Source organism: Kitasatospora sp. NPDC043950 (genome assembly GCF_056435345.1).
The window spans coordinates 1-51,604 of sequence record NZ_JBWKER010000061.1 but is presented as its reverse complement, the minus strand read 5'-3'; the positions used below and the strand labels follow the sequence as shown (position 1 = coordinate 51,604).

The following is a 51,604-nucleotide window of genomic DNA, read 5'->3' as shown; positions in this document are numbered from 1 at the left end:
TGTTTTCCGCTCCGTTTCCGGCGCTTCGTTCATCCAACTCGCTGGTGTCTTCTGCGGCTTGACGCCCCGTCCGACGTTTCAAACTCTAGCCGATCTCCACTCCGAAAAGCGAATCGACCGCAATCCAATAAAACGAGCACACCGATATACACACCGGGCCTCGCTCGCACATGGCAAGCCGACCCGGCCCGAACCCGGGACGTGGTGTTTCGAAAGGATTGGCCGCCCCGGGACCGTCCGCGCCGATGCGTGTCCGGTGCTCCCTGCCGAGCGACTGGCTGACAGTACCCCTACTCAGCGCCCGAAACAAATGCCCAGCCCAGGGCGCGCCCGCCAAGGCGAGCACGGACAGACCGTGCTCGACCTCGGCGGACGCACCCCCTACGAAACGCGACGCGCAGGGTCAGCCGACGGCGCCGAGGATCGGCGCCCAGGCGGCACCGGTGAGTGCGGCCACCGCCTGCTGCTCGGAGAGCGGAGGAGCGGCACGGGTCGGCTTCGGCGTCTCGGCGCCGGTGCCGCCGCCGGTGCTGTTCCACTGCACCATCTGAAGCTGCGCGCCGGTCGACTTCAGGGTCACCGTCACCGTCCAGCGGCGGGCGGTGTCGGGACGGACCGGGTGCGCGGCCGCGTTCTGCTGGAACATCACCAGGGCCCCGCCGGGAATCTCGGCGCTGCTCGGCAGCTCGCTCATCTTGCAGGTGTCACCGTCACGCTTGGGCTGCCACTCGCAGCTCAGCCCGTCGCCGTCCTTGAGCGGCAGCTGGAGCCGCACGGCCGAGACACCGACGAAGGCGGCGCCGTGCCCGTCGTCGAGGACCAGTCCGCCGTTGGCGACGCGCCCGTTGGACGGATCCGAGGGGTTGTTGCTCTGCCCGCTCTCCGCGCTGAACCGGCCGCCGGGGAACGTCGCCTCCAGAGCCTGGATCATCTGGGTGTCGGTGATCGCGGAACGCGGCATCGCCATCGCCGCCACCCTGATGTCGGATCCTTCGGAGTGCATCCCGGCGAGCACGTCGGGGATCACCAGGCCGGCCGCCGCGATCACGGTGCAGGCGCCGACCCCGGCGATGACGCCGGCCGTGCGCCGACGCCGGCGGCTTCGCCCGCGCTGGACGGCTCCGCGCATGAGCGTGGTGAGGTCTGGTTCGAGGGAGTCGGTCGTGCGGTCCAGGGCGTGTGCGAGGTCTGCTTCGAACGGCATGCTGGCGTCACCTATTTCTGTCGCTGATGGGGGCTTCGTGGCGGTTTCGACCTGCGCGCACCGATGCTCAGTGCGGAACCAGGTCGGACAGGCTGTCGCCGAGCAGGGCACGCACCCTGCCGAGCGCCCGGGTGCCCTGGGAGCGGACCGCGCTGCTGCTCAGCTTGAGCATCCGGGCGGTCTCCTCGATGCTGCGGTCCTCCCAGTAGCGCAGCAGCAGCACCGCCCGGTCGCGGGGCGGAAGTTGGCCGAGCGCGTCCAACAGGGTGAGTCGCAGTGCGGTGTCGGGGCCGGCCGCCGCGCTGTCGGGCATGTTCCCGATGGGGCGCTCGCCGCTGCTCCGTCGACGCCGCAGGCTGAGGAAGGTGCGGACCAGGACCGTCTGGGCGTAGGCGGCCGGGTTGTCCGCCTTGGCCACCCGCTTCCAGTGCACGTACACCCGGCTGAGGGTCTCCTGGACCAGGTCCTCGGCAAGATGCGCGTCGCCGGCCGCGAGGACGTACGCGGAGCGGTACAGCGCCTTCGCCCTCGCCGCCACGAACGCCAGGTACTCATCCTCCTGTGCTGATTTCACTCGGTTCCCGCCTGTTCCCTTGTCCTGTGATCCCCGTGCATACCCCTCATGACTACGTAAGGCGTCAGCATGTCGCGCGGGCGGGGCACCTTCTTTTTTTTCACCGCTGCCGCGTCGGCCGCCCTCCACGGACACCTTCGTCTCCCCTTCGTCTCCCCGCGGCCGACCCCGCGAGAAGCAGCCCCGGCCAGCGGTGATGCGGTCGGTATCATGCGCCCGGGGGTTCGTTTGCAGGCAGAGGGGAACGGTCGGTGGGTGGGTTGCGGTTCACGGTGCTGGGACCGATACGGGGGTGGCGGGACGGCGGCGAGCTCGCACTCGGGTCGCCGCAGCAGCGGAACCTGCTGCTCTCGCTGCTGCTGAGGGCCAACCACCCCGTGTCGACCGGTCAGCTCGTCGACGACCTGTGGGGCGAGGAGCCGCCCGCCAAGCCCGTAGCCGTGATCCGGACGTACGTCCACCGCCTGCGCCGCGTCCTCGGGCCCGCCCCGCTGACCTCGCTCAGCGGGGGCTACCTGCTCACCGTGGATCCCGGGGAGCTGGACACCCACCGCTGCGAGGAGCTCGTCGGCGCGGCGAAGGAGCTCAGCGGCGCCGGGGAGCACGCCCGCGCCGCCGCGACGCTGCGCCTGGCACTGGCCCTCTGGCAGGGCGAGCCGATGTCCGGACTCTCCGGCCCCTATGCCGAGCGGCAGCGCGGCGAGTGGACCGAACGCCGGGTGACCGTCCTGGAGTCGTGTCTGGAGGCCGAGATCGAGGCCGGACCGTCCGGCGAGGCCGTCGCCGAACTGACCGCGGTCGCGGCCGAGCACCCGCTCAGGGAACGGTTCTCCGAGCTGCTGATGCTCGCCCTCTACCGGGCCGGGCGGCAGGCCGAGGCCCTGAGCGTGTACCGCGACACGGACCGGCGGCTGCGGGCGCAGCTCGGCGTCGCCGCCGGGCCCGGTCTGCGCGAGTTGCAGCGCCGGATCCTGGTGGCCGACACCGCCCTCGTGGCGCCCGCGCCGCCCCGGCCCGACGCCACCACCACCACGGCCCGCCCGCCGTACCACGCGCCGATCCGGCCGACCCAGGTACCGGCCGACCTCGCCGACTTCACCGGCCGCGAGGCGCAGACGGAAGCGGTGCGGGCCGTCCTGCTCGCGCCCCGCACCGTGCCCGTGGCGACGGTGTCGGGCCTGGGCGGCATGGGCAAGACGGCCCTGGCCGTCCATGTCGCGCACGGCCTGGCCGCCGACTTCCCCGACGGCCAGCTCTACGTCGACCTGCACGGGGCCGACGGCCGCCCGACCCCGCCCGAGGAGGTGCTGGGCGCCTTCCTCCGCGCCCTCGGCGTGCCGGCGGAGGCGCTGCCCGCCGGGCTCGCCGAACGCTCCGCCCAGTTCCGCTCGCTGCTCTCCGGCCGACGCGTGCTGATGGTCCTCGACAACGCCCGGGACGCCGAACAGATCAGGCCGCTGCTGCCCGGCCGGCCCGGTTGCGCCGTGCTCGTCACCAGCCGGGCCAGGCTCGGTTCACTTCCCAACGCGCACGTCGTCGAGCTGCCGGCCTTCGCCCCGGAGGAGGCCCTCGACCTGCTCGGCCAGGTGGTCGGCGGGCAGCGGTTGCGGGCCGAGGCGGACACGGCCCGGGAGCTCGTGCGGCTCTGCGGTCACCTCCCGTTGGCCGTGCGCATCCTCGCCGCCCGCCTCTCCTGCCGGCCGGGCTGGACCATGGCCCGGCTGCTCGACAAGCTGTCCGAGAATCGTCGCCGGCTGGACGTGCTGCGCACCGAGGACCTCGCCGTCGAGTCGGCGTTCCGCTTCGGCTACGACCAGCTGACGCCCGACCAGGCCCGGGCCTTCTGTCTGTTGGCGGTGCCGGACGTGCCCGACCTGTCGCCGGGCGCGGTCGCGGCGGTGCTCGACCTGCCCGAGCACGAGGCCGAGGAGCTGGCCGAGTCGCTGGTCGACTGCTCGATGCTGGAGACCGCGCCGCCGGACCGCTACCGGTACCACGACCTGCTGCGTGCCTTCGCCCAGCGGCTCGTCCCGGAGACAGCGGCCGACGTCGAGGCCGGCACGGGCTCGGCCCCGGAGGCGGACCGCCCGGCCGCCGTCCTCACCCGCCTGGTGATCCGCCAGCACGCCGAGACCGTCGCGGCCCTCGGCCCGGCCGCCACCCGCGCGGCCCTGACCGGCGCCGGTGCACCGTACGCTCCCGACTGCCGCGCGGTGGCCCGCGGTCGCGGCGAGTACCACGGCATCGGCGCTCTGGTCGGCCAGTACGCCGGGCTCCCCCGGCCACCCCGGCTCGATCTGGTGGCCGAACTGCTGCTCGGGGGCAGCCTGTTGTGCGAGACCGGCCAGGCCGCCCGGCCGCTGGGGCACGCGGCCAAGGTCCTGCTCCAGGCCGCCGTCCGGCAGGGCGACCGAACGGCCGAGGTCAGGGCCCGGCTGGTGCTCGGTCGGCTGCTGACCGAGGTCGGCTCCGAACCCGCGGCCCTCGGCGAGCTGATCAGGTCCCGCGACCTGTGCATCGCCCACGGCCTGCCGGGGCCGCTGCTCGCCCTGGCCCACGCCTCGCTGGCCGCCCTGTTCCTCCAGGTCGGTCGGCCGGGCGACGCGGTCGACGGCTTCGCGGCGGCGATCGCGGTCTGGGAACGGCTCGGCGACCGGCGCTCGGTGGCGGGCGAACTGCTCAACCTGGCCGGCGCGTTCACCGAGCTCGGCCGGCCCGAGGCGGCGGTCCGCGTCGTCGACCAGTCCCTGCTGATCTGCCACCAGCTCGCCGACCACGAGCTCCAGGCGCTCGCCCTCGACTCGTTGGGGACGATCGCCCACGATCGCGGCGAGTTCGAGCAGGCCCTGCGCCACCACCGCGGCGCCCTCGCCCTGCTGCGGCCGGACGACCGGCGCCGGACGGGCCGCACGCTCCTGCGGCTCACCGAGTCGCTGCGAGCCGTCGGCCGCGGCGACGAGGCGGTGGAGGCGGCCGACCGGGCGGTCGAGGTGCTGACGCTCGACGGCGACCGCCGCGGGCGGGGGCTGGCCCTGGCGGCGCTCGGTGACGCGCTCGCCGACCGCGGCGCCGCCGAGGACGCGGCCCGGGCGTGCCGGTCGGAGGCCTACGACATCCTGGCCTCCATCGGCTCCCCCGAAGCCGACCGGCTGCGCGCCCTGATCGGCCTCGGCGGGGCCGCCGACCGGCCCCGCCGGCAGTGGCCGTCCTGGCTGCCGGCGTGATCCTCCCCTCGCCCCGGGGGTGTTCGGCTGGCGGGCCGACGGCTCAGCGCAGCTCCCACACCTGGTTCTCCGCGTTCGAGCAGGCCGCCACCCTGACGTAGTAACCGGCTCCGTCGGACGTCAGGCAGCCCTTGGTGGCGCCGTTGACGATCTGGTAGCCGCCCCGAACCTGCGTGAAGGACCAGAGCTGGTTGTCGGTGAACGGCGGGCTCGTCCAGATCTGCACGCGCCCGTCGCCCGTGTCCAGGTCCAGCACCTTGGTGTAGTTGCTGGAGGCGTTGCGCAGGAAGTACTTCCCCTCGAAGACCTTCTCCAGCCGCCACACCTGGGCCGACGTGCCGTTGACGCTGAAGGTGCCGACTCGGTTGCCGTTCTGGTCCCCGGAGTAGGAGTTGTCCAGCGCGCCGCCGACGCTGGCGATCTGTGCCTGGGAGGGCAGCTGTGGCTGCGGTTTCGGCTCCGGTGTGGGCGGCGTGGGCGGCGCCGACGTCGCGGACGGTGTGGGCGTGGGCGGTTCGTGGGAAGCGGGCGGGGACGGGAGGGCGGAGGTCGGCGCGGGCGGGGCGGGGTTCTGGCCGGTGGTGGGCGCCGTGGAGGCCGGAGCCGGCACACCGGGCTGGGACGGGGAGGCGGAGGTCGGCGCGGGCGGGGCCGGGTTCTGGCCGGCGGTGGGCGCGCCGGAGGCCGGAACCGGCACACCGGGCCGGACGGGCCCGGCGGAGGTCCGCCCGGCGACCGGCTCGGGCTCGGCGCCGGGCGTGGGGCTCCCGCCCGCTTCCGGTCCGGCCGACGGCACCGGGGCCGTCGGCTCGGCGGGCTGCTGTCCGGCGGGTTGGCGGTCGGCTGCCACCGCCGCGGGAACGGCCGGGCCCGAGAGGCCGGCCACCGGGCCCGCGACGGCGGCGGCGTCCGGCGCGCCGTCCTCGTCGGACCGGATCACCGTCGCGCCGGAGGCCCCGACCACGCAGAGCAGCGACAGCGCCGTCACCCCGATCAGCCCGCGCAGGCGGAACCTGGCCCACGGTGCGCGTCCGGCGACCGGCCAGGGCCCGACCGGAGCCGGCGGCGCCGTCTCCTCGGCCGGTGCGAGGGCGTCCCGTACCGCCGCGGCCATCGCCGCCGCGTCGGGCCAGCGCTCGCCGGGATCCTTGGCCATCGCCCGCTCGACCAGCGCCCACACCGGCGCGGGCACGTCCTCCGGAAGCGGCGGCACGGGCTCCGTCAGGTGCTTGAGGATCAGTTCGAGGGCGGTCTCCCCGTCGAAGGGGAGCTTGCCGGCGAGGCATTCGTAGAGGACGACGCCGAGTGCGTAGAGGTCCGCCGAGGCGGTGACCGTCCCGGTGGAGGCCTGTTCGGGTGCCTGGTAGGCGGCGGTGCCGAGCACCATGCCCGGTACGGTCAGCCGGGCGTCGCAGCCGGGCCGGGCGATGCCGAAGTCCGCGATCACCGTCCGGTCGCCGCGGACCATCAGGTTGGCCGGTTTGATGTCCCGGTGGACCACCCCGGACTCGTGCGCGGCCTCCAACGCCTCCAGCACCTGGAGCGCCATCCGGAGGGTCTCCTCCACCGGCAGCGCGCCGCGGCGCTCCAGCACGGCGCTCAGCGGTTCCCCGTCGATCAGCTCCATGACCAGGTAGCCGACCGAGGGCCGCCCGTCCACGGCGCTGTGCCCGTAGTCGTAGACGCCGACGATGCCCGGGTGGCGCAGCTGCGCCATGACGCGGGCCTCGGCGTGGAAGCGTTCGGCGAAGCCGGATTCGTCCAGCAGGGCCAGCTTCACCACCTTGACCGCGACCCGGCGGCCCAGGACCTCGTCCTCGGCGAGCCACACGTCGCCCATCGACCCGCCGCCCAGCAGGTCCACCAGCCGGTAGCGGTCGGCGAGCACGGTGCCGCGCATGATACTCCCTGAATCAAGCCCGAGGACCGGAGCGAATCCGGAGACCGGCCCGGTTCCATGGGCGCACCTTGGTCCGGGGCGCCCTCCGAGGATCATGACACCGGCAAAACAACTACTGGCTGTCCATCATATGAATCACGATCGACTCAAGCCATTCCCGCCCCATGCCCCACCCCACGCCCCCGCGTCTCGACGGCCGCATTGACGCAGCCGACCGGGTGGGGTGTCAGGCACACTCCCCCGGCTGCGACCGGTCACCGGTCACCGGTCCACTCGAAGGAACGCCGTCGTCGAGCCTCGCGGAAGCCGTCGGCGGGGAGGCGGCTCGTCCTCGGTCCCGGACGGCCGCGGAGCAGGCCGTCAAGGCCTCCCGAAGCGCCGGACCGACTTCTCGCGCTTCTCGCGCCAAAGGTTCGTAGCAAAATTACCTGTCACTGGAATGCAGGTCACCAGGCCTTTTCGCATCGCGCCCCCGGACCGGCCGACCTAGCGTGGTTCGCGGCGCTCCTCCCCGACATTCCTCGCCGCACGCGAGCCATGGGACTGAGCCGCAGATCCGCCCGAGCACAGCTTCGGCGGCACACGAACAGATGAATTCAGAAAGGCTCACGCATGGGCTTCAACCGTGTCGACGCGGTGATGGCCGTTCCCGACAAGCCGAACCAGCTCTGGGTGTTCTCCAACACCGACTACCGGCGCGTCGAAATCACCGTGACGAGCAGCCACCCGTACCCGGACAAGCTCATCCTCAAGGGCACCATCCGCGAGGACTGGCCCAGCCTGTCGGACTTCGCGAAGATCGACGCCGTCATGAAGGTCCCGGACGGCAGCAACGAGTACTGGGTCTTCTCCGGCGACCGGTTCGTGCGGATCAACGTCGCCAACGGGGAGCCGCACAAGGACACCAAGACCTACGGTCCGGCGCCGCTGAGCGAGTGGGAAGGCCTCACCAAGGGCTGACGGCCGCCTCGGGTGCCCGGACCGCACCGGACCCGCCGCATCCCAGCGCTGGACGCCCGGCCGGGCCGCCCCCGGCCGGGCGTCTCACGTACCCGTACGTGCCCCGAGCCGTCGGTCCCTTCGTCCACCCCACCTCCCCCGCCCACGTTCGCCCGCTCCGATCGGAGACCTGCCCATGGGTCAGTTCGTCACAGACGTCAACGTCCTGGTCGCCTACGACGACCCGGTGCGGAGTCCGTTCCACACACCCACCGGGTGGGAGTGGATCGACGTCGACCTGAACAAGGGCGCGCACGGCGCCTACCTGTACCTCGTCTTCGAACGGTCCGCCGACGACCGGCCCGTCACCGGCATCCGCGTCCTGAAGGACGACGAGAAGCCGCCCGCCGGGTACCAGAAGCTGCCGGTCGACCTCAACAGGGGGACGCCCGTACACGGCACGGCCCTGTTCCTGGCCGTCACCCGCCAGGAAGGCGCAGGCCGGCCCGTCGTCGACCTCACCGTCACGCACTGGAAGGACGGATCGCAGGAGATCCCTCCCGAGACGGGCTACACCCGCGTCGACACCGATCTCAACAAGGGCGCCAAGGGCGACCTCATCTACCTCGACTACCTCCGGGCCACCGAGAACGCACCCTCCGGTTCGCCCGCCACGCCGGACCAGGAGAACGCGTGAATACTCCCCACTCCCCGCAGAGCGCTCCGTCGCTGCCGGACTCGCTGCTGAAGGCCCTCAAGCGCAAACCCCGCCCCGGCGGTCTGAAGGCCATCCGACACGTGGTCTTCCTGATGCAGGAGAACCGTTCCTTCGACCACTACTTCGGCAGCAACTTCCGAGGAGTGCGCGGGTACGACGACCGCAACCTCGTCACGTTCCCCGGGACCGACGGCCGCACCGTCCTCGACCAGCCCGACCCGGACCACCCGTCCACGCCCCGGAGGCCCTACCAGCTCAGACCGGACCAGGGTACGGCCGAGCCGGCGGCCCACACCTGGCCCACCGGCCACCAGGCGTGGAACAACGGCCGCTACGACCAGTGGATCAAGGCCAAGGGGACCGTCACGATGGGCTACTTCGACCAGCCGGAGGTCGTCGGCACCTACCGGGCGCTGGCCGAGCGGTTCACCGTGTGCGACGCCTACCACTGCTCGGTGATGAGCGAGACCACCTCGAACCGCAACTACCTCTTCAGCGGATTCGGCGGCTGGGAGCCCGACGGGTCGCGGGTCACCGGATCGGCCGCGCACGACCGCGAGAACCCCGATGCGACCTACGCGGGGGACCGGACGCCGGGCTACAACTGGTCCAGTTACCCCGAGATCCTGGAGGGCAACAACGACCCCTTCGGCTCCGACGGGATCAGCTGGCGCGTCTACCAGGGCTGGGACAACTACTACGACAACAACCTGGACTTCCACGCCGAGTTCAAGCGGATCTTCCAGACCGTGCTGAAGACGGCCAAGCTCGACTACCTGAGCCTGTACGACTTCTACAAGGATCCGAAGCGCGTGCGCCCGGAGGACGTGGAGGCCCTCGCCAAGGCGGTCGCCGACCTGCCGCCGGCCGACCGGAGCCTCTACGACCGCGGGCTCTTCCGCTGCCCGCCCCCGCCGGACTCGAAGCAGAACCCGAAGAACTACCGCGACTTCGTCTACGCGTTCGCCCAGGACGTGGCGGCGAAGAGGGTCCCCCGGGTCTCGTACCTGGTGCCCTCGGACGCGGACTCGGAACACCCGGGCGACGGCGGTTCGGCCCCCATGACCGGCGAGGAGGTCGTCGCCCAGGTCCTGGACGTCATCGCCTCCGACGAGGACATGTGGGACTCCACCGTGCTGTTCATCAGCTACGACGAGAACGACGGCTTCTTCGACCACGTGCCGCCGCCGGTGCCCCCGCAGGGCGTCGACGACGAGTACGTCGGCAAGGAGCCCATCGGCCTGGGCATGCGCGTGCCGATGATCGTCGTCTCCCCGTGGACCGTGGGCGGCTACGTCAACTCCCAGGTCTTCGACCACACCTCACAAATCCGGTTCCTGGAGGAGTGGTTGGGCGTACGGCAGCCCGCCATCAGCCGCTGGCGGCGCACCGTGGCCGGCAACCTCACCTCGGTCTTCGACTTCGACCGCACCGGCGACCCGCCACCGCAACCCACCGACCCCACCCGGCGTCTGGCCCGCCCGCTGCCGTACCAGCCGGACGCCCACGGCGCCCTGGACCAGAAGCAGGGCGCGTTCGTCCTCCAGCCGACCAACACCGGCGCCGCCGCCGTCCACCTGACCCTGTACGACAACGTCGGCACGTCCGGCGCCTACGACGCCCCTCGACACTTCGACGTGCTCGGCACCACCACGCCCGCCACCAAAGTGCCGGTGCGCGGAGGAAGTTACGACTTCTACCTCACCGGCCCCAACGGATTCCGCCGAGAGTTCGCCGGGAAGGCCGCCGGGGCCGCAGCCGAAACCTCCGTGGCCACCGCCATCGCCACCGCCCCGAAGCGCGTTCTCACCCTGACGATCACGTCGCCGAGCGCCACGCCGCAGACCGTCACCGTGGCGCCCCGGCACTACAGCACCGCGAAGGCGCTGACCGGGACCGTCGTCATGGGCAAACCCCTCGTCCTCGCCTGGGACACCGATGCCGCCGACGGCTGGTACGACCTGGACCTCGCGATCGCCGAGGACGCGTCCTTCCGCCGCCGCCTCATGGGCCACGTCGAGAACGGCCGGCCGAGCATCAGCGGCTGAACGGCGAAGAGGCCGGCGCCGGGGCGCGGCGCCGGCCTCTTCGGGTGTGAGGCGTCCTACCGGCGGCCGCGGGCCGGTGCGGGGTTGAGCTTGGCACTGAGCACCGACAGGAAGGTCGGGAGCCTGTCCACCGCGGTCTTGGGGACGGGGGTGACCTGGACGGTGTCCCGGACCACGTCCTGCACGACGAGCTTGTAGGTGCCGCCCTCCTCGACGAGTTCGGCGGCGTAGAGCAGTGTTTCTTCCACCAGTGATCCTCCGGTTGTCTGTCGTACGGCGGGTCAGGAGCCGTTGAGCCAGGCGTTCCACGCCTTGGTCGCCTGCTCCTCGTCCGCTCCCTCGGCGAACAGGTGGTGGCCCAGCCAGATCGGCCAGTTCCAGGTGCCGCCGTTGAAGAACCGGTACAGCGCGTCCGGGCCGCGCAGACCGATGAAGTCGGGGCTGAGCCAGTCCACGACGACCGCCTCCGGGCCGCCGTCCGTACCGGGGACGTGGAGTTCGAGCCGGTCGCCGACGACCGCGTCCTCGGCGAGGCCGAGGCGTCGGCGCAGGGCGGCGAAGTCGGCCGGGTCGGCGGTGGGTTCGGGGCGCTGGGCCTTGACGTAGACGGCGGGGCGGCCGCCGAAGTGCCGCAGGTACTCGGCGAGGCCGTGCTGGTAGAAGTGGACGTGCTTCTCGGCCGCGTCCGCCTTGGTGTCCCAGGTCGCGTCCCAGACGCCCTCGTGCACCCAGTGGATTCCCATCCGCAGGTGGCTCGTTCCGCTGTCCACCGGCTCGATCCGGTAGCTGAGCGTGTTGGAGAACTCGTCGCCCAGGGTCGCCCGGACGGCGAAGTGGCTCGGCGGCTCCCACACCACGACGGTGCTGTCGGACCGGGTGGCCTTTCCGCCGACGCGCGGCTCGACCTCCATCGGGTACAGCCAGCCCAGGTTGCCGGCGCCGGTGGCGACCGCGGCCCAGACCTGTTCGGGTGTCGCGGGCAGGTCCTGTTCCTTGCGGACCTCGAACTCTCGCGTCATGGTCGGTTCTCCTTCGTCGTCGGTCGGGTGTCAGTAGGTGAGCGGGAGGGCGCTCAGCCGCCGTTGCAGCGGGTTGGGCCGCCATTCGAGGGCCGCCCCGCCGGCGGCTTCGTCGGCCAGCCGCAGCTGCGGGAGCCGGCGGACCAGCGTGCTGACGGCCACCTCCACCTGGAGCTTGGCCAGCGGGCCGCCGAGGCAGAAGTGCGGTCCGTGGCCGAAGCTCAGGTGCCGGTTGCCGGGGCGGGTCAGGTCGAGCCGGTCGGGGTCCTCGAAGCGCTCGGGATCGCGGTTGGTCGCACCGAGGAACAGGTACGCCAACTCGCCCTCGCGCAGCGTCCGTCCGCCGATCTCCAGGTCCTCCGCGACGACCCGGACGATCGCCTGGGTCACCGTGTCGTAGCGGGCCAGTTCCTCGACGGCGCCGCGGATCAGCCCCGGGTCCTCGCGCAGCCGGGCCAGCTGGCCGGGGTGGCGCAGCAGGGCGAGCACGCCGTTGCCGACCAGGTGGGTGGTGGTCTCGTCGCCTGCGGTGATCAGGACGAAGCAGGTGGACAGCAGTTCGGAGTCGGTGAGCCGGTCGTCCTGCGCCTGCGTCGCGACCAGGGCGCTGATCAGGTCGTCGCCCGGTTCGCGCCGGCGCTGCCGGATGAGCCCGGACAGGTACTCCTCGTACTGCCCGATCGCCTCCTCGGACTTGTCGATGTCCTCGCCCAGCCGGCCGAAGCGGCGGAACCAGGTCTTGACCTGCGGGCGGTCCTCGGGCGGGATGCCGAAGAGCTCACAGACGACGGACATCGGCAGCGGGGAGGCGACCGCCTCGATCAGGTCCATGGCCGGGCCCGCCGCGAGCGCCTCGTCGATGAGCCGGTCGACGATCCGCTGGATGCCGTCGCGCAGGGCTTCGACCCGCCGGGCGGTGAACGCGCGGTTGGCGAGCTTGCGCAGCCGGGCATGGTCGGGCGGGTCGGTGTTGGTCATCACCCGGCCGAGCCGGTCGGTGAGCCGGCTGAAGGCCTTGAGGTCGCCGCCGAGCGCTCCGTAGGCGCGGGTCATCCGGTCCCGGTCGTTGGACAGCCGCAGGTCTCCCAGGGCCGCCTCGACGTCGGCGTACCGGGTGAGGTGCCAGATGCCCTCGGCGCTGCGGTGGACCGGGCTCTCGCGCCGCATGCGGGCGTAGAACGGGTACGGGTCCCGCCGGGCCTCGGGGGTGAGCAGGTCCGCGGCGAAGTCGTGGGGCGGGGCGAGGCCCGCCGCGGGGCGGGCCTCGTCCGTGGTGTCGGTCGCATTCACAACGGGCCGCGTTACCGCTGGGCGTCCATGGCGTCGGCGAGGCTCCTGGGCCGCATGTCGGTCCAGGACTTCTCGACGTACTCCAGGCAGGCGGCGTTGGTGTCGGGGCCGTGGGCGACGGTCCAGCCGTCGGGGACGTCCGCGAACTGGGGCCAGAGCGAGTGTTGGTTCTCGTCGTTGACGAGCACGAGGAAGGTGCCGTCCTGGTCGTCGAAGGGGTTGGTCATGGGTCAGTCCTCCTGGTGGGAAAGGGTGGTGGTGCCGTCGGTGTCGCCGGTCGTCTCGGTGATCCTGGCGGCCAGGATCGGCCCGATCTGGGCGAGCGAGCCGGCTTGGGTCATCCGATCGTGCCGGGTGGTGATCTCGTGGGATTCGATCCGGCCGGCGACGTACGGGCGCCAGATTGCGGGCCCCGCGTTGTCCTCGGCCCGGTCGATCGTGGAGTTGAACAGCAGCAGGTCTCCGCCGAACCTGCCGGGGACGAAGTCGACCGCCAGCTTGGCGTTGTTGATCATGATCTCGACGATCACCTCGATCTGTCGCTCGTTCAGGCCGGCCAGCGCGCTGCCCCGCCGGTTCAGGACCTCGGCAACCTCGGCGTAGGTGATCTCCTGGTCGCCCAGCTCGTCCGGGTCGACGTCGAGCACCCCGACGAGCACGTCGCGCACGGTGGGCACCGGCACCTCCGCGAACTGCACGTCCTTCACCGGGTAGGCGTCGAGGATCGCCAGCAGTGCGGTCCGTTCGCCGCGCGACTGCAGCTCGCAGGCGAGCGCGTGGGCGATCAGCCCGCCGGCGGACCAACCGAGGAGCAGGTACGGGCCCTCCGGCTGGATCTTCTGGATCTGGTCGGCGTAGTCGGCCGCCATCTCCTCATAGGACGTCGGCAGGGGTTCGGGCCGGCCGAGGCCGCGTGCCTGGATGGCGTAGACCGGGTGCTGCGGGCCGAGGTGGTTCAGCAGTCCGCTGTACGACCAGCTGATGCCGCCGCCGGGGTGGACGCAGAACAGCGGTGTGCCGGTCCCGGTCGAACGCAGCGGCAGCACCACGTCCAACGCGTCGTCGGGATTGTCCATGACCAGGCGCTCGGTGAGACCGGCCACGGTCGGCGCCTCGAACAGCATGCGCAGGCCCAACTCCAGGCCGAGCGTCTCGCGGACGCGGGAGGCCAGGCGGGCGGCCAGCAGCGAGTGCCCGCCCAGGTCGAAGAAGTTGTCGTCGATGCTCACCTGCTCCCGGCCGAGGACCTCGGCGACGAGACCGCACAGCAGCTGCTCCTGCGGCGTCCGGGGTCCGCGCCCGGCATCCGAGGCCCCGTACTCGGGGGCGGGCAGGGCGGCCCGGTCGAGCTTGCCGTTGGCGGTCAGCGGCAGCGCGTCCAGGGTGACGAACGCCGCCGGCACCATGTAGTCGGGCAGGTCGCGGCGCAGCCGGCCGGACAGCTCGGCCGCCTCGGGCGCGCCCTCGGGGGCGGGCACCAGGTAGGCGACCAGGCGCTTGTCGCCCGGCCGGTCCTCGCGGGCGACCACGGCCGCCTGGACGACGCCCGGGCAGCCCGCCAGGACGGCCTCGATCTCGCCGGGCTCGATCCGCAGGCCGCGCAGCTTGACCTGGTGGTCGGCGCGTCCGGCGAAGTCCAGCGCGCCGTCGGTCCGCCACGACGCGAGGTCGCCGGTGCGGTACATCCGGCTGCCGGACGGCCCGTACGGGTCGGCGGTGAAGCGCTCCGCCGTCAGGCCGGCCCGCCCGAGGTAGCCGCGGGCCACGCCCGTCCCCGCGAGGTACAGCTCGCCGACCATGCCGGTCGGCATCGGGCGCAGCCGGTCGTCGAGCACGTAGGCGCGCGTGTTCGCCATCGGCCGGCCGATCGGCACGGTCGCGGCGTGTTCGGGGAGGTCGCCCACCGGGTGCCAGGTGGCCAGGGTGGTGGCCTCGGTGGGCCCGTAGCCGTTGACCACCGCGATGCCGGGGCAGGCCGCCAGCACCCGGGCGACGGCGGCCGGGGAGACCACGTCGCCGCCGGTCCACACCTCGCGCACCCCGGCGAGCAGGCCCGGGCGCTCCTCGGCGACCAGGCGGAACAGTCCGGCCGTGAGCCACAGTCCGGTCACCCCGTTCGAGGTGATCGTGTGCTGGAGCAGGTCGAGGTCGAGCTGCTCCGGCGGGGCGACGACGACCCGGCCGCCGTTGAGCAGCGGCACCCAGAGCTCGTAGGTCGAGAGGTCGAAGGCCGTCGGGGAGTGCATCAGCACCCGCTCGTGTCCACCGCCCCGCCATTCGGGGGACAGGGCGAGGCCCGCCACGTCACGGTGGGTGACGGCCACGCCCTTCGGTCGACCGGTCGAGCCGGAGGTGTACATGATGTACGCCAACTGCCCTGGTTCACAGGGGACTTCGACGTCGGACGGATCGGCGGCCTCGGACCGCACCAGTGCGGTGAGCACCTCCCGGGTGAGCACCAGGGCGGCCCCGCTCTCCCGCAGGATCAGGTCGATCCGGGAGGAGGGGAAGCGCGAGTCCAGCGGCACGTAGGCGCCGCCGGCCTTGATGATCGCCAGGATCGCCACGACCAGCTCCGCCGAGCGGTCCAGCATGACCGCGACCGGCGTCTCCGGCCGTACGCCCTGGCGGATCAGCGCCCGCGCCAGGCGGCCGGCCCGCTGGTCGAGCTCCGCGTAGGTCAGCTCGGTGCCGCCGGCCACGACCGCGACCGCCTCCGGGGTGGCCCGCACCTGGCGGGCGAACAGCTCCGGCACCGCGGCCCGGGGCAGCTCGGCCGCGGCGCCGTTGGAGCCGGCGAGCAGTCGGCGGCGTTCCTCGACGGGCATGATGTCGATCCGGCTGATCGGCCGGTCGGGGTCGGCGACGGCCGCGCGCAGCAGACGGGCCAGGCGCTCGAACAGCAGCTCCACGGTGGGCGCGTCGAACAGGTCGGTGGCGTACTCCACGGCGCCGACCAGGCCGTCGGGGGCCCCGTCCGGGCGGAACTGCTCGGCCAGGCTGAAGGTCAGGTCGACCCGCGCGGTCCCGGTCTGCGCCTCCAGGTGGCCGGTCTCCAGCCCCGGCAGCGCGAACTCGCCGAGCGGCGCGTTCTGCAGGGCCAGCATGATCTGGAACAGCGGGTGGTGGGCCAGCGACCGCGCGGGGTTGACCACCTCGACCAGGTACTCGAACGGCACGTCCTGGTGGTCGTACGCGCTGAGCGCCTTCTGCCGGACCCGGCCGAGCAGTTCGGCGAAGCCGGGGTCCCCGCCGGTGTCGGTGCGCAGCACCAGGGTGTTGACGAAGAAGCCGACGAGCTCGTCCAGCGCCTCGTCGGTACGGCCGGCGATCGGACTGCCGACCGGGATGTCCGTGCCGGCGCCGAGCCGGGTGAGCAGGGCCGCGAGTCCGGCCTGGAGCACCATGAACATGCTGGCGCCGCGCGCGGCGGCCAGGTCCCGCAGGGCCTGGTGCAGGTCGGCGTCCAGCCGGACCGCGACCCGGTCGCCCCGCTGGGAGGCCACCGGCGGACGCGGCCGGTCGGCGGGCAGCTGCAGCTGTTGCGGGACGCCGGCCAGCTCGTCCTTCCAGTAGGCCAGTTGCCGGGCGAACAGGCTGTCCGGGTCGGCGGCGTCCCCGAGCAGGTCGCGCTGCCAGGCGCTGTAGTCGGCGTACTGCACCGGCAACGGGGACCACTGCGGGGCCTCGCCCCGGCAGCGGGCCGCGTAGGCCGCGGCGAGGTCACCGGAGAGCGGGCCCATCGACCAGCCGTCGGCGGCGATGTGGTGCACCACGACCAGCAGCGCGTGCCGGTCGGGGGCGAGCGCGTACAGCTCCGCCCGGACGGGCGGCTCCGCGGCCAGGTCGAAGCCGCGCCGGGCCGTCTCCGCCAGCCGTTCGGCCAGTGCGCTCTCGTCGATCTCCATCACCGGCAGTGCGGGGCGCGCCTGAGCGGCGCTCAGCACGACCTGGTGCGGCACGCCGTCGATCTCGCGGAAGACCGTCCGCAGGCTCTCGTGCCGGGCGACCACGTCCGCGAGCGCGGCGTGCAGGGCCGGGCGGTCCAGTTCGCCGGTCAGGCTGAGCGCGAGCGGCATGTTGTAGGTGGCGCTCGGCCCGTCCATCCGGTGCAGGAACCACAGGCGGCGCTGGGCGAAGGAGAGCGGCACCCGGTCGGGGCGGGCCTGGGCGGTCAGTGCGGGCCGCGCAGCTCCGGAGCCCTCCAGGCTGGCGGCCAGCCCGGCCACGGTCGGGGTCTCGAACAGCGTCCGGACCTCCAGCTCCGCGCCGAGGACCGCCCGGACCCGGGAGGCCAGGCGGGTCGCCAGCAGCGAGTGCCCGCCCAGGTCGAAGAAGCTGTCGTCGACGCCGACCTGGGCCAGGCCGAGCACCTCGGCGAACAGCTCGGCGAGGAGCTGCTCCTGCGGGGTGCGCGGCGCCCGTCCGGCCGCGACCGGGCCGAGGTCCGGTGCGGGCAGCGCGCGGCGGTCGAGCTTGCCGTTGGCCGTCAGCGGCAGCGCCTCCAGCGCCACGAACGCCGAGGGGACCAGGTAGTCGGGCAGCCGGTCCCGCAGCCAGTCGCGGAGTTCGCCCAGGAGGGCGCCGGCGCCCCGGTTGCCGGTCGGGCGGTTGGTCAGCGAGGACAGCGACGATCCCGTGGCCCGGGCCGGCCGGTACGCCTCGACCGGGGAGCCGTGGAGCGCCCGGGGGTCGGTGAAGACGACGTCCACGGCGTCCGCCGCGGTGGCCGACCAGGTGACGGCCGTCGAGCGGCCGAACTCCGACCCGAGGACGTGGAAGTCCTCCGGATCGGGGAGGCCGCCGTCCTCCGGGGCGTGCATCCGTTCCAGCAGCTCGGCGAGCGAGCCGTCCCCGTTCTGCACGGCCCGGGCCAGAGCGGCCTCCCGCGCCACCCGGCGGTTGGGCACCCCGGTGACCCGCAGCACGCCCGCGAGCGGCTGGGCGAGCAGCTCGCGCAGTTCGGCCAGGCCGGCGACCTGCCGCCCCCACTCCAGCTCGACCGGCCGGCTCGTGGCCGCCGGGGTGACCGGTGGCTTGTGCAGCGTCACGTCGTAGCGGTAGCGGCTCAGTTCGTTGTGGTGTCGGCCGCGCTTGACCTCCACGGCCACCGCACCGATGTCCGCGCCGTGCTCCCGCAGGACGGTGAAGAAGTCCGGGTCGACCAGGAGCTCCTTCTCCACCCGCAGGGCCTGCTCCACCGTGCGGCGCACCGCCGTGAGGTCCGCACCTTCGCCGACCCGGTGGAGCTGGACGGCGGTGGCCAGCGGACGCAGCAGCCGCAGGTTGCGGACGTCGCCGACGAAGAGCGCGCCGCCGGGGGCCAGCAGCCCCATCAGCTTCCCGATCACGTCGGCGAGGTACTCGGCGGACGGGAAGTACTGCACTACCGAGTTGATCACGATGGTGTCGAACTCCCCGGCCGGGAGCCCGTCGGTGTCGTGCGCCGGGCGGGTCTGCAGCACCACGCGCCCGGCCAGGTCCTCCTGCCCGGCCACCTGGGCGGTGAGCGCCTCGATCGCGGTGGCGGAGAAGTCGGTCGCCCAGTACGTCTCGCAGTGCGGTGCGATCTGCGAGAGCAGCAGACCGGTGCCGACGCCGACCTCCAGCACCCGGCGGGGGCGCAGGGCCAGGATGCGGGCGACGGTCGCGTCCCGCCACTCCCGCATCTGCTCGACGGGGATCGGGCTCGCGTCGTAACTGCTGTTCCAGCCCACGAAGTTCTGGCCGAAGCCGGCGTCCTCGGGAGCGATGGGCAGGGCGTCGTAGATGTCCTGCCACTCGCCCACGTGGTCCGCTTCCAGGGCGCTGTCGCGGGCCTCCTCCTGGCGGGGGACGACGTAGCCGATGAGCCGGTCGTCCTGGGCGAGGACCGCGGCCCGGGCGACGGCCGGGTGCTCGGCCAGGGCCGCCTCGACCTCGCCGGGCTCGACCCGGAAGCCGCGCACCTTCACCTGGTCGTCCGCGCGGCCGACGTACTCCAGCTGCCCGTCGCCGAGCCAGCGGACCAGGTCGCCGGTGCGGTACATCTGAGCACCGGCTGGGCCGAACGGGCAGGCGACGAACCGTCCGGCCGTCAGGCGCGGCCGGTTCAGGTAACCGCGGGCCAGACCCGCGCCCGCGACGTAGAGCTCGCCGGGAACGCCGGGCGGCACCGGCCGCAGCCGGTCGTCCAGCACGTACACCCGAGCGTTGGCGATCGGCCGACCGATCGGCGGTACGCCCGCCCCCGGGGACAGCGGGTCGCTCATGGTCGCGCACACCGTCGTCTCGGTCGGACCGTACGCGTTGACCATCCGCCGGCCCGGCGCCCACCGGGCCACCAGCTCCGGCGGGCAGGCCTCCCCCGCCACGACCAGTGTCGACACCGCCACCGAGCCTTCCGGCACGGCGGCCAGGACGGACGGGGGCACGGTCGCGTGGGTGACCGCCAGGCCCGGGTCGGTCAGCGCGGCCACCGGGTCCGCCGCCGGGGGCAGTACCAGGGCCGCGCCGCGCAGCAGCGCGGTGTAGATCTCCGACACCGAGGCGTCGAAGCTGGGCGAGGCGAACTGGAGCACCCTGCTGCCGGGTTCGATCGCGAACCGCTCGATCTGGGCGGCGACCAGACTCGCGACACCGCCGTGGGGGACCACGACACCCTTGGGGCGGCCGGTCGAGCCCGAGGTGTAGATCACGTAGGCCGGGTGCCGGACGTCGAGTGCGACGTCCGGGTCGGTGTCCGGCCAGTCGCCCTCGGCCACCATGGCGGCGTCGTCGACCATCAGCGCCGGGCGGGCGTCCGCCAGCATGAAGTCGATCCGCGCCTGCGGGTACACCGGATCCACCGGCAGGTACGCCGCCCCGGCCTTCAGGACGCCCAGGACCGCGACCACCGCCTCCACCGAGCGCGGCAGGGCCACCGCCACCAGCTGCTCCGGGCCCACCCCCCGGGCGATCAGCGCGTGAGCGAACCGGTTCGCCCGCGCGTTCAACTCCCGGTACGTCAACTCGACGTCGCCGCGGACGAGGGCGACCGCGTTCGGCGTCGCCGCCACCTGCGCCGCGAAGGCCTGCGGCACCGGGACGGCGCCCACCTCGCGGGCGGTCGCGTTGCCCCGTTCCAGCAGCCGGTGCCGCTCGTCGGAGTCGAGGAGGTCGATCCCCCCGATCGACCGGTCCGGGTCGGCGGTGACCGCCTCCAGCAGGAGCGTCCAGCGCCGCACGAGGGCTTCGACCGTCGAGCGGTCGAACAGGTCGGTGGCGTACTCCGCCGCGCCGACGATCCCGTCCGGGCTGCCGTCGGGGCCGAACCGCTCGACGAGGCTCACCCCGAGGTCGAACTTGGCGGTTCCGGTGGCCACCGCGTAGGTGGCCACCTCCAGGCCCGGCAGCGAGAACCGGCCCATCGGGGCGTTCTGCACGGCCAGGATGGTCTGGAACAGGGGGTGGTGGGACAGCGAGCGGAACGGGTTCAGCGCCTCCACCAGGTGCTCGAAGGGCACGTCCTGGTGGGCGTACGCCGACAGCGCCGTCTCCCGCACCCGCCCGAGCAGTTCGGCGAAGCTCGGATCACCGCTGGTGTCGGTGCGCAGCACCAGCGTGTTCACGAAGAACCCGACCAGGTCGTCCAACCCCTCGTCGGTACGGCCCGCGATCGGGCTCCCGATCGGGATGTCCGTCCCCGCGCCCAGCCGCGTGTACAGCGCCGCCAGCGCCGCCTGCAGCACCATGAACAGACTGGTGCCGCTGTTCCGCGCCAGCTCGGTCAGAGCGGCGTGCAGTTCGGGGCTCAGTTCCAGGCCGACGTGGTCCCCGTGCCAGCCCGCGACGGCCGGCCGCGGCCGGTCGGCGGGCAGCCGGAGCAGCTCCGGCAGGTCGGACAGCTGGCGCTTCCAGTAGCCGAGCTGCTCGGCGAACCGGCTCTGCGGGTCGGCTGCGTCGCCGAGCAGGTCGCGCTGCCAGAGCGTGTAGTCGGCGTACTGCACCGGCAGGTTCGACCGACTCGGCGCACGGCCCTCGCTCCGGGCGGCGTACGCCTCGGCCAGGTCGCGGGCCAGCGGGCCGGTCGACCAGCCGTCACCGGCGATGTGGTGCATCACCAGCAGCAGCACGTGCTCGTCCGGCGCCACCGCGAACAGCTCCGCCCGCAGCGGCGGCTCCGCCGCCAGGTCGAAGGGCCGCCGGGCGAACTCGGCGAGCCGGTGGTGCAGCTCGGCCTGCGAGACCTCGGTCAACCCGGCCCGGGGCCGGGCCTCGGCCGGGTCCAGGACCCGCTGGCACGGGACGCCGCCCACCTCCGGGAACACCGTCCGCAGGCTCTCGTGCCGGGCCACCACGTCGGCCAGCGCCTCGTCCAGCGCCGCCCGGTCGAGCGTCCCGGTCAGCTGGAGCGCCAGCGGGATGTGGTAGGTCGCGGCCGCACCGTCCATGCGGTGCAGGAACCAGAGCCGGCGCTGGGCGAAGGACAGCGGTACGGCCTCCGGCCGCTCCCGCGCGGTCAGCGCCGGGCGAGCGTTGCCGGCCTCCATCAACGACCCGGCCAGACCCGCCACCGTGGGCTCCTGGAACAGCGCGCGCAGCCCCAGCTCCACGCCGAGCACCGAGCGCACCCTGGCGGCCAGCCGGGTGGCGAGCAGCGAGTGCCCGCCGAGGTCGAAGAAGTCGTCGTCGATCCCGACCTGCGGGCGACCCAGCACCTCGGCGAACAGCTCGCACAGGACCTGCTCCTGCGGGGTGCGCGGTGCCCGTCCCACAGCCGTGGTCACGTCCTCGGGCGCGGGCAGCGCGGCCCGGTCCAACTTCCCGTTCGGCGTCAGCGGCAGCGCCTCCAGCAGCACGAACGCCGACGGCACCAGGTAGTCCGGCAGGCGCTCACGCAGGTACGCCGCCAACTCCGCCGGACGGACGGTCGTGTCCGGACGAGCCGTGACGTAGCCGACGAGCCGGTCGTCCTGGGCCAGGACCGCGGACTGCGCGACGGCGGAGTGCCCCGCCAGGGCCGCCTCGATCTCGCCGAGTTCGACCCGGAAGCCACGGACCTTCACCTGGTCGTCGGCGCGGCCGACGTACTCCAGCTCCCCGTCGGCGCGCCGGCGCACCACGTCCCCGGTGCGGTACATCCGCTCGCCGACCGCCCCGAACGGGCAGGCGACGAACCGCCCCGCCGTCAGGCCCGGCCGGTCCAGATAGCCGCGCGCCAGCCCCGGCCCCGCGACGTACAGCTCCCCCGCCACGCCCGGCGGCACCAGGCAGAGCCGCTCGTCCAGCACGTACACCCGGAAGCCGGCGACCGCACGGCCGATCGGCGGCACGCCCGAGCCCGCCGCCAGCGGGGCGCTCATCGTCGCGCACACCGTCGTCTCCGTCGGACCGTACGCGTTGACCATCCGGCGCCCGGGCGCCCACCGCGCCACCAGCTCCGGCGGGCAGGCCTCGCCCGCCACCACCAGGGTGGTGGCCGTGAGGTCGGCGCCGTCCAGCGCGGCCAGGGCCGAGGGCGGCAGCGTCACATGGGTGACGTCGAGCCGGCGGTCCGTCAGGGCCTCCAGCGGGGCCTCGGCCGGGGCCAGGACGAGGGTGGCGCCGGTCAGCAGGGCGCTGCACAGGTCCCAGAACGACGCGTCGAAGCTGGGCGAGGCGAACTGGAGCACCCGGCTGCCGGGCACCACGCCGAGCCGCTCGACCTGCGCCGCCACCAGGCCCGACACGCCGCTGTGGCTCACCACCACGCCCTTGGGGCGGCCGGTCGAGCCCGAGGTGTAGATCACGTACGCCGGGTGCCGGACGTCGGGCACGACCACCGGATCGGTGTCCGGCCAGTCGCCCTCGGCCACCAGCGCCGGATCGTCGACCACCAGCGCCGGACGGGCGTCCTCCAGCATGAACGCGATCCGCGCCTTCGGGTACGCCGGATCCACCGGCAGGTACGCCGCCCCGGCCTTCAGCACGCCCAGGACGGCCACCACCGACTCCACCGACCGCGGCAGCGCCACCGCCACCAGCTGCTCCGTACCCACACCCCGGGCGATCAGGGCATGCGCGAACCGGTTCGCCCGGGAGTCCAGCTGACGATACGTCAGCTCGACACCGCCGGAGACCAGCGCGACCGCATCCGGCGCCGCCGCCACCCGCGCCGCGAACAGCGCCGGCAGGCTCGCCGCGGCCTCCCCTTCCTCCACGGCGGGGAGCAGCTCACCGCTCTCCTCGGCGGACAGCAGGTCGATCCCGCCGATCCGCCGGTCCGGAGCCGCGGCGACCGCGGCCAGCAACCTGGTCCAGCGGGCGACCAACGTCTCGACCGTCGCGCGGTCGAACAGGTCGGTGCTGTACTCGACCGCGCCGCCGAGCCCGGCCGGCGCACCGCCGGGCCCGTACTCCTCCGCGAGGCCGAAGGTCAGGTCGAGCCGCGAAGTCCCGGTGGGCACCGCCACTCCGGAGACCCGGAGGCCGGGGAGTTCGAAGTCGCCGCCCGGCGCGTTCTGCACGACCAGCCCGGTCTGGAACAGCGGGTGGTACGACAGCGACCGGGACGGGTTCAGTGCCTCCACCAGGTGCTCGAACGGCACGTCCTGGTGCCCGAACGCCTCCAGCGCCGCCTCCCGCACCCGCCCCACCAGCTCGGCGAACGACGGATCACCGCCGGTGTCCGTGCGCAGCACCAGCGTGTTGACGAAGAACCCGACGAGGTCGTCCAGCGCCTCGTCCGTACGCCCCGCGATCGGGCTCCCGATCGCGATGTCCGTCCCCGCGCCCAACCGCGTGTACAGCGCGGCGAGCGCCGCCTGCAGCACCATGAACAGCGTCGCACCCGATCGCCGCGCCAACTCCACCAGGGCGGCGTGCAGTTCGGCGTCGATCCGGATGTCCAGCAGGTCGCCGCCGTACGACATGGCGGCCGGGCGCGGCCGGTCGGCGGGCAGTTGCAGCTGGTCGGGCAGCCCGGCCAGCGCCTCGGTCCAGTAGCCGATCTGGCGGGCGAACACGCTGCCCGCGTCGTGCTCGTCGCCGAGGATCTCGCGCTGCCACAGGGTGTAGTCGCCGTAGGTCACCGGCAGCGGCGGCCACGCGGGTGTCCCGCCGCCCTGCCGGGTGGCGTAGGCGGTGGCGAGGTCGTGGGCCAGCGGGTCCATCGACCAGCCGTCGCCGGCGATGTGGTGCATCACCAGCAGCAGCACGTGCTCGTCCGGCGCCACCGCGAACAGCTCGGCCCGCAGCGGCACGTCCGAGGTCAGGTCGAAGCCGCGCACCGCCGCCTCGCGCAGCAGGGCCGGCAGCTCCGCCTCGCCGGCCGCGCGCGCCGTCAGCGGGACGACGGCCTCGGCGGCCTCCAGCACCCGCTGGTGCGGGACTCCGCCGGTGTGCGGGAAGACCGTGCGCAGGGTCTCGTGCCGGGCCACCACGTCCACCAGCGCGGCGCCCAGGGCGGCCCGGTCGAGGCGGCCGGACAGCCGCAGGGCCAGCGGCAGGTGGTAGGTGGCACTCGGTGCGCCGAACTGCTGGAGGAACCAGAGCCGGCGCTGGGCGAACGACAGCGGCATCGGCTCACGGCGCGGCCGGGGCACCAGGGCCTGCCGCGCGGTGCCCGCGCCGTGCAGCCCGGCCGCGAGCCCGGCGGGCGTCGGCGTCCGGAACAGGCTGCGCAGCTCCAGCTCGACGCCGAGGGTCGCCCGGACCCGCGACATCAGGCGGGTGGCGAGCAAGGAGTGCCCGCCCAGGTCGAAGAAGTCGTCGTCGACCCCGACCCGCGGCACGCCCAGGACCTCGGCGAACAACTCGCACAGGATCTGCTCCTGCGGGGTGCGCGGCGCGCGCCCGGCTCCGGCCGGGCCGAGGTCGGGGGCGGGCAGCGCCGCGCGGTCCAGCTTCCCGTTCGGCGTCAGCGGCAGTGCGTCCAGGAGCACGAAGGCCGACGGCACCAGGTGCTCCGGCAGCCGCTCGCGCAGGTACGCCGCCAGTGCCGCCGCGGTGGCCGGGTCCTGCGTCGAGGCCACCGCGTACGCGACGATCCGGGTCTCGCCCGGCCGGTCCTCGCGGGCGATCACCGCGACCTGGGCCACGCCCGGGTGCGCGGCCAGCTCCGCCTCGATCTCGCCGGGCTCGACCCGGAAGCCGCGCACCTTCACCTGGTGGTCCACCCGGCCCGCGAACTCCAGCTCGCCGTCGGCCGACCACCTGACCAGGTCACCGGTGCGGTACATCAGCGCGCCCGCCGGGCCGTACGGGTTCGCGACGAACCGCGTGGCGGTGAGCCCGGGCCGGTTCAGGTAGCCGCGGGCCAGCCCCGCCCCGGCCAGGTACAGCTCACCCGTCACGCCGGGGGCGACCGGCCGCAGGGCCGGATCCAGCACGTACGCCCGGCAGTTGTCGATCGGACGGCCGATCGGCACCGGAAGCGGGCAGTCGGCGGGGTCGGCCGGCAGCGGGAAAGCGGTGATCACATGGGTCTCGGCAGGCCCGTAGTGGTTGTGCAGCGTCCGGCCCGGGCGACGGGCCTGGAAGCGGCGCACCGCGCCGCCGAGCCGCATCGCCTCGCCGGCCTGCGCGACCAGCCGCAGACTCGGCAGCTCCAGCCCGGCCTCCTCGGCGGCCTCGGCCAGCGCCTCGACCACCAGGTTGGGTGCGAACAGCTCGGCGACCCGGTGCCGGTCGAGCCAGTGCGCGAACAGTTCGGCGCTGCGGCGCTGCTCCTCGGTCGGCACGACCAGGGTCTTGCCGTACAGCAGCGCGGAGAGCACCTCCTGCACCGAGACGTCGAAGCTGATCGCGGTGAACTGCGCGGTGCGGGTGCCGGGTTCGCCGCCGACGGCCTCGTGGTGCCACGCCAGCAGGTTCAGCAGCCCTGCGGCGGGCATCACCACGGCCTTGGGCCGGCCGGTGGAGCCGGAGGTGTAGATGACGTAGGCCGGGTGCCGCGCGTCCACGGCGACGGCCGGGTCGTGCTCCGGCCGCTCCTCTGCCGGGGTGACGGCCGCGAGGTCGTCCAGGACGACGACCGGCCGGGCGTCCTCCAGCATGTACGCGATGCGGGCGGCCGGGTAGTCCGGGTCGACCGGCAGGTACGCCGCGCCCGTCTTGAGCACGGCGAGGACGGCGACCACCAGCTCGGCGGAGCGCGGCAGCCGCAGGGCGACGACCTGCTCCGGCCCCACCCCGCGCGCGATCAGCGCGTGCGCCAGGCGGTTGGCCCGGCGGTTCAGCTCGCGGTACGTCAGCACGGTGTCCTCGAACACCACCGCCGGGGCCTGCGGGGTCGCCCGGACCTGCGCCTCGAAGAGGGCCGGCAGGCCGTCGGCGGGAACCGGTCGGGCGGTGTCGTTGCGCGCCACCAGCAGCTCGTGCCGCTCCTCGGCGGTGAGGACGTCGATCCGGCTCAGCGGCCGGTCCGGCTCGGCGACCACCGCCGCCAGCAGGCGCAGCCACCGGGCGACCAGCGCCTCCACCGTGGTGTGCTCGAACAGGTCGGTGCTGTACTCGACCCGCCCGACGATGCCCTCGGCCGGCCCGCCGGTGCCGCCGCGCTCCAGCAGGTGGAAGCCGAGGTCGAACATCGCCGTGGGCGTGCGGACCAGGAGGATCTCGGCGCCCAGACCGCTCAGCTCGAACTCCGTGCGGGGCACGTTCTGCAGCGCGAGCAGCACCTGGAACAGCGGCTGACGGGCGAGCGACCGGGACGGGTTGAGGGCCTCGACGACGTGCTCGAACGGCAGGTCCTGGTGGGCGTACGCGCCGAGCGCGTCCTCCCGGACCCGGCCCAGCAGCTCGGCGAACGACGGGTCGCCCGAGGTGTCGGTCCGCAGCACCAGGGTGTTGACGAAGAAGCCGACGAGGTCGTCCAGCGCCTGGTCCGTCCGGCCGGCGATCAGGCTGCCGACCGGGATGTCGTCGCCCGCGCCGAGCTTGTCCAGCACCGCCGCCAGCGCGGCCTGCAGCACCATGTAGACGCTGGCCCCGTGCTCCCGGCCCAGGCGCACCAGTGCGCCGTGCAGTTCCGCGTCCAGGTCGATCGCGAGGTGGCCGCCGGCATATGAGGGTGCGGAGGGGCGGTGGCGGTCGACGGGAAGCCGGATCTGCTCGGGCAGGTCCGCCAGCGTCCGTGTCCAGTAGGCCGTCTGGCGGGCGAACAGGCTGTCCTGGTCGGCCGCGTCGCCAAGCAGCTGGTGGTGCCACAGGGTGTAGTCGGCGTACTGGACGGGCAGCGGCGCCCACTGCGGTTCCTCGCCCCGGCAGCGCGCCGCGTACGCGGTGGCCAGGTCGGCCGACAACGGGCCCAGCGACCAGCCGTCACCGGCGATGTGGTGGACCACCACCAGCAGCACGTGCTCGTCCGGTGCCGTCTCGAACAGCTCGGCACGCAGGGGTGGTTCGGTGGCGAGGTCGAATCCGCGCGCCGCGGCCGCCACCAGCAGCTCCGGCAGGTCCGTCCCGCCGGCCCTGGTGACCGACAGCCGCGGCCGGACCGTCCGCGCGTCCAGCACGTCCTGGTACGGCACCCCGTCGACCTGCGGGTAGACCGTGCGCAGGCTCTCGTGCCGGTTGACGACGTCAGCCAGCGCCTCCTCCAGAGCCGCCCGGTCCAGTGGGCCGGAGAGCCGCCACGCCAGCGGCATGTTGTAGACCGAACCGGCGCCCTCCAACTGGTCCAGGAACCACAGCCGGCGCTGCGCGAAGGACAGCGGGACCCGGTCGGGCCGGTCAACGTGGCGCAGCGCGACCCGCGCCTGGCCGGCTCGGCCGAGTCCGGCGGCCAGCCCGGCCACCGTCGGCGTCTCGAACAGGCTGCGCAGTTCCAGTTCCACGCCCAGGGTGGCACGCGCCCGGGCCACCAGCCGAGTCGCCAGCAGCGAGTGTCCGCCGAGCTCGAAGAAGTCGTCGTCGACCCCGACCTCGGCCACGCCCAGCACCTCGGCGAACACCTCTGCGACGACCTGCTCCTGCGGGGTGCGCGGGGCCCTGCCGGTCCTCGGCGCGGTGTGGACGGGTGCGGGCAGCGCGCGCCGGTCCAGCTTGCCGGTGGCGGTCAGCGGCAGGCTCCCCAGGGGCACGAAGGCAGCCGGGACCATGTAGTCCGGCAGTCGCTCGCGCAGGTGGGCCCGCAGCTCGTCCGGCCGGAGTTCCGCCCCGGCGACGGCCACCGGGTAGGCGACCAGCCGCACGTCCCCTGCGCGGTCCTCCCGGACGGTCACCGCGACCTGGGCGACCTGCGGATGTTCCGCCAATGCCGCCTCGATCTCGCCGAGTTCGATCCGGAAGCCGCGCACCTTGACCTGGTCGTCGGTCCGGCCGAGGAACTCCAGGTTCCGGTCGGCGCCCCAGCGCACCAGGTCGCCGGTGCGGTACATCTGCGCACCGCGCGGACCGAACGGGTCCGCCACGAACCGTGCCGCGGTGAGCGCCGGCCGGTTCAGGTAGCCGCGGGCCAGGCCCGCGCCGGCGAGGTACAGCTCACCCGCCACGCCCGCGGGCACGGGCTGCAGCGTGCTGTCGAGGACGTACAGCCGGATACCCCCGAGCGGCCGGCCGATCACCGGGCGCGGACTCGATTCCAGCGGTGCGACGACGGCGTCCACCGTGCATTCGGACGGCCCGTAGTAGTTCAGGCAGGACACGCGGTCGACGGCCCGCAGCCGCTCCCACAGCTGGTCCGGAACGGCCTCCCCGCCCATCGAGACCACCGCGGGACGGCGCCCCGGGTCGTCCAGGAGCCCCCGTCCGACGAGCACTTGCAGATAGGACGGGGTGGCGTTGACGTAGTCCAGGCCGGCGCGCTTGACGTAGTCGACGAAGGCGTCCGGGTCGGACCAGGTCGCCTCGTCCAGGACGTGCAGCTCGTGGCCCGCGTACAGGCTGGACAGCTGGTCGCAAGAGGCGTCGAAGGACACCGAGGTGGTCAGCCCGATCCGCAGCCGCTCCTTCGTCCCCCGGGGGAACAGCAGCGGACGCTGGCTGACGAACAGGTTGAGCAGGCCGCCGTGGGTCGACACCACGCCCTTGGGCCGGCCGGTGGAGCCGGAGGTGTAGATCACGTAGGCCGGGTGCCTCGGTTCGACGGCCACCAGGGGGTCCGTCGCGGGGCAGTCGGCCACCAGCGCGGCTGTCGCCGGGTCGTCGAGCACCAGCCACCCGGCCGGGCGGGCCTCCGGCAGCCGGTCCCGGGTCCGGGCATCGGTCACCACCAGGACCGGGCCGGCGTCGTCCATCATGTGCCCGATCCGCGTGGCCGGGTACTCGGGATCGACCGGGACGTAGGCCGCCCCGGTCTTGAGCACCGCGAGGATCGCCACCACCAGCTCGGCCGACCTCGGCAGGGCCACCGCCACCATCCTCTCCGGCCCCGCGCCCCGCACGATCAGGGCGTGTGCCAACCGGTTCGCCCGCTCGTCCAACTCCTCGTACGTCAGCGAGACGTCACCGCACACCAAGGCCACCAGGTCCGGCGTCGCCCGCACCTGTGCCCGGAACAGCTCCGGCGCGCTCGCGGCCGGAAGCTCCACCTCCGGTCCGGTGCCCAGTGCCGTCAGCTCATCGCGCTCCTCCGCGGAGAGAAGGCCGTACCGGCTCAGCCGCCGCTGCGGGTCGGCGACCGCGGCGCGGAGAAGTCGCTCCAGGCGCCCGAACATCGTCTCGACGGTGGCCGGGTCGTAGAGGTCGTCGGCGTACTCGACGATCCCGTCGATTCCCTCCGGGGAACCGTCCCGCGCCTGCCGCTCGGACATGGTGAAGATCAGGTCGAGTTTGGCGGTGGTCGTCGCCAGGGGCATGTCGTCGACGTGCAGCCCGGGCGGGGCGAAGTCGGCCCGGGGCGCGTTCTGCAGCGCCAGCATCACCTGGAACAGCGGGTGGTGCGCCAGCGACCGCGCCGGGTTGAGGGCTTCGACCAGGTGCTCGAACGGCAGGTCCTGGTGGGCGTACCCGGCCAGCGAGGTGTCCCGGACCCGCGCCAGCAGCTCGGCGAAGGTCGGATCGCCCGAGGTGTCGGTGCGGAAGACCAGGGTGTTGACGAAGTAGCCGACCAGCTCGTCCAGTGCCTGGTCGGTCCGGCCGGCGACCGGGCTGCCGACCGGGATGTCGTCGCCCGCGCCGAGCTTGCTCAGCAGTGCCGCCAGTCCGGCCTGGAGGACCATGAACAGACTGGTGCCGTGTTCCCGGGCGAGCTCGCGCAGACCGCGGTGCAGCTCCGCGTCCAGTCCGACGTGCACGAAGCCGCCCCGGTGCGAGGCGACCGCCGGGCGGGGCCGGTCGGCGGGCAGCTGGATCCGCTCCGGGAGATCGGCCAACTGCCGTGTCCAGTAGGCCGCCTGGCGGGCGAGCAGGCTGTCCGGCTCGGCGGATCCACCGAGCAGCTCGTGCTGCCAGAGGGTGTAGTCGGCGTACTGGACCGGCAGTTCCTCCCACTGCGGTTCCTCGCCGCGGCAGCGCGCCGCACAGGCGGCGGTCAGGTCCTGCGCGAGCGGACCCATCGACCAGCCGTCACCCGCGATGTGGTGGAGCACCACCTGGAGCACGTGCTCGTCCGGCGCCAGCTCGAACAGGTCGACCCGCAGCGGCGCATCGCCCGCCAGGTCGAACGGCCGGTCCTTCGCCGCCGCCATCAGGGCGGGCAGCTCGGCCTCGGTGGTCCGGCTCACGAGCAGCCGCGGGCGGCCCGCCACGACGTCCAGCACCTGCTGGTGCGGCACGCCGTCCACCGCCGGGAAGACGGTGCGCAGGCTCTCGTGTCGCCCGACCACGTCCGCCAGGGCGGCCTCCAGGGCCCGCCGGTCCAGGGCCCCGGACAGCCGCCAGGCCAGGGAGATGTGGTAGTTGGCGCCGGCGCCCTCCAGCTGGTGCAGGAACCACAGCCGCCGCTGCGCGAACGACAGCGGGATCACCTCGGGGCGCTCGCGCCGTACCAGGGCGGCCTGAGCCGGTCCGGCCGCCGCCAGGGCGGCGGCCAGGCCGGCCGGGGTCGGCGCCTCGAACAGGGTCCGCAGCGGCATCTCCACGCCGAGCGTCGCGCGGATCCGGGCGGCCAGCCGGGTGGCCAGCAGCGAGTGCCCGCCCAGATCGAAGAAGCCGTCCTCGACGCCGACCGAGGTCGCGCCGAGGACCTCGGCGAACAGCTCACACAGGACCTGCTCCTGCGGGGTGCGCGGCGCGCGGCCGGTGCCCGCGGTGGCGAGGTCGGGAGCGGGCAGGGCCCGGCGGTCCAGCTTGCCGTTGGCGGTCAGCGGCAGCGCGTCCAGCACCACGAAGGCCGACGGCAGCATGTGCTCGGGCAGCCGCCCGGCCAGGTGCGCGCGCAGGTCGGCCGCGCGCGGTGCGGTGCCGGTGGCGGGCACCAGGTAGGCGACCAGCCGGGTGTCGTCGGCGCGGTCCTGCCGGGCCAGCACGGCGACCTGGGCGACGCCGGGGTGCGCGGCGAGGGCCGCCTCGATCTCGCCGAGCTCGATCCGGAAGCCGCGCACCTTCACCTGCTGGTCGGCCCGGCCGACGTAGCGCAGGCTGCCGTCCGCCGCCCGGCGCACCACGTCGCCGCTGCGGTACATCCGGGAGCCGGCCGGCCCGAACGGGTCGGCCACGAACCGCCCGGACGTCAGACCCGGCCGGTTCAGGTAGCCGCGCGCCAGGCCCGCGCCCGCGACGTACAGCTCGCCGGGCACGCCCGGGGCGACCGGGCACAGGCCGCCGTCGAGCACGTACGCCCGCAGGTCCGGGATCGCCGTGCCGATCTGGCCGGCCGGGGTACCGGACCGGTCGAGTGCCGCGTGGGTGACGTGCACCGTGGTCTCGGTGATGCCGTACATGTTGACCAGCCGCGGCGCGTCGTCCGGGTGCCGCTCGTACCAGCTCGCGAGGCGGGCGGGCTCCAGCGCCTCGCCGCCGAACACCACCGTGCGCAGGGCGAGTTCACGGCCGGTCCCGGGCGCCTCGGCGTCCGCCTGGATCAGCTGGTGGAAGGCGGACGGCGTCTGGTTGAGCACGGTCACCCGCTCGCGGGCGAGCAGTTCCAGGAACCGGCCGGGCGAGCGGCTGGTCTCGTGGTCCACGACCACCAGCCGGCCGCCGTGCAGCAGCGCGCCCCACAGCTCCCACACCGAGAAGTCGAAGGCGTAGGAGTGGAAGAGCGTCCAGACGTCCTCGGCGGAGAAGCCGAACAGTTCCCGGGTGGTGCCGAACAGCCGCACCACGTTCCGGTGCGGGACCACGACGCCCTTGGGGTCGCCGGTGGAGCCGGAGGTGTGGATGACGTAGGCGGGGTGGGCGGGGTCGACCGCGACCTCCGGGTCGGTGTCCGGCTGTCCGTCCAGGTCGGTGGTGTCCAGCAGCAGCCGGTCCACGCCGTCCGCTCCGGGCAGGTCGCCGGTCCGGCCGGTCGTCACGAGCAGCGCGGGCCGGGCGTCCTGGAGCAGGTAGGAGATCCGGGCCGCGGGGTACTCCGGGTCCACCGGCACGTACGCGGCGCCGGCCTTGAGCACCGCGAGGATCGCGACCACCAGCTCGGCCGAGCGCGGCAGCGCCACCGCCACCAGCCGCTCCGGCCCCACGCCCCGGCCGATCAGGGCGTGTGCGAGCCGGTTGGCCCGGGCGTTCAACTCGCCGTAGGTCAGGGCGACTTCGCCGTCCTTGAGGGCGACGGCGGCCGGGTTCGCCCGGACCTGCCGCTCGAAGAGCGCGGGGATGCCGGTCTCCGGCAGCTCGCCGTCCCGGCCTTCGCCGGCCGTCAGCAAGGCGCTCAGCTCGTCGGCGGACAGCACGTCCACCCGGCCGATCCGCCGGCCGGGGTCGGCGACCACGGCCCGCAGCAGTCGCAGCCACCGCTCGACGATCCCGGCGGCGGTGGCCCCGTCGAACAGGTCGGTGCTGTACTCCAGGACGCCCGAGAGGCCGTCGGGCTGTTCGGCCAGGACGAAGGTCAGGTCGCACTTGGCCGTCCCGGTCTGGACCAGATCGGTCGCCACCCGCAGCCCCGGCAGCTCGAACGCGCCGAGCGGAGCGTTCTGCAGGGCGAGCATGGTCTGGAACAGCGGGTGGTGCGCCAGCGTCCGGGACGGGTTCAGTGCCTCCACCAGCTGCTCGAACGGCACGTCCTGGTGCGCGTACGCGGCGAGCGCGTCGGCGCGCACCCGGCCGAGCAGTTCGGTGAAGGACGGGTCGCCCGACAGGTCGGTGCGCAGCACCAGGGTGTTGACGAAGAAGCCGACCAGGTCGTCCAGCGCCTCGTCGGTGCGTCCGGCGATCGGCGTTCCGATCGGGACATCGGTACCGGCGCCGAGCTTGCCCAGCAGCGCGGCCAGCCCGGCCTGGAGCACCATGAACAGGCTGGCCCCGCCGTCCCGGGCGAGCGCGCGCAGGCCCTGGTGCAGCTCGGCGTCGATCCGCACCGGCAGCTGGGCGCCCCGGTAGGACATCGCCGTCGGCCGGGGCCGGTCGAACGGCAGCTCCACCTGCTCGGGCAGGTCCGCCAGCTGCGCGCGCCAGTAGGCGAGTTGGCCGTTCAGCAGGCTGTCCGGGTCCGAGCCGTCGCCGAGCAGGTCCCGCTGCCACAGGGCGTAGTCGGCGTACTGGACGGTCAGCGGCGCCCACTCCGGCTTCGCGCCCTCGGCGCGGGCCGCGTAGGCGGTCGTCAGGTCCTGCGAGAGCGGCCCCGTCGACCAGCCGTCACCGGCGATGTGGTGCACCACCAGGAGGAGCACGTGCTCCTCCCGTCCCAGCCGGAACAGTTCGGCGTGCAGCGGCGGCTCCGCGGCGAGGTCGAATGCGCGCCGGGCCGCCTCGGCCAGCCGGTCCGGCAGGTCACGCTCGCCGACCTCGGTCATCCGCAGCCGCGGCCGGGCCGCGTCGGGGTCCAGCACCCGCTGGTACGGCACGCCGTCGACCGCCGGAAACACCGTGCGCAGGCTCTCGTGCCGCTCGACCAGGTCCGCGAGGGCGGCCTCCAGGGCCCGCTGGTCCAGCTCTCCGGACAGCCGCAGCGTCAGCGGGATGTTGTACGTGGCGCTCGGGCCCTCCATGCGGTGCAGGAACCAGAGCCGGCGCTGCGCGAAGGACAGCGGGACCGTCCCCGGCCGCTCCCGCCGTCCCAGGGCCGGCCGTGCCCGGCCGGCGGCGTCCACCGCCGCCGCCAGCTCCGCCACCGTCGGCGCGTCGAACAGGTCGCCCAGCCGCAGTTCCACGCCGAGGGTCGTCCGCGCCCGGGCGACCAGCCGGGTGGCCAGCAGCGAGTGCCCGCCGAGGTCGAAGAAGCTGTCGTCCAAGCCGGGCTCGGACACCCCGAGGACCTCGGCGAACAGCCCGACGAGCAGGTGCTCGGTCGCGGTGCGCGGGGCGCGGCCCGGCGTGGCGGGCTGTGACTCGGGCGCGGGGAGGGCCCGGCGGTCCAGCTTGCCGTTCGGAGTCAGCGGCAGTGCGTCCAGGACCACGAACGCCGACGGCACCATGTACTCCGGCAGCCGCTCGCGCAGCCGGGCCCGCAGGTCGTCCGGCTGGACGACCTGCCCCGCCGCGGGAACGGCGTAGGCGACCAGCCGGGGTTCCTCCTCGTTGCGCACCGTCACGGCGGCCCGGGCGACCTGGGGGTGTTCGGCGAGCACGGCCTCGATCTCGCCGAGCTCGACCCGGAAGCCGCGAACCTTGACCTGGTCGTCGGTCCGGCCGAGGAACTCCAGGTTCCCGTCCGGGTTCCAGCACACCAGGTCCCCGGTGCGGTACATCCGCGATCCGGACGGCCCGAAGGGGTCCGCCACGAAGCGCCCGGCCGTCAGCACCGGCCGGTTCAGGTAGCCCCGGGCCAGTCCCGCGCCCGCGATGTACAACTCACCCGGCACGCCGGTCGGCAGTGGCCGCAGGGCGCCGTCGAGCACGTGCAGCCGGGCGTTGGTGACGGGTCGGCCGATGACCGGGCGCGGGCTCGAACCCACCGGCGCGACCACCGAGTTGACCGTGCACTCGGACGGCCCGTAGAGGTTGAGTCCGCGAACCCCTCCGGCCTCCCGCAGGTCCGCCCAGAGCTGCTCGGGGACGGCCTCGCCGCCCGCCGCGACCAGCGTCGGCCGCCACTGCGGATCGCTCAACAGCCCGTGCGTGACCAGGACCCGGAGGTAGGACGGGGTGGCCTCGATGTAGTCGAGCCCGCAGCGCGCGGCGTAGCCGACGAAGGCGTCCGGGTCGGTCCAGGTCGCGTGGTCCAGCACGTGCAGCTCGTGGCCCCCGAACAGGGCGAGCAACTGGTTCAGGGAGGCGTCGAAGGACACCGACGTGGTCAGCGCGACCCGCAGCCGCTGCCGTCCGTCGAGCACCGGCCGGAACATGGCCTGCCGGTGGTCGGTGAGCAGGTTCAGCAGGCCGCCGTACGTCGGCAGCACGCCCTTGGGCCGCCCGGTGGAGCCGGAGGTGTAGATCACGTACGCCGGGTGTGCCGGATCGACGGCCACCCTCGGGTCCGTATCCGGCAGCGCGTCCAGGTCGGCGGTGTCAAGCACCAGCCGGTCGACGGAGCCCGCCTCGGGCAGCCGCTCGCCGCTGCGGGCGTCGGTCACCAGCAGCGTCGGCCGCGCGTCGTCGAGCAGGTACCCGATCCGGGCGGCCGGGTACTCCGGGTCGACCGGGACGTACGCCGCGCCGGTCTTCAGCACCGCGAGGATCGCCACCACCAGCTCGGCCGAGCGCGGCAGCGCCACCGCCACCAGCCGCTCCGGTCCGGCGCCGCGGGCGATCAGGGCGTGCGCCAGCCGGTTCGCGCGCGCGTCCAGCTCCGCGTACGTCAGCGAGACGTCCCCGCAGACCAGCGCGACGAGGTCCGGGGTCGCCCGCACGTGCTCCCGGAACAGCTCCGGCAGGCTCGCGGCCGGGACCGCCGCCGCCGGCCCGCTGCCGACGGCCGCCAGCTCGCCGTGTTCCTCGGCCGTGAGCAGCTCGATCCGGCCCACCAGGTCGTCCGGGTCGCAGTCCGCGAGGGTGTCGAGCAGCAGGAGCAGCCGCTGCTGGTGCGCGGCGAGGTCGTCGTCGCCGTACGCCTGCGGTGCGCCGTGGAGCCTGAGGAGCGGGGGGTTGCCGTCCCGGTAGTCGAACACCCAGACCGCCAGGTCGGTGGTCGAGCCCGACACGAAGTGGTGCACGGAGGCGGGGTGCCCGGCGAAGCTCGGCCTGGAGTTGAAGGCCATGATGTTGACGATCAGCGGGAACGCCGTCCCGATGCCGCCGGGCGCGCCGAGGTCGCGCAGCAGGTCCTCACTGCGGTAGCGCTCGTGCGCGACGGCCGCCTCGACCTCCCGTGCCGTCTGGGCGACGAGCTCGCGCCACGACATGTCCGGCCGCACCGTCATCCGCAGCGGCACCACGTTGGACATCGTGCCGGGCACGGCCATCAGGTCGCGGTCGGCGCCCCGGCGGGCGGTGACGGGCAGGGCGAGCACCACGTCCTGGGCGCCGGTCAGCCGGTGAGCGTAGAGCGCCGTCGCCGCGATCAGCAGCCGGGACCACCGGACGCCGACCCGGCCGGCCGCCGCCCGCAGGGCGTCCGGGCGCCGCAGTTCCCGTTCCTCGGCCAGCCGGAGGGCGAGGTTGGGGTCGGTCGGGGAGGCGCCGGTGAGCCGGGTGGGGGCGGGCCGGTCCGCGAAGCGCTCCGTCCAGTAGGCGCGGTCGGCGGCGAAGTCGGTGGACGAGCGGTAGGCGGCGTCGCTGTCGACCAGGTCCCGCAGGGAACCGAACGGGGACGGCGGCACGGCGCCGCCCCCGGCCAGCGCCGAGTACACCTCGCCGACCCGCTGCCGGACCAGCGAGCTGCTCAGCGCGTCCAGCACCACGTGGTGGTAGTTCAGGTACCAGAGGTACTCGGTCGGTGACAGCCGGATCAGCGCGTGCCCGAACAGCGGGTCGCGGGAGAGGTCCAGCGGGCGCAGCAGGTCACGTTCCATCCACTCCCGGGCCGCCGCACGGGGGTCGGGCTCCCCGCTGAGGTCGAGGTGCGCCGGCGCCCAGTCCCAACTCTCCCGGAGGACCTGGCGCGGGCCCTCGCCGTCGTCGAGGAAGCTCACGTGCAGGGCGTCGACCTCGTCGACCACCCGGCGCACCGCGGTCTCGAACAGCTCCCGGTCCACCGGCCCGTGGATCTCCAGGCACTCACCGACGCGGTAGCCCGGGATCGGGTTCCGGGACCGCTGTTCGGCGAGCCAGATCTCGCGCTGGGCCGCTGTCAGGGGAAGGGTGTCGCCATCGCGACGGGACATGGGGGTACCTCCGAGAGTGTGGGCAGGCGTGGTCGCAGGGCGCGCCGGAGCACACCGATCGCGGTGACGTCACGCGGTGGGTGCTCAGGTGGCGCGGCTGCTGCGGTCAGGCGGCGAGTTCGCCGGCCTGGAGCTGCCAGAGGGATGCGTAGAGTCCGTGCTGGGCGAGGAGTTCGTCGTGGGTGCCCTGTTCGGCCACGACGCCGCCCTTGTCCATGACGTAGATCCGGTCGGCGTGGCGGACGGTGGAGAGCCGGTGGGCGATCACGACCATGGTCCGCTCGGCGGCGAACCTCCGGAGCGTGCGCTGGATGGCGGCCTCGGTCTCGTTGTCCACGGCGGAGGTGGCCTCGTCGAGGATCACGACCGGCGCGTCCTTGAGGATCGCCCGCGCCAGGGCGATCCGCTGCCGCTGGCCGCCCGAGAGCGCGGCGCCGCGTTCGCCGATCAGGGTGTCGTAGCCGTCCGGCAGCGTCGCGACGAAGGCGTGCGCCTCGGCCATCATGGCCGCCTTGACCACGGCCTCGTCCGAGGCGCCGAAGCTGCCGTAGCGGATGTTGTCGGCGATGCTGCCGTCGAAGAGGAACGGGTCCTGGGCGACGAACCCGACCGCGTCCCGCAGGTCCCGGCGCGGCAGGTCGCGCACGTCGCGCCCGTCGAGCAGCACGGCACCGGACTCCGCGTCCTGGAAGCGCATCAGCAGCTTGGCGACGGTCGTCTTGCCGGAGCCGGTGGCGCCGACGAGGGCGGTGACCTGGCCTGCGGGAATGGTCAGCGAGAGGTCCTCCAGCACCGGCGGGCGGCCGGGGTAGGCGAAGGTCACTCCGTCGAGGACGATCTCGCCCCGCACCTTCCCGGTGTCGAGCGGTCCGCCGATGCCCTCTGCCTCGACGGGCAGGGCCCGCAGGTGGTGGACCCGGTCGTAGGCGGCGAGCGTGCGCTGGTACTGGTCGACGATGCCGCCGAGTCGGTTCATCCGCAGCAGCACCATCTGGGGCAGCCCGATCAGCGGGCTGAACACCTCGAACGGCAGGCTGCCGTCGAGCACCGACCGGCCGCCGATCAGCAGGGTGCCGGCCATCGAGCTGGTCGTGCAGACCCGGACGGTCTCGGCGTGGCGGATCGTGCTCCGGTCGGTCCGCTCGTTGCTCTCCTGGGCCACCGCGCTCAGCCGGTCGATGCGCTCGGCTTCGTAGTCCTCGGTGCAGAAGCTCTTGACGGTGGCGCCGGCCTCCAGGCTGTTGACCAGCTGGCTGTGCAGCCTGGCCCGGTTCTCACCGGAGACGGCGTAGTCGGCCGTGACCTTCTCCTGGTAACGGAGCGACAGCCAGGCGATGACCGGGATGGGCAGGAACGCGATCCAGGCGATCTGCGGTGCCAGCAGCAGGAACACCGGCACCAGGATGGCCAGGCTGGTGCCCAGCTGGAGCACGTCGTTGGCCGAGGTGGTGAAGAAGGCGCCCAGCTGGCGGACGTCGTCGGTGAGCACGCCGGCGATCCGGGTGGTCCGTTCGCCTTCCAGGTGCCGCAGTTCGAGGTGCTGGACGTGGTCGTACGTGCGGCTCCGCCAGTCGTGCTCGATGTCCTGGCCGAGTCGGCGCCACTGGAGGTTCGAGGAGTAGGAGAGGCCCGCGACGGCGGCACAAGCGACGGCCACCAGCCCTGCCAGGCCCCAGAGTTGGGCGGACGCGGTGGTCAGACCGATGCGGACCAACGGCGCGGCCTCGCCCTTGATGAGGACCAGCGCCGTCCAGCCGAGGAAGGTGGCGAGCGCCATCTCCGCGACCTGGCAGGCGACCGAGAGCGCGGAGGCGCGGAAGAGGCGGCGCCGGTGCGGTCCGACGACCTCCAGCAGGGGGTGGCGTTCGGTTCCGGTCCCGGCCGGCTCGCCGGCCGTGTCGGCCGTTCCGCGCCAGGCCTTCCGAAGGACGGCCACGGTCGCGGTCGCGACCCCGCCGAGTGCCACCAGTTGCCTGCTCAGCGCCGACCCCCGGATCAGCGCGACGCCGGCCGCAACCCCGCCGCCGACGGCGAGGACCTGTCGCACGACGAGGCCGCGGTCCGGGCGCGGGGCCGGTGCGGCGGGCCGCGCCGACGCCGGACTCACCGTCCCGGTCGGCCCCTGCGCGACCAGGGCGACGGCCCTGCGGACGATCCGGCCGACGTCCGCGGCGCGCACCCGTGCGTCGTGCCGGACGAGGACTCCACCGGTGACCGGACTCGCCTGTGCCTCGGTGATCCCGGGGACGCGCCGCAGAGCGGCGGCGAGGATCTCGGCCGTCCGGGGCCGTCCGAGGACCGGCTTGACGTCCCAGCGCTGGCGCCCCGGGATGACCGAGCGCGGGCGCACGTCCGAATCCACGGGAAGGTTCCCGGCTGCTGCGGCCAGCAGAGATGGCATGTGTACGATCACCTGTTTGCGGAGGTCGTGGATGGACCGTCATTGGGCATGACGGAGCACCGCGACAAATGGAAAGTCTGAAGGGGAAAGCGATACGGCCGACAGGGCGGCGGTAGCTGCTCGGGCACATCTTCCGAGACCGGTCGAAACATGCGCCCGAGCGACTGATCGGTCCGCGGGGCGGAGCGTCAGGGAGTCTTGCCGGCGCCGACGGTCGCGGTCGCGCGGATCTTCGGGGCCCTCGACTCGTGCTCGACCCGGTGGACGGGCTCGGTCTTCTCCTTGTGCGGGACGGGGCCCTCGGCGGCCCGGTGGTGCTCGTCGGAGGTGATCTGCGCGGCCACCATGTCGGCGGCCACCTCGGCCGCGAGGTCGTGGATTCCCTCTCCGGCCTCATGGGCCGCCTTCTTCACCTCCATGGCGATGCCGACGGACGTCTTGACGACGCCACGGACCAGCGGCTTGAGGAGCCGCTTGGCCAGCGGCGCGACGATGAGGCCGATCAGGAAGGGCGGTACTACGGGCGGCATGATGCTCCAACCTCTCTACGCAGACGGATGACAGGGGACCCCGGGGGCACTGCGAACTCCGGAGCACACACAACAGGGCGGACGGAAGCACCCATGTCCGAAATTCTTCGTTCCCGTGCCGGATTCCCTGCTGGGCCGAAAATTCCTCTGGGGTCCACCGCCCGCTCTCTGGCCACCGTAGTCGAGCCAGGTCCACCGAGAGCAAACGTCCTTGGCGGAATTCACCCGTGCGAGTGCTTTAAATCCAATCCGCCTCCACGGGTTGGAATATGCATACTCACCAAATAAGCCAATTATCCTATTTAACTATCAGGTCCCGTCCTGGGCCCCTCGTTCCACCCGTCGGCGCAGCACGGGGAACGGCAGCCCGCCACCACCCAGCACGGCCTCGTGGAAGGTCCGCACCTCGAAACCGGCCCCCTTCTCGGCCTCCGCCCGGGCCCGCAACCGAACGAACTCCAGGTAGCCCGCACGGTAGGACAGCGCCTGCCCGGGCAGGTCCGTCGAGTACCGCAGCAGGTCCGAGGCGATCTGGCCGTCCGCCTCGGTGGAGTTGGCACGCATGAAGTCCCGGGCCTGCTCCAGGCTCATCGTCCCGAGGTTGAGCCCGGTGTCCACGACGAGGCGCTGCGCGGTGAATCGCTCCTGCGCAAGGCGCCCGTAGGCGTCCCAGGGGTCGTCGTAGAGGCCCATCTCCCAGCCGAGGCCCGCCGCGTACTCGGCCCAGCCCTCGTTGAAGGCGCCGAACTCGGCCACCTCACGACGCAGTTGCGGCAGCACGCGGTTCTCGGCCTGCCGGGCGAGGTGGAAGTGGTGCCCGGGGGCCAGCTCGTGGTGGATCAGGGAGGCCGCGCCGATCAGCGAGCGCCCTTCCAGACCGGAACCGTTGTAGCGGTAGCGCCCGATCGGGGCGGCCGGAGTGGGCAGCTCGTAGTACCCGAAGGTCATCCCCGCCTCCAGCGCCGGATCCAGCCGCGCCAGTCCGTACGGCGCGGCCGGCAGCACCGCGAACCAGCGCGGCAGCAGCGGGGCGAGCCGGTCGAGGTAGCCGCGATAGCGGGCCTCGACCTCCTCGGGAGTCCGCGCGTAGAGCCGGGGCTCGGTGCGCAGCCGCTCGTGGAACTCCCCCTCCGGGCCGTGGAATCCGAGGGCGACGCGGGCCTCCCGCATCCGCTCGGCGAGCTCCCGGCACTGCTCCCGGCCGAGCTCGTGGAGCCGCTCGGGCGGCGTGTCGCCCCCGCTGTGGATCCGGACGAACTCCCGGTACGCCTCCTCACCGCCTTCATGCCGGGCCCAGCCGACGGCCCGCGGCGCCTCGCGCTGGTAGTCCGGGTCGTCGAGGACGGCGAGCGGGCCGTCGAAGGCCGGCAGCAACTCGGCTTCCACCAGCCGCCGCACGCCGCTCCGGACCCGTCCGCGCTCGGCCGGCCCCAACTCACCGAGCCGGGCCTCGTCCACCTCCACGCGCTCCGCCACCGACGCCCGCAGGCCCGCGAGGGTGGCGCGCACCCCGGGCAGGGCCGGAGCGGGCACCCGGAAGCCGCGCGCGGCCTGCCCCGCCGCCTTGTCACCGATCGAGCCGACCACCCGGGCCAGCTCGCGCACCAGCACCAAGTACCGTTCGGCGTCCGCTGGTTCGCCGAACCGGTGGCTCCGCAGGACCGCGTCGACGTACTGCGACAGCGGGAACAGCCGGTACGGCGTGGCCGCGGGCGTCAGCCAGTAGCAGCGGTGGGTGCGCACCTCCTGCTCGGCCAACCCCGCGAGGAATCCGACGGTGTCGGCATCGGTACCGGACAGCTCCGCGCCGTCGAGCGTCCGCGCCCGGGCCAGCACCTCCTCGGCGAACCGCGCCCGTTCCTCGGCCTCGGCGGGCGACGCTCCGGGGAGCGTCTCGACCGGGAGCCCCTGGCGGACTCTCAGCAGTGGATCGCGCTCCAGCAGGAACTCCCAGTAGCGGTCCGCCAGATGGCTCGTCGCCCGGCCCGGCTCGTTCGTCCTCGCGCTCATGCGGCCAGTGTGGCGGTGCCGGGCCTGCCGCCCTGCCCGGTCGCCCGAAACAGCGGCCTCGGTATCCCCCGAACGGATGAGGCGGCGGGTTTCGCCCCCGCCCCGTGCGGAAGGCGACCGCATCAACCGGAGCCCCGGGATGTCACCGTGCGCACGGATGTTCTGATGAGCTTACTTGTCCCCGGTCGGCGCGCCGGGAGGGTCGGCTGTGCGTGCGCCGCATCCGGTTTCCGGGATCGCGGCGCCCTCACCCCCCGGACCGCCCGACGTAGCGTGCTCGGCGACCCCTGCGCCTCCGGCCGCCGCCACACCGCCCCGGAGGTCCTGATCGCGCCCGAGCGGAGCACCGTCGCATGACCGTCACCCAGGACAAGCCCCTGCACCACCACACCGGCGCGGGGTTACCCGCCCCGTTCGCCGTCGCGGGGACCGGGGTGCACCTGCCCCCGACCGTCGTCACCAACGAGCAGCTGACCCGCTCCCTCGACACCAGCGACGCATGGATCACCAGCCGCACCGGTATCCGTGAACGCCGCCGCCTGGCCCCGGACCTGGCCACCTCCGACATGTGCGTCGACGCCGCGCACCAGGCCCTGGACGCGGCGGGCACCGCCCCCGCCCAGTTGGACGCGGTGATCGTCGCCACCTACACCTGGGACCAGCCCCTGCCCTCCACCGCGCTGATCGTCAAGGACGCCCTGGGCGCCCACCGAGCCCTGTCCCTGGACGTCACCCAGGCGGCCTGCGCCTCCGGCGTCCAGGCCGTACTGATCGCCGCCCACCTCCTCCAGAACCCTTCCATCACCACCATCCTGGTCCTCGCCGCCGACTGCGCCTCCAGGATCACCGACCCCACGGACCGCACCACCGGCGTCTTCTTCGGCGACGCCGCGGCCGCCGTCGTGCTCACCCGCTCCGAGACCGCGGGCGCGGGCCTGCTCTCCTACGACCTGGGCTCCCAGCTCTCCTACGACGTCCAGGTCCCGGCCGGCGGCTCCCGGCTGCCCACCAGCGCATCCACCCTGGCCGCCGGCGCCCACTACCTGCGCATGGACGGCCGCTCCGTCTGGAACACCGCCACCACCCGCCTGCCCGAGAGCATCACCAGCGCCGCCCGGCAGGCCGGCGTGCCGCTCGACGAGATCCGGCACTTCTTCCTGCACCAGGCCAACCTGAACCTCCTCACCGAAACCGTGAAGGCCATGGGCGTCCCTCAGGACCGCGTCCCCGTCACCGTCGACCGGCTCGGCAACACCGGATCGGCCGGCCTGTTCACCGCACTCCACTCCACCGTCGCCGCGGGCGGCCTGCGACCGGGCGACACCTACGTCCTGTCCGGGATCGGCGCGGGCTTCCAGTGGGGCACCCTCTGCCTCCGGCACGCCTGACCCCGACCACCGCGCCACATTCGAACACTCTTACCGGGCAAGCGAGTTGACTCGCCAGTGGCAGAACTCGGTGGCACCATGACGGCCATGCCCCGTCGTACCCCGCCGCCCGTCCGGACGGCCGCCGCCACCGTCCTGGCCGCCGCACTGACCGTCACGGTGGCCGGCTGCGGGGGCGCGGCCCGTCCCTCGACGAGCACCCCGCTCGTCGAACACGGGACCGTCCGGATCGCCGCGTCCAGCGAGACGCCGAGCTTCGACCCGTACACGGCCTTCGGCGCCGCCCAGGCCCGCTACGCCTACGACTCGCTGGTCAACGTCTCCGCCGACGCCACCCTGGTCTCCGGCCTGGCCTCCTCCTGGCAGGCCACCACCACCACGGCCGTCTTCACCCTCCGCCCGGGGATCACCTGCTCCGACGGCACCCCCCTCACCGCCACGGCCGTCGCCCGCGCACTCACCTACGCCGGAGACCCGGCCAACCAGCTCGCCGGCGCCCAGACCGTCCTGCCCAGCGTCCCGTACACCGCGAGCGCCGACGACGCGACCGGCACCGTGACGGCGACCACCCCCACCCCCTTCCCGTTCCTCACCCGTACCCTCGGGCTGCTGCCGATCGTCTGCCCCGCCGGCCTCGACCGGCCCCGGACGCTGGACCGCTCCACCCGGGGCACCGGACCGTACGTGCTGACCCACTACACCCCGGGCGGGCCGTACGAGTTCACCGTCCGCGAGGGCTACACCTGGGGCCCGGCCGGCGCGACCACCGCGGAGCCCGGCCTGCCGGCCCGCCTCGTCATCTCGGTGGTGCCCCAGGCCTCCACCACCGCGAACCTGCTGCTCACCGGGGGCGTCGACATCGCGGACGTGAACGGGCCGGACCGCACCCGGCTCACCGGCCACGGCCTGTCCACCACCGACGTGGCGACCGTCGTCGGGATGACCTTCTTCAACCAGCGCCCCGGCCGGCCGCTGGCCGAACCGGCCCTGCGCCGGGCCCTGGTGTCCACGCTCGACCGCCAGGGCCTCGCCAACGTCGCCGTCGGCGGCACCGGCACGCCCGCCACCGACTTCGGCGCCGAGGGCGCCGTCTGCCACGCCGACCTCGCCGCCGCCAACCTGCCCGCGCAGGACGCCACCGAGGCACTGCGCGCCGCCGGCTGGACCCGTGGCCCGGACGGCCGGCTGACCAAGGACGGCAAGCCGCTCCGGCTGCGCCTGATCACCAGCCCCGACCTCGGCCCCACGCTGTCACCCGTCGCCGAACTGATGGCCCGGACCTGGACGGTGCTGGGCGCGGACGTCAAGCTGGTCACCGAGAGCCTGCCCGCACTCGTCAACGCCATGTACCAGACCGGGGACTTCGACGTCGTGGTCGGCACCTCCCCCGGCTTCGCCCTGCCCGTCGGCTTCATCCCCTTCTTCTCCGGCCCGCCCCCCGCCCAGGGCCTCAACTTCGCGGGCGTGGCCAACCCCGAATACGACGCCCTGGTCGCCCAGGCCCTTCGGGAACCGGACACCGAAGGCTGCGCCACCTGGAACCGAGCCGCCGCCGCCCTCTTCCGATCGGCCGACGCCCTGCCGATCGCCGACGGCCGGAGCACCGTGTACGGGCGCAGCACCACCTTCGCCACCACCTTCGGCGGTCAGCTCGTCCCCACCAGCATCCGCCTGCACCGATGACCGGGGGAACCCGCGTGACCGTACCCCGCCGTTCGCCGCCTCTGCCGCATCTGCCGCGTCTGCCGCGGCACCTCATGCCCCGCCTCCTGCGGCACCCGTGGACGGCGTTCCTCGGCCGGCGCACCGCCCGGCTGCTCCTCTCGCTCGGGGTCGTGCTCACCGCATCGTTCGCGATGATCCGTCTGGTGCCCGGAGACCCGGTCCGCGCGGCGCTCGGCGTCGACGCCTCCCCCGCCCTGGTGGCCGCACGCCGGCACCAACTCGGGCTCGACGAACCCTTCCTGGCCCAGTACCGGCACTATGTCGACGGCCTCGTGCACGGCGACCTCGGCACCTCGCTGGTCACCTCGACACCGGTCGCGGAGCTCGTCCGCACCCGGCTGCCGGCCACCCTGGAGATCGCCGGCCTGGCCTTCCTCGTCACCCTCGCCGTCGCCCTGCCCGGCGGCCTGCTCGCCGCCGTCCGCACCCGGGACGGCCGGCACCCGCGCAGCGAACTGGCGTTCACCACGCTCACCGCCGGCCTGGCCGGGATCCCCGACTTCGTCCTGGCCGCCGGGCTCACCGCGCTGCTGGCCGTCGGCCTCCAACTGCTGCCGGTGGCCGGCACGGCGGGCGCCGGGTCCTTCGTCCTGCCGGTCCTCGCGCTCTCCGTGGCGCCCACCGCCGTCCTGGTGCGCATCGTCCGGGTGGAGGCGCTGAAGGTGCTGTCCGAGGACTACCTGCGCACCGCCCGCGGAAAGCGGCTGTCACCGCTACGCCGTTACCTACGGCACGCGGCGCCGAACATGGCCACCGCCGCGCTCACCGTCGCCGGAGGCCTGCTGCCCGCCCTGATCGCCGGCACCGTGCTGGTGGAGAAGGTCTTCGCCTGGCCCGGCATCGGTTCGGCCCTGGCGCAGTCCGTGAGCTCGCAGGACTACCCGGTGATCCAGGCGATGGTCCTGATCCTCGGCACGACCGTCCTGCTCGCCGCGCTCCTGGTCGACGTGCTGCTGGCGCTGCTCGACCCGCGCTCGACGATCCGGGAGAGCTGAGGTGCCGATGCCCCTTCCCACCAGGTACCTCCGCTCGCCCATGGCCTGGGCCGCCACCGCCATGCTGGCCTCTCTGATCGTGCTCGCGCTGGCGGGCCCGCTCGTCTGGGGCGCGGCGGCCGACCTGCCCGACCCCTCGGCGGTGCTCCAAGGCCCCTCCACTGCCCACCCCTTCGGCACCGACAACCTCGGACGGGACCTGCTCGCCCGGGTCCTGACCGCCACCCGGCCCTCCCTGCTGCTCGCGCTGGCCGCGACCGCGATCGGCGCGAGCACGGGCATCCTCCTCGGCGCGTCCACCGCCGTCGTCGGCCCCCGCGCCCGCCGCCTGCTCGCGGCACTGATCAACCTCCTGCTCGCCTTCCCCGCGCTCCTGGTCGCGCTCTTCCTCGCGGTCGTGTTCGGCGCGGGCGCGGCCGGGGCGATGCTCGCCCTCGCCGTCGCCGGTGTACCCGGCTTCGCCCGGCTCGCCCAGACCCTCGCCGCCGCCGTCGCGGGCACCGACCACCTGGCCTCCGCCCGGGTCCTCGGCCTGCGCCGGCACCGGCTGCTGTGGCGGCACGTCCTGCCCAACATCGCCGAACCGCTGCTGCTGAGCGCGACCACGGCGGCGGGCACCTCCCTGGTCGCGCTCTCCGGGCTGAGCTTCCTCGGCCTGGGCGTCCAACCGCCCGGCTACGACTGGGGGCAACTGCTCAACCAGGGGCTCGACCGGATCTACGCACAGCCGCTGCCCGCCCTCGCCCCCGGCCTGGCCATCCTCTACGCGGCGGTGACGTTCCAACTGCTCGGCGAGGTCCTGGCCGGAGGCGCCGCCCGGCGCAACCCGGCGGACCGTGCGGACCGTACGCCCCGGCGACGGATTGCGCCGAGTGCACCGAGTGGGCCGAGTGGGCCGAGTGCGCCGAGCGGGCCGAGCGGGCCCGCCGAGGACGGCCTCGTCCTCCAGGTCGAGGAGCTGAGCGTCGAACTCCCCACCCCGGACGGCGTGATCCGGCCGGTCCGCGGCGTGAGCCTCTCCCTGCGGCCGGGCGAGATCGTCGGACTCGTCGGCGAGTCCGGCTCCGGCAAGTCGCTCACCGCGCTCGCGATCGCCGACCTGCTCCCCGAACGCGCCCGGGTCTCCCCCCGCACCCTCCGGCTGCTCGGCGCCGACCTGAACGCCATGACGCCGAAGCAGCGCGACCAGCACCTCGCGACCGGCCTGGCGATGGTCTTCCAGAACCCGGCCACGGCACTCAACCCGTCACTCCGGATCGCCACCCAGCTCACCGAGGCACCCCGCACCCATCTCGGCACGAGCCGCACCCAGGCCCTGCGCGATGCCGCGGACGCCCTGCAACGGGTGGCCCTGCCCCCCGCCCTGCTACGGTCACGCCCCCACCAGCTCTCCGGCGGCCAGCGCCAGCGCGTGATGATCGCCGCCGGCCTGATGATGCGGCCCGGCCTGATCATCGCCGACGAACCGACGACCGCCCTCGACACCACCGTGCAGCGGCAGATCACCGAACTGCTCTCCGACCTGCGGCGGGACACCTCCGCCGCCGTCCTGTTCATCAGCCACGACATCGCGCTCGTGAGCGGATTCTGCGAACGCGTCCTGGTGATGTACGCGGGCTCCGTCGTCGAAACCCTCCCCGCCGACCGGCTCGCCACCGCCGCCCGGCACCCCTACACCCGGGCCCTGGTCGCCTCGGTACCGGACCTCACCGCGGACCGCGACCGGCCGCTGCCCACCGTGGCGGGCGCGCCGCCCGACCCGATCGCACCCGCCCCGGGCTGCCCGTTCGAGCCCCGCTGCCCGTACCGGCAGGACCGCTGCGCCCGGGAGGCTCCGCAGCTGGACGACGTCGACGCGCTCCAGCGGGTCGCCTGCTGGTACCCCCCGCCGGCGGCGGCAGAGACGGACCGGGCGACGGAACCTACGGAACATCAGGTGGAGGCGGACCCGTCATGACCAGCCTGCGGCTCTGCGACCTCACCGTCCGCCACCACGGCCCGCGCGGCCCCGTCACCGCCGTGGACCGCGTCTCACTGGAGGTCCCGGCCGGCACCACGCTCGGGCTCGTCGGCGAGTCCGGCTCGGGGAAGTCGACCCTGGCCCGCGCGATCGTCGGACTCGCCCCCGTGCACGGGGGCCGGGTCCTCGTCGACGGCCAGGACGTCCGGGTCCGTACCGTCCGTGCCCGGCGCCGGCTCGGCCGCCTGGTCCAGATCGTCCTCCAGGACCCGGACACCGCGCTCGACCCCCGGATGACCGTCCGCCAGACCCTCGTCGAGGCCGCCACCGTCTTCCAGTGGCTCGACCGGCACGCCCGTACCGAGCGCGTCGCCGAGCTGCTCGACCTCGTCGGACTGGACCCCCGGCTCGCCGGCCGCCTGCCCCGGCAGCTGTCCGGCGGCCAGCGCCAACGGGTCGCCGTCGCCCGCGCCCTGGCCGTCGGACCCGGACTCCTGATCGCCGACGAGATCACCTCGGCACTCGACGTCTCGGTACAGGCGTCCGTCCTCAACACGATCCGCGAACTCCGGCAACGGCTCGGCCTGTCCATGCTGTTCATCGGCCACAACCTGCCCGCGGTCTGCTACGTCTCCGATACGGTGGCGGTGATGCAGCGCGGCCGGATCGTCGAAACGGGCCCCACCGACGCCCTCCTGCGCGACCCGCAGCACCCCTACACGCGCGAGCTCCTCGCCGCCGTCCCCCGCCTGTCCGGCCCACCGCCCTCCCGGAGGTCCCGATGACCGTCGACCGACCCGACGCGGTGGTGGTCGGGGCCGGGGTGATCGGCACCGCCGTCGCCCTCGAACTCGCCCGCACCGGACGGCAGGTGGTCGTGGTGGACAAGGCCGGCGCGGCCGGCCACGGATCGACCGGCGCGTCCAGCGCGATCGTCCGGTTCAACTACTCCACCTTCGACGGCGTCGCCACGGCCTGGGAGTCCCTCCACCTGTGGGCGTCCTGGCCCGAGCACCTCGGGCTCACCACCGACCGCCGCCCGCTCGCGGCCTTCCGCCGCACCGGCGCCGTGCTGCTCGACGCGCCCTTCCCCGAACCCGCCGACACCGCGGCCCTGTTCGACCTGGCCGGCGTCCCGTACGAACGGTGGGACACCGCGACCCTGCGCGGGCGCCTGCCCGGGATCGACGCCGGGCGGTACTGGCCGCCGAAGCCCGTGGACGACGACGCCTTCTTCGACGGCCCGGCCGGTGAGCTCGGTGCCCTGTTCACCCCGGACGCCGGGTTCGTCGACGACCCGCAGCTCGCGGCCCAGAACCTCGCCGACGCGGCGGGCGAGCTGGGTGCGCGCTTCCTGTTCCACCGCACCGTGGTGGCCGTCGACCGGCACGCGGACCGCGTGGCAGGCCTCCATCTGGCCGACGGGGCCCGGATCGCCGCGCCGGTCGTGGTCAACGCCGCCGGCCCGTGGTCGGGAGGCCTCAACCGGCTGGCGGGTGTCGGCAGCGACTTCACCATCGGTGTACGCCCCCTGCGCGAGGAGGTCCACCAGATCGCCGCGCCCGACAGCTCCACCACCCGCCTCACCAGCGGCCCCACCGCCCGCCCCGGGCCGGTTCCGGTCGTCGCCGACCTCGACCTCGGCACCTACCTGCGCCCGGTTGCCGGGGGCCGCCTGCTCATCGGCGGCACCCAGCCGGCCTGCGACCCACCGGAGTGGATCGACGACCCGGACGAGGCCGACCCGCGCCCCACCGCCCACCGCTTCCGGACCCAGGTGACCCGCGCGGCCCGCCGCTTCCCCGGGATCACGGTCCCCAGCCGGCCCGTCGGCGTCGCGGGCGTGTACGACGTCGCCGACGACTGGACCCCGATCTACGACCGCACCGCCCTCGACGGCTACTACGTCGCCATGGGCACGAGCGGCAACCAGTTCAAGAACGCACCGCTGGTGGGCCGCTACCTCGCGACCCTGATCGACCTGGTCGAGGCCGGCCACGACCATGACGGCGACCCGGTCCGCTACCGCTGCGAGCACACCGGCAACGTCGTGGACCTGGGCGCGTTCTCCCGCCGCCGCCCCGTCCGGACCGGCTCCGCCCGCACGGTCATGGGCTGAGGGTGCGCAGTTCGCTCACCAGATCCGAGACCACCCCGACCACGAACCCGGGCTCCTCGGTCGGGAAGTCATGGCCGGTTCCCGTCGGCGTGTGCACCACCCGGGACGCGGTCGACGCCGCCAGGTAGCGGGTCCGGGCCCCGAGGTAGAAGCGCGCCATCCGCTCGGCCTCGGCGGCGTCCCCGGCGGCGGCCAGCACCGTCTCCCCGCCCGTGAGGTCGCGGGGTATGACCAGCACCAGCGGCAGGTCGCCGAGGTCCCCGTCGTAGACCACGGTCTCCCAGCCCACCTCCGCCAGGCCGACGGGCGAGAGCTCCGCGAAGATCGACGCGGCGGCGCAGTACTGGCCGGTCCGACTGTCCCGGCCCCGGCCCCGGCCCCGGTGAACACCGAACAGGTGCCGCACCGCCGTCAGCAGGAACTCCCGGCGCATGCCCGCGACCAGCCGATTGGGCGGCGCGAAGGCGATGACCTCCAGGGGCGTCGGATCCAGCAGCACGAGTCCGGCCACCACGTCCGGCCGCCGCCTGGCGGCATTCGCGACCAGCAGCCCGCCGAAGGAATGGCCGACGAACACGTACGGGGCCCGCTCCCCCGCCGCCTCCAGCGCGGCCACCAGCTCCTCCGCCTCGGCCGCCGTCGTCCTCGGGAAGGGCCCGACGTCACTCCAGCCCGAGCCGAACCGGTCGACCAGCACCGAGCGGCTCCGGGCCGCCATCATCGCGTGCAACTGCCCGAACTCCTCGCCCGGCGCGTGCCCGCCCGGCATCCAGACCACCGTCGGCCCATCCCCGGCAACCCCCTCGGCGAGGACGTGCATCCGGCGTCCGCCCACCCCGACCAGCCGCCCCGGCGCCCCGCCCGCCCCCGCGCCCCGGCCGACCAGCACCAGATGCCGCACCGCGCCGACCGCCAATACCACACCCACAGTCACCACTAAGCACCCGAGTGCCACCAGCCATCCCGCACCGCCCCCGACCAGCCCGACCCCCACACCCACCACCAGCACCGCGACCGGCACTCCCGCCCAGTCCCGGCTCAGCGACGCGAGCAGGGCATCCGCCACCCGTCCGTTCCGGCGCATCGGTCCTCCACGGCATCCGAGAGGCGACCTCTCCCCCTGTTCTTCCCCCATCCCCCCACTCCGACGCGCCCACACGAACACACATTCGACATGGCAGGCCCTGCCCGCCCTGCGCCCCACCCACCGCGCGCCCCGCCCCCGTGTCGCTGCCCATCGGAGAGGAGCCGGCCACCAGGCCACATCTCCACAAATGCAAAGAACCCCCATCCGGTTTCCCGGATGGGGGTTCTCTGTGAATGATTGTTCGGCGGCGTCCTACTCTCCCACAGGGTCCCCCCTGCAGTACCATCG

The 51,604-nt window shown here is 73.8% G+C and carries 22 protein-coding genes; 10 read left to right on the top strand and 12 right to left on the bottom strand.

The features are described from left to right. Positions 1–403: 403 nt before the first annotated feature. Positions 404–1,204, bottom strand: coding sequence for a hypothetical protein (locus AC07BF_RS31740; protein ID WP_363632660.1), 801 nt, complete (start codon positions 1,202–1,204; stop codon positions 404–406). Between the two features lie 67 nt (positions 1,205–1,271). Next, complete coding sequence (locus AC07BF_RS31735; protein ID WP_363587258.1) at positions 1,272–1,778, bottom strand: SigE family RNA polymerase sigma factor; 507 nt, start codon at positions 1,776–1,778, stop codon at positions 1,272–1,274. A gap of 272 nt (positions 1,779–2,050) precedes the next feature. Between AC07BF_RS31735 and AC07BF_RS31730 the strand changes: the two genes are divergently transcribed. Beyond that, on the top strand, positions 2,051–5,002 hold the full coding sequence (locus AC07BF_RS31730) for an AfsR/SARP family transcriptional regulator (protein WP_478334260.1): 2,952 nt from the start codon (positions 2,051–2,053) through the stop codon (positions 5,000–5,002). A 43-nt stretch (positions 5,003–5,045) separates the two neighbouring features. Here AC07BF_RS31730 and AC07BF_RS31725 read toward each other — a convergent pair whose 3' ends face one another. Further along, on the bottom strand, positions 5,046–6,902 hold the full coding sequence (locus AC07BF_RS31725) for a serine/threonine protein kinase (RefSeq protein ID WP_478334259.1): 1,857 nt from the start codon (positions 6,900–6,902) through the stop codon (positions 5,046–5,048). A gap of 612 nt (positions 6,903–7,514) precedes the next feature. Here AC07BF_RS31725 and AC07BF_RS31720 point away from each other — a divergent pair. The 3 genes from AC07BF_RS31720 (at position 7,515) to AC07BF_RS31710 (ending at position 10,607) form a co-directional block, all read left to right on the top strand. Continuing rightward, positions 7,515–7,862, top strand: a complete 348-nt coding sequence (locus tag AC07BF_RS31720) for a hypothetical protein (RefSeq protein ID WP_363587261.1) — start codon at positions 7,515–7,517, stop codon at positions 7,860–7,862. A gap of 175 nt (positions 7,863–8,037) precedes the next feature. Then, on the top strand, positions 8,038–8,538 hold the full coding sequence (locus AC07BF_RS31715) for an MVB12 family protein (RefSeq protein ID WP_400845164.1): 501 nt from the start codon (positions 8,038–8,040) through the stop codon (positions 8,536–8,538). Next, on the top strand, positions 8,535–10,607 hold the full coding sequence (locus tag AC07BF_RS31710; protein WP_400989585.1) for an alkaline phosphatase family protein: 2,073 nt from the start codon (positions 8,535–8,537) through the stop codon (positions 10,605–10,607). Before AC07BF_RS31715 ends, AC07BF_RS31710 begins: the two co-directional genes overlap by 4 nt. 56 nt (positions 10,608–10,663) lie before the next feature. On the opposite strand, the gene AC07BF_RS31705 is transcribed toward AC07BF_RS31710, so the two are convergent. The 8 genes from AC07BF_RS31705 to AC07BF_RS31670 form a co-directional block, all read right to left on the bottom strand. Then, positions 10,664–10,855 (bottom strand): hypothetical protein, encoded by a 192-nt coding sequence (locus AC07BF_RS31705; RefSeq protein ID WP_244293816.1) that lies wholly within the window; start codon positions 10,853–10,855, stop codon positions 10,664–10,666. 33 nt (positions 10,856–10,888) lie between these two features. After that, complete coding sequence (locus tag AC07BF_RS31700; protein WP_478334258.1) at positions 10,889–11,626, bottom strand: SRPBCC family protein; 738 nt, start codon at positions 11,624–11,626, stop codon at positions 10,889–10,891. Between the two features lie 30 nt (positions 11,627–11,656). Further along, a complete protein-coding gene (locus tag AC07BF_RS31695) occupies positions 11,657–12,916 on the bottom strand; it encodes a cytochrome P450 (protein ID WP_363587265.1) in 1,260 nt (419 codons plus the stop codon). An 11-nt stretch (positions 12,917–12,927) separates the two neighbouring features. Further along, a complete protein-coding gene (locus AC07BF_RS31690) occupies positions 12,928–13,143 on the bottom strand; it encodes an MbtH family protein (RefSeq protein WP_363587266.1) in 216 nt (71 codons plus the stop codon). A 3-nt stretch (positions 13,144–13,146) separates the two neighbouring features. Beyond that, positions 13,147–37,101 (bottom strand): non-ribosomal peptide synthase/polyketide synthase, encoded by a 23,955-nt coding sequence (locus AC07BF_RS31685; protein WP_478334257.1) that lies wholly within the window; start codon positions 37,099–37,101, stop codon positions 13,147–13,149. A gap of 106 nt (positions 37,102–37,207) precedes the next feature. Next, on the bottom strand, positions 37,208–39,502 hold the full coding sequence (locus tag AC07BF_RS31680) for an ABC transporter ATP-binding protein (protein WP_478334256.1): 2,295 nt from the start codon (positions 39,500–39,502) through the stop codon (positions 37,208–37,210). 188 nt (positions 39,503–39,690) lie between these two features. Beyond that, positions 39,691–40,032: a DUF5132 domain-containing protein gene (locus AC07BF_RS31675; protein ID WP_363625554.1), complete on the bottom strand. Its 342-nt coding sequence runs from the start codon at positions 40,030–40,032 to the stop codon at positions 39,691–39,693. Between the two features lie 309 nt (positions 40,033–40,341). Beyond that, positions 40,342–42,042 carry a DUF885 domain-containing protein gene (locus AC07BF_RS31670; RefSeq protein ID WP_478334255.1) on the bottom strand — a complete coding sequence of 567 codons (1,701 nt, stop codon included), beginning with the start codon at positions 42,040–42,042 and terminating at the stop codon, positions 40,342–40,344. Positions 42,043–42,395: 353 nt separating this feature from the next. Between AC07BF_RS31670 and AC07BF_RS31665 the strand changes: the two genes are divergently transcribed. The 6 genes from AC07BF_RS31665 (at position 42,396) to AC07BF_RS31640 (ending at position 50,229) form a co-directional block, all read left to right on the top strand. Then, entirely contained in the window at positions 42,396–43,430 is a 1,035-nt protein-coding gene (locus tag AC07BF_RS31665) for a 3-oxoacyl-ACP synthase III family protein (protein ID WP_363587271.1), read from the top strand. A gap of 87 nt (positions 43,431–43,517) precedes the next feature. Beyond that, the gene (locus AC07BF_RS31660; RefSeq protein ID WP_478334254.1) at positions 43,518–45,113 is read left to right on the top strand and encodes an ABC transporter substrate-binding protein; all 1,596 of its coding nucleotides are present in this window, start codon (positions 43,518–43,520) and stop codon (positions 45,111–45,113) included. 74 nt (positions 45,114–45,187) lie between these two features. Beyond that, positions 45,188–46,150, top strand: coding sequence for an ABC transporter permease (locus tag AC07BF_RS31655; protein WP_363587273.1), 963 nt, complete (start codon positions 45,188–45,190; stop codon positions 46,148–46,150). Between the two features lie 7 nt (positions 46,151–46,157). Then, on the top strand, positions 46,158–48,107 hold the full coding sequence (locus AC07BF_RS31650) for a dipeptide/oligopeptide/nickel ABC transporter permease/ATP-binding protein (protein ID WP_478334261.1): 1,950 nt from the start codon (positions 46,158–46,160) through the stop codon (positions 48,105–48,107). Beyond that, a complete protein-coding gene (locus tag AC07BF_RS31645; RefSeq protein WP_478334253.1) occupies positions 48,104–48,895 on the top strand; it encodes an ABC transporter ATP-binding protein in 792 nt (263 codons plus the stop codon). Before AC07BF_RS31650 ends, AC07BF_RS31645 begins: the two co-directional genes overlap by 4 nt. Beyond that, positions 48,892–50,229 (top strand): NAD(P)/FAD-dependent oxidoreductase, encoded by a 1,338-nt coding sequence (locus AC07BF_RS31640; RefSeq protein ID WP_400989600.1) that lies wholly within the window; start codon positions 48,892–48,894, stop codon positions 50,227–50,229. The genes AC07BF_RS31645 and AC07BF_RS31640 overlap by 4 nt, the downstream gene beginning before the upstream one ends. On the opposite strand, the gene AC07BF_RS31635 is transcribed toward AC07BF_RS31640, so the two are convergent. Then, positions 50,219–51,313 carry an alpha/beta fold hydrolase gene (locus AC07BF_RS31635; RefSeq protein WP_478334252.1) on the bottom strand — a complete coding sequence of 365 codons (1,095 nt, stop codon included), beginning with the start codon at positions 51,311–51,313 and terminating at the stop codon, positions 50,219–50,221. The genes AC07BF_RS31640 and AC07BF_RS31635 overlap by 11 nt on opposite strands. Positions 51,314–51,604 lie beyond the last annotated feature (291 nt).

Coding starts and splice junctions, on each gene's coding strand:
- AC07BF_RS31635 (WP_478334252.1), bottom strand. CDS start 51,313: ATGCGCCGGAACGGACGGGTGGCGGATGCCCTGCTCGCGTCGCTGAGC.
- AC07BF_RS31690 (WP_363587266.1), bottom strand. CDS start 13,143: ATGACCAACCCCTTCGACGACCAGGACGGCACCTTCCTCGTGCTCGTC.
- AC07BF_RS31720 (WP_363587261.1), top strand. CDS start 7,515: ATGGGCTTCAACCGTGTCGACGCGGTGATGGCCGTTCCCGACAAGCCG.
- AC07BF_RS31655 (WP_363587273.1), top strand. CDS start 45,188: ATGCCCCGCCTCCTGCGGCACCCGTGGACGGCGTTCCTCGGCCGGCGC.
- AC07BF_RS31670 (WP_478334255.1), bottom strand. CDS start 42,042: ATGAGCGCGAGGACGAACGAGCCGGGCCGGGCGACGAGCCATCTGGCG.
- AC07BF_RS31660 (WP_478334254.1), top strand. CDS start 43,518: ATGCCCCGTCGTACCCCGCCGCCCGTCCGGACGGCCGCCGCCACCGTC.
- AC07BF_RS31675 (WP_363625554.1), bottom strand. CDS start 40,032: ATGCCGCCCGTAGTACCGCCCTTCCTGATCGGCCTCATCGTCGCGCCG.
- AC07BF_RS31700 (WP_478334258.1), bottom strand. CDS start 11,626: ATGACGCGAGAGTTCGAGGTCCGCAAGGAACAGGACCTGCCCGCGACA.
- AC07BF_RS31715 (WP_400845164.1), top strand. CDS start 8,038: ATGGGTCAGTTCGTCACAGACGTCAACGTCCTGGTCGCCTACGACGAC.
- AC07BF_RS31725 (WP_478334259.1), bottom strand. CDS start 6,902: ATGCGCGGCACCGTGCTCGCCGACCGCTACCGGCTGGTGGACCTGCTG.
- AC07BF_RS31645 (WP_478334253.1), top strand. CDS start 48,104: ATGACCAGCCTGCGGCTCTGCGACCTCACCGTCCGCCACCACGGCCCG.
- AC07BF_RS31740 (WP_363632660.1), bottom strand. CDS start 1,204: ATGCCGTTCGAAGCAGACCTCGCACACGCCCTGGACCGCACGACCGAC.
- AC07BF_RS31685 (WP_478334257.1), bottom strand. CDS start 37,101: ATGTCCCGTCGCGATGGCGACACCCTTCCCCTGACAGCGGCCCAGCGC.
- AC07BF_RS31650 (WP_478334261.1), top strand. CDS start 46,158: ATGCCCCTTCCCACCAGGTACCTCCGCTCGCCCATGGCCTGGGCCGCC.
- AC07BF_RS31680 (WP_478334256.1), bottom strand. CDS start 39,502: ATGCCATCTCTGCTGGCCGCAGCAGCCGGGAACCTTCCCGTGGATTCG.
- AC07BF_RS31665 (WP_363587271.1), top strand. CDS start 42,396: ATGACCGTCACCCAGGACAAGCCCCTGCACCACCACACCGGCGCGGGG.
- AC07BF_RS31640 (WP_400989600.1), top strand. CDS start 48,892: ATGACCGTCGACCGACCCGACGCGGTGGTGGTCGGGGCCGGGGTGATC.